Below are 57,671 nucleotides of genomic sequence, written 5' to 3' on the forward strand. Positions count from 1 at the left end.
AACGACAAGGCCGGTTCGCCGCAGAATCTGCTCCGTTGGGCGTCGACACGCACCGTCAAGGAAACCTTCGTTCCTCCCACCGATCATCGTTACCCCCACCAGGACGTCGATCCAGCCGAGAGCGAGAACCGTTGATGAGTGCCGTCTCGCTGAGCAACCCACTGCGCCCGGTGCTCCTCGCGGCGGCACGCTCGTCGCGACTGGAGAAGACAGTCTCCGGGATGACCTTGACCCGCAAGCTTGTAGACAGGTTCGTCGCCGGGGACGCGGAACCCGCAGCGATGTCAGCGGTGCGCAACATCCTCACCAGTGGCCGGTTCGTGACGGTCGACTACCTCGGCGAGGACACCACCGATCCGGCTCAGGCAACAGCTACCGTCGACGCCTATCTCTCCCTTCTCCGCTCGTACGCAACGCTTTCCGAGATTGCCGGGACGCAACACTCCCTGGAGGTTTCGCTCAAGCTCTCCGCGTTGGGGCAGTCACTTCCCGGTGACGGCGAGAAGATCGCCCTGGCGAACGCTCACCGAATCGTCACAGCGGCAGACGAAGTGGGCGCGTGGGTCACCGTCGATGCGGAGGATCACACCACCACCGACTCGACACTGTCCATCGTCGAAGAGTTGCGCCGCGACTTCCCGACGCTCGGCACGGTCCTGCAGGCGTATCTACACCGCACCGAGGCCGACTGCCGGCACTTCTCCGGATCAGGTTCACGAATTCGGCTGTGCAAGGGTGCATACAAGGAACCGGCCGTCGTCGCGTTCCAAAAGGCCGGCGAAGTCGACGCGTCGTACCTGCGTTGCCTGAAGGTCTTGATGGAAGGTGACGGGTACCCGATGGTCGCCTCCCACGATCCCACCATGATCGACGCCGCCCTCGAACTCGCCACACTGACCGAGCGGACAGCCGAGGATTTCGAGTTTCAGATGCTCTTCGGCATCCGCGACGGCGAACAGCGCAGATTGGTAGCCGAAGGCAATCACCTGCGGGTCTACGTTCCCTACGGCAGCCAGTGGTACGGCTACTTCATGCGTCGCCTGGCGGAAAGACCGGCCAACCTCATGTTCTTCATGCGCTCACTCGCTTCCAACAACTAGACACCGGAAACCGGTGGCAGCGGTGGCAACTCGAGGTTTTCGCGAAAGGTACCGCCGACGTAGTCGGATCCCACGATTCCGCGCTTGCGCAGCTCCGGCAGCAGCCCGTTCGTGACGAAATCGCGTGTACGCGGATCGGCAAGGTCACCGAGCGTGATGACGTCGAGTACGCCCGCGTCGTATCGTTCCTCGATCGCGTCCGCGAGCTGTTCCGGGGTGCCCGCCGCTGCCCAGTGGCCGGTGTCCTTGGACGCGATGATCAACTCACGCAGAGTCTTTCCTTGTGATGCGAGCTTGCCGAAGATCTCGACCCGGCCCCGTCGTCGATTCACCGACGACGGGTCCGGCAACAACGACTCCGGGATCGGCCGATCCAGCGGCAATTCCGAGAAATCCACGTCACCGCCGAACATGTCGGCAAGCCTGGTGCGTCCGGCGTCGAAGTCCGTCGATTCCTCGGCTTCTCTGACCAATCGTTCGACTTCGGCTTCGGTAGCGCCGTACGTTGCGTGGAACGAGCTGAAAATCAGTGGCAGTTCGTCCCCACGCCCCAACTCTGCCGCCCTGGCGCGGATCGTCTTCGTGTAGGTGACCGCGTCCTCGAAGGTTGCGAGAGAAGTGAATACGACCTCGGCGAAGCGAGCACCCAGTTCGATACCTCCGGCAGATTGGCCTGCCTGGAATTGGACCGGACGACGCTGCGGCAGGGATGGAATGTTCAACGGCCCCTGCACGGTGAAGTACTTGCCTCGGTGCTCGATGGGGACCACCCTCGACGGATCCAGCACCGCAGAGCCCTCTCCCCGGATCAAGGCGCCGGGCTTCCAGCTGTCGAAGAGCGCGTTGACCACCTCGAGCGATTCGGCCGCTCGAGCGTACCGCTCCTCCGGACTCGGCAGGTCCAGGTCGCTGTAGTTCTCTTCTCCGAGTGAGGAAGTGACGGCATTCCATGCGGCTCGACCATTGCTGACGTGGTCCAGGGTGCCGAACAACCGTGCCAGGTTGAATGGGTGATGAAACGTCGTCGTGACGGTGGCGATGAGCCCCACATGGGTGGTGACCGCACTCAGCGCGGCAAGGAAGATCAACGGCTCCTGCGCACCGATCGCGCCCTGCGCACCGAAACTCAGCAGGTCGGCGGCAAACAGTCCGTCGATCTTGTTCGCCTCGGCCGTCTTTGCGACGTCGATCGCGGACGCGACCGTCGAAGTCGTCGGATCGATCGCGGCGTCGTAGATACTCACCGCCCCGCTGACACCGGTCACCGTCTTGAGTGGACGCCTACGATCGGCCACCGACCATCCTCCTGGCTTCGCGAAATCTGTTCCGAATTCACAACGCTAGACCGATCCTGGCTCCCGACAAGGTATTCACTCAGCCTGGTTCTATCCCTCCGAACGCCGCTTGGTCACGCCCCGGATTTACGGGCACGATAGGCGGCGACGTGCGCCCTGTTCCCACAGTTCCCGGTGTCGCAGTATCGCTTCGAACGATTGCGCGACAAATCCACGAAGACCGCTTCGCAGTCCGGGGCCTCGCACCATCGCAACCTCGAGAATTCGTCGGTTCGGATCAGATCGAGCACACCCATCGCCGCTTCTGCGGCCATCCGGTCCACCAGTGGCGAATCGTCAGCGGTGACGTGCAGGTGCCAGCCGAGGTCGTCGTGCCTGGTGAGCCGCGGCCTCGCGCCCGATTCGAGTAGCAGTGTGTTCACCACCTCGACGGCGTCGTCCACTCCCGCGGCTTCCCAGAACTTTCGCAGTCGTGGACGCAGTGCACGAACCGCCGTCAATTCCTCCGGTGTGCCGTCCCGCCTGCCGGTCCAGCGATCCGCGTCGAGAAACCGTGTCAGCTCCTCTTGATCCGGAAGCAGTTCGGCCCCGCCGCGGGCCGTGTTGACCAACGACGCGGCGAAGACGAGCGCCGATTCCGTGTCACCAGCAAAATGCACTTTGACTCCTGAGCCGTATCAACCTAATGTCAGCATCGTAATCGCTTTTACTCCTGACGGGTGACGACGTGAACTCTCGCAACGGCTTGATCTTCGCTCTGCTGTCCGCGGCAACGTTCGGCGTATCGGGCCCGTTCGCGAAATCTCTCATCGAATCAGGGTGGTCCCCCGGCGGCGCAGTGTTCGCGCGCGTTGCCGGCGGCGCACTGGTGATGATGGTGATCGCCTTAGCCACCCAATGGCCTCGCCTACGACAGGTGAGCACCCACACGCGAACGGTACTGCTGTACGGGGTCTTCGCGATCTCGGGCGTTCAACTGTGCTTCTTCAATGCCGTGCAACATCTTTCGGTCGGCGTCGCATTGCTTCTCGAGTACCTTGCACCGATCATCGTCATCGGGTGGGTGTGGATGACCAAGGGCGCGCGTCCGAGCGTGCAGACGCTTCTCGGTGCGGCGGTGGCCTTGATCGGCGCCGCCGTGGTGATCGACGTCTTCGGATCGGCAGAGATCAGTGCCGTCGGAGTCGCCTGGGGACTGGCCGCCGCGGCATGCCTTGCAGTCTATTTCGTCATTTCCGAACGTGCGGACGGTGATCTCCATCCTGTTGTGCTCGCGGCATCGGGGCTCACGGTCAGTGCAGTGGTCATCGGCGCGCTCGGACTCGTAGGCGTCCTCCCCCTCCATTTCTCGGCCTCGAACGCCGTCGTGGCAGACCATTCGGTGAACGTGTGGCTGCCGGTGGTGGTCCTGGTCCTGGTCAGCACTGTCATTGCCTATCTCACCGGCATCGCCGCGATCACGCTGCTGGGGCCGACAATCGGGTCTCTGGTAGCGCTGACCGAAGTGCTGTGCGCGGTCGTCGCCGCGTGGATCCTGGTCGGGGAATCCGTCACCGCACTCCAAGCTGTAGGTGGCGCAGCAATCATCGCGGGGTTGGTCCTCGCGCGCCTCGGCCAGGTTGCACCGAAACAGATACCGGCCGACCCGATGACAAATGTCATGGCAGAAGAATGACGGACGGACGAGGGATCACGACCTCGAAGCGAGCAGATTCTATGTATGACCTCAACACAGGCACGGCATTCACCACAGGCACTGCACACACTCACTGAAGGATCGGCACACGACGCCGTCCGGTTGACCGGACTTCGCAAGAGTTTCGGAACCGTCGACGCCGTCAAAGGTATCGACCTGAGCATCCGCCCCGGCGAGATCGTCGCGTTCCTCGGCCCGAACGGCGCAGGCAAGACGACAACCATCGACATGATCCTCGGCCTGTCCCGGCCGACGTCAGGCGAGGTGAGCGTCTTCGGAATGTCACCTCGATCGGCGATTGCCCGCGGACTCGTCTCGGCAGTCATGCAGACCGGCGGACTACTGAAAGAGCTGACGGTGGCCGAGACTGTGCAGCTGACCGCCAGCCTGTACTCCCAATCCCGTCCGGTCGACGAAGTGCTGGGGAGAGCCGGAATCCTCGACATCTCCGATCGCCTGGTCAGCAAATGCTCAGGCGGACAACAACAGCGGTTGCGATTTGCGATGGCGTTGCTGTCGAACCCGCAATTGCTCATTCTCGACGAGCCCACCACCGGTATGGACGTCGAAGGGCGTCGGGACTTTTGGTCCGCCATCCGCGCCGACGCAGATCACGGTCGCACTGTGCTTTTTGCGACGCACTACCTCGAAGAGGCCGATGTCTACGCCGACCGCATCATCCTGGTCAGGCAAGGCACCGTGGTCGCAGACGGGACCACCGCCGAGGTCAAGGCGATGGCGTCCGGACGCACCCTGCGCGCGACTGTTCCAGGCATCACCGACGAACTCCTGCGAGCCATACCGAACTCCGACGCCGTCGAGGTGCGCGGTGAGTCGCTGCTCGTGCACTCGGGTGACACCGATGCCGTTGCACGGTTCCTGTTGACCAATACGCAGGCTCGCGATCTCGAAATCGTCTCGCGTGGCCTCGAAGACGCATTCATCGCACTCACGTCGAACAACTCCGAAGGACAGAAGTGATGACCACTGCAACCGAAGCGAACACCTACGGAGCCGAGCGAACCGTCGTACCTCTCGGCGGATTCAACACGACGCTACTGCGACTGGAATTTCGTCGCCTGACTCGCAACCGGCGCACGATGATCTTCACGCTCGTCATGCCGGTTGTCTTCTTCCTCGTCTTCGGTCTCGGTCAAGGCGACGACGACCACGGGATCGGGCACGGCAATGTCGCCGCGTACATCATGATCAGCATGGCCCTGTACGGCGCGATGCTGGCCACCACCAGCGGCGGCGCGATGGTCTCGATCGAACGAGCGTCCGGGTGGAGCCGACAACTTCGGCTGACTCCCCTGACCCCGGTCGCCTACATCGCCGTCAAACTGATCATGGCGATGCTGCTCGGTCTCGTCTCGATTCTCGTGGTCTACGTCGTCGGCGCGTTCACCTCAGCGCAGATGGACGGATCACTCTGGTTCACAACGGCATTGATCGCCTGGCTGGGATCGTCGATCTTCGCGGCCTTCGGCCTGTTCATGGGGTACCTACTCCCCAGTGAGAACGTCATGCAGTTGCTCGGACCGGGACTGGCTCTGCTCGCATTCGGCGGCGGACTCTTCGTACCACTCACCGACGGTTCCCTATGGGCGACCATCGCACAGTTCACCCCGATGTTCGGCATCAACGCCCTCGCCCACGCACCGTTGACGGGCAATAGCATTCACTGGACCTGGATCGTCAATATCCTGGTGTGGTTCGCCATCTTCGCCGGCGGAGCGATCTGGCGGTTCCAACGAGATACGGAGCGTGTGTAGTTGTCGCAAACGACTGACCGAGAAGATTCCGTCGCGCTCCCGCAGCGGAATCGTTTCGGCGTTCTCTTCGCGGCGGTCTGGATGGTATTTCTCGGCGGGCCGCTGATCGAGGGATGGAATCTGCGCGACGAACTGCGCGGCTGGACAGGGATTCTCGCGACGGTCGCCTTCAGTGCGCTCTATCTCTACACGTTCGCCACAACGCAGCAGCGGCGTCGAATGACAATGACTCGGCCGACGATTCGCGAAGCTGCACTGGCTCTGTCCGCCTTGACCGCGTTGGCCGCCGTGATGATCGTGAGCGTCGGGCCGACAGGTTTGGCAGCAGCACCGTACCTCGCGGTGACAGCGGTGACACTGTTGCCGACCGTCGCCGGCGGCATTCTCGCCTTGGTGTTCGCGGCCTCCGTGGAGATAGTCAGCCTCTCGTCCGGATGGGGGAACTACTCCGGACTCTCACTCGGAGTCTGCGCGGCCGCGTTCGCGACCTGGGGAATCATGTCCCTGATCAGCCGCAACTTCGCCATACTCCATGAACGCGAAGAGCAGGAGCAGCGGGCAATCATGGAGGAGCGAACGAGGATGGCGCGCGATCTGCACGACATCCTCGGGCACTCGCTGACCGTCATCACGATCAAAGCCGAACTGGCCAATCGCCTACTCGATGTCGATATCGAACGTGCGCGCAACGAACTCGACGACCTCGAAAGACTTTCTCGTGACGCGTTGGCAGACGTGCGCTCGGCCGTCGAAGGATTTCGTGGGATTTCGCTACCCGTCGAGATAGCCCGAGCGCGAGAGGCTTTGCGTGCGGCAGGTATCGAAGACGACGTGCCGAGCAGCACCGACATGGTTCCCACGCGTCTTCGGGAACTCTTTGCATGGACGATCCGTGAGGGCGTCACCAACGTCGTTCGACACAGCGGTGCGACCCACTGCCGGATCACGGTCGACGAGAATAGTGCGTCGGTCGTCGACGACGGACGAGGGGCCGAGTCGACGTCTTCCGGAAACGGTCTGATCGGATTGCGCGAGCGCGCCGGAGCGTCGGGCGCACGAGTGATCATCACTCATCCCCAGCCGCAGGGGTTTGCACTTCAGGTAGTCGAACAGGAGACAGAGTGAACAGCCAGGGCGATCGAGCAACCATACGGCTGCTCTTGGCGGACGATCAGGCGCTCGTGCGAGGAGCTTTGGCCGCGCTGCTCGATCTGGAATCCGACCTGTCCGTGGTGGCCGAGGTCGGTCGCGGCGACGAGGTGGTGTCCGCCGTTCTCGAACACCGCCCGGACGTCGCGCTTCTGGACGTCGAGATGCCCGGCATGGACGGAATCGCCGCGACGGCGGCCCTTCGCGAGGCAGCGCCCGACACCCGGGTTCTGATCGTCACCACGTTCGGCCGTCCCGGATTTCTTCGTAAAGCCCTGCACGCCGGGGCCGGCGGGTTCGTCGTCAAGGACACCCCCGCCAGGCAGCTTGCCGACGCGGTCAGGCGTGTCCACGCCGGACTGCGCGTCGTCGATCCTACCCTTGCGGCCGACAGCCTCGTCAGCGGCGAGTCGCCCCTGACGGAGCGTGAGACCCAAGTACTGCGCGCCGCTCACGACGGCGCACCCGTGGCAGCCATCGCAGGGGCGCTCTTCCTGTCTGCCGGGACAGTTCGAAATCATCTGTCATCCGCGATGGGTAAGACGGGTGCGTCGACGCGCGCGGAAGCCGTCAGAATCGCCGAGTCGAACGGCTGGCTCTGATCCGCGCGTCTGGAATCGCCTTCCCCGGCAAATAGTTCGCCGTTCGATTCGTGATGGCGATTTGTCCAGATCACTCAAAGTAGGGACCTTCTACCCTAGGGATTTTCCCTGCAAACGACCGCTTCGCGAGAATCCGAAACAGCTAATCGTTCGATACCTGGCTATGATGCAGTTAATTGAACCGACGGAGCCTGTGCGTAGCGGGGGAAGGGACGTCTCATGTCGAACCAGTTCAACGATCGCTTGAACTCGCTGTTCGAGACTGCCGACTTTCACGTCACCAACGCGATGGTCGTTCGCGGCATGACCGAGTTCGGCTGCCGTATCTCCACGCCGTACCTGTCGCAACTGCGCACCGGCGTCCGAACCAATCCGTCACCCGAAGTGGTTGCCGCCCTCGCCCACTTCTTCAACGTCCATCCGGACTACTTCTACGCCCCGTCCGATCACACTCCGCCCGCGATCTCAGGTGGCGAGGCAGACCTCTCCCTCCTCGAACAGCTGCACAACGTGCGCCTGCGGAACCTCACCTCCCGTGTCGTCGACCTCTCACCGTCTTCACAGGATCTGCTTGTCGAAATGGCGGAGAATCTACGTTCCTCCGAAAATCTTCCGCGCGTACCACCGGACTCGAATTCCTACATGTCACGCGCATAGCGCCCTTCGCCGACTCTCCTTGACTGCTCAGGGAGGGTTGGCCTTATGCTGGTCGATGCAGCTGGTTCGCCCGGCACGGTCATGAGGAGCCCCGAAGACCGGTCCCGGCGTCGAAGCTCCGTCAGCGCAAGCTGTCGGGGCGAGAGGGAACCCGGTGAAAATCCGGGACTGTCCCGCAGCGGTAAGCAGGAACGACCGCCGTTCATGTGCACTGGGCATCCGCCTGGGAAGCGACGGCCAGTAGGTTCGATCCAACTCGATCGAGTGCCCGCGAGTCCGAAGACCTGCCGACTGTGTCGGGCACGCCGTGCCCGACGGTCCACCGCCTCGTGGAATGGGCGTGTAGATCTCCATCGGACCTCGTGTGCGGTGCGGGCAGTGCTGCCCGCTGAAACTCGGGGTCTCGTGAGGTGTACCCGTCTGCCGGCAGTGGCCATCAATGCATTGGCAATCTGGAGAAACTCCGTGACAACAACATTCACTTCGACCGTGCTGGGCTCACCGCGCATCGGTCCTCATCGAGAACTCAAGCGGGCAACCGAAAGCTACTGGGCAGGGCGCATCGACGCCGACGCCCTGCAGGCTGTCGCCCGTGACCTCCGTCGGCAGGGCTTGGCCGACCTCCGTGACCTGGGCCTCGACTCCGTCCCGGTCAATACCTTCTCCTTCTACGACCAGATGCTCGACACCGCAGTTCTTCTCGGCGCGCTGCCCGACCGCGTCGCGTCGGTCGCCGATCCGTTGGACCGCTACTTTGCTGCTGCCCGTGGGACGGACACCATCGCGCCGCTCGAAATGACGAAGTGGTTCGACACCAACTACCACTACCTGGTGCCGGAGATCTCGCCGTCCACCACGTTCGCACTCGACCCGTCCAAGGTCTTGTCCGAACTGGCAGAAGCACTTTCCGACGGCATTGCAGCCCGCCCGGTCGTCATCGGACCGGTCACCTTCCTGCTGCTCTCGAAGGCTGTCGGCACCGACGAGCCGCTGCTCTCGCGACTCGAAGAACTACTCCCCCTCTACGCGGATCTACTCGGTCAGCTCGCGAAGGCCGGTGCGAGCTGGGTTCAGCTCGACGAACCGGCCCTCGTGGGCGATCGCACCGACGAGGAAATCGAAGCGGCACGCGCTGCGTACGAACAGCTTTCAGCGCTGTCCGAGCGGCCGTCGATCCTGTTGGCGTCGTACTTCGGTTCGCTGCGTGAGGCGCTGCCCGCGCTTGCGTCCACCGGCGTCGAAGGATTTGCCGTCGACCTGGTGGCCGGTCAGGATTCGATCGGCTCCGTCCCCGAACTCGCCCGCAAACTGGTCGTCGCCGGTGTGGTCGACGGACGAAACATCTGGCGGTCGGATCTGGATTCGGCACTGAGCACGTTGGGTGCTCTGTTGGGCAGCGTGGATACTCTTGCCGTCTCCACATCGTGCTCCCTGCTGCATGTTCCGTACACTCTCGACGCAGAGGCCGATGTCGACAAGGCCCTGCGCTCGTGGCTCGCGTTCGGCACCGAGAAGGTCAAGGAAGTAATAACTCTCGCAACCGCTCTCACACAGGGCCGAGAGTCGGTGGAGGACGAGTTCGCTCTGGCACGAGCGGCCGCGTCGACCCGCAAGGACGATCGCAGACTCAATGATGCGAGTGTTCGGGGACGCCTGGCCGCCGTGCTGAACTCGGCGACCGGTCGCGCGCCCGCCGCCGAACGTCGCGCTGCCCAGGACGAACTGCTTTCTCTGCCGCCGCTGCCCACGACGACTATCGGTTCGTACCCGCAAACCTCGAAGATCCGCATCGCTCGCGCAGCACTGCGCAAGGGCGAGATCGACGAAGCCGAGTACGTCAACCGTATGCGCGCCGAAGTTGCCGAAGTTGTTGCGCTCCAGGAAAAGCTGGACCTGGACGTTCTTGTTCACGGTGAGCCGGAACGCAACGACATGGTCCAGTACTTCGCGGAGCAGTTGGACGGATTCTTCGCCACCGCCAACGGTTGGGTCCAGTCGTACGGCACCCGCTGCGTGCGTCCGCCGATTCTGTACGGCGACGTCTCCCGCCCGAAACAGATGACCGTCGACTGGATCACGTACGCGCAGTCCCTGACCGACAAGCCGGTCAAGGGCATGCTCACCGGACCCGTCACCATTCTGGCCTGGTCGTTCGTCCGCGACGACCAACCCCTCGCCGACTCGGCAAATCAAGTCGCACTGGCCATTCGAGACGAGACCGTCGACCTGCAGGCCGCCGGAATCGGAATCATCCAGGTTGACGAACCGGCTCTACGAGAACTACTCCCACTGCGTGCCGAGGATCAGCGCGCCTACCTGGACTGGTCGGTCGGCGCCTTCCGGTTGGCTACCTCGGGCGTCGCGGATTCCACCGCGATCCACACGCACCTGTGCTACTCCGAGTTCGGAGCGGTGATCGGCGCCATCGCCGGCCTCGACGCGGACGTCACGTCCATCGAGGCGGCGCGCTCACACATGGAGGTCCTCGACGATCTCAGTTCGGTCGGGTTCGACCTCGGCGTCGGCCCGGGTGTCTACGACATCCACTCGCCGCGGGTGCCGAGCGTCGACGAGATTGCCGAATCCCTGCGTGAGGCACTCAAAGCTGTTCCTGTCGAGCGGTTGTGGGTCAACCCGGACTGCGGTTTGAAGACCCGCGGTTCCGTCGAGGTCGAGGCGTCACTGCGTAACCTCGTCGAAGCCGCGAAGTTGGTACGAGCGGAGCTATAGGGGCAAAGCCCCTGTGCGCCTTTTTGGTAGTGGGCACTACCAAAAAGGCGCACGGGGTCAGCTCAACCACGTATTGCCGAAGAGCAGAATCCCGTCCGCACTCGGGGTCACTCCGTGCACGTTCTCGCGCCACGGAATGAAGACCTTGCCGGAGTTGACCACGGCCATCGGCGCCGTCTCGTTGACCACGGTCTGAATATCGTCGATGACGGCTCGCCGCTCATCCTCGCCCGACGCTGTTTGCAGCTTGCCGAGCAACTCGTCCATCCGAGCGTTCTTGTAACCGAGGATGTTCGACGGCGATTCGCTGAACAGGTTGCCGTACATACGCACGAACGGTGACTCTTCCAGCACGTTGAACGCGAAGTAGGACACGTCGTAGTCATGCTTTGCGTACAGCATGGAAATCAGATCGTTGATGCTGGTTGCGTAGGTGATGTCGACCGTGAAACCCACTGCCTGCAAGAGCGACTGAAACGTCAGTGCGCTGCGCTGCGTCGCCGGATCGTTCATCCCGACGTACGTCAGTTTTCCGTCGTAACCGTCCGCCTTCGCCTCGGCGAGATACTTCTTGGCCGCCTCGGGGTCGAAGCCGTTCCCGGCCACCGATCCGTGCCACTGCGACCACGACGCGAACATGTCGGTGCCGGGTTCGCCGAAGCCGCCCTGAACTCGCTCGTTGAACGTATTCGGGTCCACCGCAGCGACAATCGCCTTACGCACGCGCTCGTCCTTCGCTGCCCGATCGTCGCGCTGATTGATTGCCAGAACTCCGGCCATGCTGGCCGAGTACACAAATCCGGGATCACCGGCTTCGAAAGCCTCGTGAATGAAGTCGGGAGACTTCAGATAGGCAACCTGGATTCCGTCGGTGTGCAATCCTTCCAGTTTGCTCTTCTCGTTGACGATTGCGGGAAAGCGCAACTTCTCGAGGTACGGCGCCCCGTCCCAGTACGTCGGACGGGCAGCGAGCACCAATTCGTCCTGGGAGGCGAACTTCTCGACGGTGAACGGGCCTGCCCCGATCGGGGTGAACGTGCCGGTAGCCATCGACGAGGGCGCGACGATCATGCCGGGACCGGTGGTGAACGTGATCGGGAACTCGTCCCACGGCTGCGCCAATGCAAAGACGACCGTACTCGGATCCGGTGAATTCGTCTCGCGCACAGCGGTCTTCCATACCAGCGCGTGAGTTCCCTTCTTCTGCAGATAGTGATCGATGCTCCACAGGACTGCCGCACTGTCCATCGGAGTGCCGTCGCTGAAGGTGACGCCGTCGCGCAATTTCAGTGTCCACACCGTGTTGTCGCCGTTGGCCGACAAGGACTGCGCCAAGTGGGGGACGTATTCGCCCGCCGCCGTATCGAAGCGCATGAGAAGGTCGTAGATGGCTGCCATTTCGCTACCACCGGTAGCGCCGCCGTCCTGACGGTCAGCCGGATCGAGACTGCTGATCCCGTTGTAGGTGGCAAACGACACGGTGCCACCCGATCGCGGCTCTCCCCCGTTGTTCTGGTCACCGACAACTCCGACCGTCACGTCCGATGCATCCGTGGTCGTACCTTGGCTGCTACCGGCGCACCCCGTCACCACCAGCGTCGCCGACGCCAGGACAACCATCCAGATTCGAGCGCGGACTCGGTACGAGCGCTTCATTGCGACTCACTTTCACAGTTCACGGATACGTCGATCCCTGGATCGGACACCCGACATATTTGTAAGTGAATTCTAGGTAAGGTCTCGTCCTGCGTCGTCGTTTTCACGAAGCCGAAGCGATAATTCGCGTTCATGACAGCAGAAACAAGAACTGAATTCTAGGTTGCAACCGTTCAGCGAATTACCAGTCCGATGACGTCTTCGACGTTCCGCTGGGCCTCTGCGAATCCGATCCGGCCACTGGTCCACAGCGCAAGGGCCGTCAACATCGTGCCGCCTATTGCCACGGCCGCAACCCTCGCCGTCTCGGCCGGGACGCCGTCCATCAACTCGAACAGCATTCTCCGATGTGCCGCTGCGCGCAGATCCAACGACTCGATCACGAACTGATCCGAGGACGAATGGAGTTCGATCTCCAACCGAGCGAAGTAGGGCCTACGCTCGAATGCCTTCATCTCGCGGCGATGAAGTGCCAGAACCCGCTCGTACGCGTTGTTCTCGCCACCGTCTGCCCGCAACTTCTCAGGACGACGGACCGATTCGAGACCGCTCCACGCCGTCATCGCCGCAGCCAGAAGTTGCTGTTTGGTCGGAAAGTAGCGATACAGCGTTCCGAGTGCGACGCCTGAACGCTCCGAGACGTCTTTCATCTGGATTCGATCCGACGGCATCTCGGCCAGCATCTCGACCACCGCCGTGGTCAGTCGTCCTCTCCGCTCGAGTTGCCCCACCGACATGAGGTCGACGTCCAAGGGAAACTCGTCGCTGCGCGCAGTCACGCGCGTCACGATAGTTCAGAATCCTGACCGCAGTGCCGGGTTGCGAAGTTTCATCGTAACCCCGATATCTAATACACGGATTAATCAACTGCAGATCGCGCTAGGGTTAGTCCATGACTGACCGGACAACCGATGACCAGCCAACCGTCGGCGTGCTGAACTTCTGGTCGTTCATCGAACTGGCCAACAAGCGACTGGCCACCGAACACGGCTTTCGCGACCAGCTGGCCACCGAGGTACTACTGACACTCAATCGGGCTTCCAACGTGGTCACCTACGATCTCGAGTCGTCGATCCACCGCCCTCGCGGCTGGTCATGGTCCTCCTTCAGGCTGTTGTTCGTCACCTGGCTGGCCGGTCCGATCGAGCCGAAGGCTGCCGCCGAGCTCACCGGCATGAGTAGGGCAGCGGTCTCCAATCTGTCCAAGTCGCTGCTGGCAGACGGATTGATCGATCGTCGGCCCACCGAGAACGACGGCCGTTCCGTCCAGCTGTACCTGACCGACAAGGGCCGAGAAGCCATGGTCGAAGCCTTTCGCGAGCAGAACGAACGCGAACACGCCTGGGTAAGCGTCCTGAGCGAGGCCGAACAACGAATTCTTGTCATGCTCCTGGACAAACTGATCACCAACCGCAGCCAGTTCGACGTACGCGGACGTAACTGACATAGACCCGAACCCCTTGGAGGGTTGCGCTCATCACATCATTTTAGTTAATGTGTTTACTATCTGGTGGAGGTGAGCCAGGCAGAACAGCACAGAAGGAGCCCCGTCATGGCGTTCTATCGACAACTCGGCAACATCCCACCGAAGCGTCACACCCAACACCGTGACGAGTCCGGCAACCTCTACTACGAAGAGCTGATGGGAGAGGAAGGTTTCTCCTCGGATTCTTCGTTGCTGTACCACCGCGAGATCCCGTCGGCCATCGTCGACGCAACGGTCTGGGAACTGCGCGATCAGAGCACAACCCCCAACCATCCCCTCAAACCGCGCCATCTGAAACTCCACACGCTGTTTCCCGAAAGCACCTGGAACGAGACCGACGTGGTAACCGGCCGTCGTCTCATCCTCGGAAATGCCGACGTGCGATTGTCCTACGTCGTTGCGGCAGCGCCATCTCCCCTGTATCGCAACGCAATCGGCGACGAGATGGTCTACATCGAATCTGGCGAGGCGACCGTCGAGACCGTCTTCGGTGCACTCGAGGCCAGTGAAGGTGACTACGTCCTGATCCCGATGTCCACAACGCATCGATGGATCCCCAAGGGTGACAAGCCACTTCGTGCCTACGCCATCGAGGCGAACAGTCACATCGTCCCGCCCAAGCGCTATCTTTCCCGCTTCGGCCAGCTGCTCGAGAACGCACCGTTCTGTGAACGAGACCTGCACGGACCGATCGCGCCCATGATCGCCGAAGGAACCGACGTCGAGGTACTGGTCAAGCACCGAACGTCGGCGGGCATCGTCGGCACCCGAATGGTTTATCCCACGCACCCTTTCGATGTCGTCGGCTGGGACGGCTGCCTGTACCCGTACACCTTCAACATCTCCGACTACGAGCCGATCACGGGCCGTGTTCACCAACCGCCGCCGGCCCACCAGGCGTTCGAGGGAAACAACTTCGTGATCTGCAACTTCGTTCCGCGCAAGGTCGACTACCACCCCCTGTCGATCCCGGTGCCGTACTACCACTCGAACGTCGACTCGGACGAGATCATGTTCTACTGCGGCGGTGACTACGAGGCGCGCAAGGGTTCCGGCATCGGTCAGGGTTCGATATCGATTCATCCCGGCGGCCACGCCCACGGACCACAACCCGGCGCCTACGAGCGGAGCATCGGCGCCGAGTTCTTCGACGAGCTCGCCGTGATGGTCGATACGTTCCGGCCCCTCGAATTGGGTGAGGGAGCCCTTGCCTGCGAGGACGAAGCGTACGCCTGGAGTTGGGCAGGGCGGGGGCCTCGGCAATGACGATCATCTCCCCACTCCTGCGCGGCCTGTGCGACGACGCAGCACTTTTCCCACCCGGCAATGCTCCTCTCGCCGAAGCAATTCCGGCCCACGCCGCCTACCTGCAGGCGGATTACGACGCACTGGTCGGGCCTTTCGTTTTTCCCGCACCGCGACTGGGCGAACTGGCTGCGTACGTTTCAGCGGACAGCCCGGTGACGCTGAGCCTGACCGTGCCGGCCGGCCCATCCGATACGGCGGCCGCACTCTCGAACGCGCTCGCCATCCCTGGTGTTCACGTCGCCGCCGTCGAGGTGGGAATTCCAGACGGGTTGGACGCCGATGCGGCCTTCGAGGAAATCGCTCGTGTCCATGCCGCTCATCCCGACGTCGACATTTTTGTCGAGGTGCCTCGAGGTGATCGGCGCGCGGGCTATCTGGCAGCTCTCGAAACTGCCGGGCATTCCGCAAAGTTTCGCACCGGCGGGATTGTCGCCGAGGCGTACCCGAACGAGGAAGAGCTCGCCGATGCGGTGATATCCGTTGTCCGAGCCAATATCCCGTTCAAGGCGACTGCGGGACTGCACCACGGCGTGCGCAACACCGATCCGGAAACAGGCTTCGAGCAACACGGCTTCCTCAACATCATGGTGGCCGTCGACGCGGCGAGGCGGGGCGCCGATCGTTCGGAAATTGTTGCTGCACTGTCTCAGCGCGATGGAAAATCGATCGCGCAAGCCCTGGCCGACCTCACCGAGGACGAGGCCGGCGAGGTGCGTCGCCGATTCCTCTCGTTCGGTACCTGCAGCATCTCGGACCCTCTGACCGAGCTGGAAGGCCTCGGGTTGATCGTCCGCTCCGACAAAACCGAAGGAACTCTCGTATGACTGTCACGACCATCGACATTCCCGCCGACTCACTGTTCGGTCTCGACAATCTGCCGTACGGGGTCTTCTCCCCCGCGGGAGGGTTACCGCGTGTCGGTGTGCGCGTCGCCGAATCGGTGGTCGATCTCGCAGCGACACTGGGTGATTCCGTCTTCTCCGAACCGACTTTGAACGCGTTCATGGCTCAGGGACGAGATCAGTGGGTATCGGTGCGAAACCGGATCACGGAGCTCGTGACTAGCGAAATAGACTCGAATGCAGTGTTTTCCGTTGATTCGGTGACAATGCATTTGCCGATCGCAGTGGCCGATTACGTCGACTTCTACGCCTCGGAGAATCACGCAACCAACCTCGGGCGGTTGTTCCGCCCGGACGCAGCCCCCTTGATGCCGAACTGGAAGCATCTTCCCGTCGGATACCACGGGCGCTCGAGCACCGTCGTCGTCTCCGGCACCGACATCGTTCGTCCCTGCGGACAGCGGAAGGCACCCGATCAGGAAAGCCCGGACTTCGGACCGTCCCGGCGCCTCGACATCGAAGCCGAGATGGGATTCATCGTCGGAACTCCCTCGAAGATGGGCGATTCCATCACCCCGGACGAATTTGCCGAGCACGTCTTCGGCGCCGTCGTCGTGAACGACTGGTCTGCCCGAGACATCCAGGCGTGGGAGTACGTGCCCCTCGGTCCGAACCTGGGGAAGAGTTTCGCGACCTCCATCTCACCGTGGGTCGTTCCCTTGCTCGCTCTCGAAGCAGCCCGAATCGACACTCCGGTGCAGGATCCCGAACCGCTTTCCTATCTGCGTGGTGAAGAGAAGTGGGGGCTGGACATCGAGCTGGCCGTCGAATGGAACGGTCACGTCGTCTCCCGGCCGCCCTACGCCCAGATGTACTGGTCGCCTGCGCAGATGCTCGCGCACACCACCATCAACGGCGCAGCAGCGAGCACCGGCGATCTCTTCGCGTCCGGAACCATTTCCGGACCGGACAAAGATCAGCGCGGCGCCTTCATCGAGTTGACGTGGGGCGGCAAGGAACCCGTAGCTGTGGGCTCCGAGACCCGTACCTTTCTCGAAGACGGCGACACCATCGCCATCTCAGCCACCGCTCCCGGCGTCGGCGGATCACGAATCGGCTTCGGGGATGTTCACGCTCGGATCCTGCCTGCAACGCAAACCGAAAGATAGTGATTGACAACTGTTTGATTCACGCTGATCTGATGTCCGGAATTCCTTGCCTCACGATTCTCCGAAGATAAGCTGGACTAACCATCCAGAGCGATCGAGAGTCCTGGCTCCGTGACGTCGCAGCAACCCCCTCTGCTGAGGTGCGGGTGCTTTCTGCCAGGTCCGATGGAGGACTCGTGCCAGGCGATCGACCCCGTACCTCAGTGGGGACAGCAGCTGTCATCGTGATCGTGGGTGGTGGACCCCGCGGAACCGGCGTACTCGAGCGGATCCTCGCTCACGAATCGGTGAACGCCGATCCCACACCGATCGACATTCACGTTGTCGACCCGTATCCGGCAGGCGCCGGCCGTATTTGGCGAGGCAGCCAGGCGCCGCTTCTGTGGATGAATTCGACAACCGCGGACGTCACGATGTTCACCGACGAGACCACCGCCGTGATCGGCCCGGTGCTGCCGGGTCCGACCCTCGCGGAATGGGTCGCCGAGCGCTCGGCTGAGCTTGCCGAATTCCCAGAAATCGCAGCAGAAGTTCCGACGCTCACCCCGTCGTCGTTTGCATCGAGGTCACTGCAGAGCCGATACCTGAACTGGGTGTTCGAGACTGCAGTCGACTCCGCGCCAGCGCACGTCGACGTTCGAGTTCATCGACGATCCGTGGTCGACATCGTGAACGTCGGCGAGACACAGACAGTTCATCTGGACGACGGAGCTGTCATCGACGCGACGACCGTCCTTCTCGCACAAGGGCACCCCGATGCGTTGCCTGCCCCACGCGAAACCGCGCTGACCAGCTTCGCGTCCGATCACGGGTTGACGTATGTGGGTCCGGGCTACACTGCCGATCTCGACGCCGATGTCATTCCCGAAGGCGAACCGGTTCTGATCGCCGGACTCGGGCTGGCTTTCATCGACTGGATGGTTCTCCTCGCCGAGAGCCGTGGCGGCATCTTCGAACGCGGTGAAGACGACGTCCTCACTTACGCTCCCTCGGGTCGGGAACCCCTGTTGTATGCCGGATCTCGTCGCGGAGTGCCGTATCATTCCAAGATTTCGTACTCGATCGCTGACGCGCGGCCACCGCTACCGCGGTTCTTCACCGCTGATCTCGTTCCCGGCGACGGACCGTTGGATTTCCGAAACGACATCTGGCCCTTGGCGTCGAAAGAACTGGCAGGCGCCCACTATTACGAGCTGTTCGCATCTCACCCGGATCGGACAGTGGGCACCTGGGAGGAGTTCGACGCCGAATTCGCCTCGCTGGCTTGGGGATCGCCTCGATTGCAGGAACTGGTCGAGAACGCAGTCCCGAAGCCGGAAGACCGTATCGATCTCGAGCGGCTGAACCGCCCACTCGGCGGTGAGCGCTACGACGGGCTTGCCGAGGTCCAATCCCGGATCACCGAATACATCTCGGCGGATGTCGCGCGGAGGTCGGACCCGTATTTCAGCGCCGACGCGGCTGTCTTCTCAGCGCTGCTGTCGACGTACATGACCGTCGGAGAATTGTTGCGGCGCGGCAGAATCCCGGCCGAATCCGTCGCCAAGGACGTCGAGGGTTGGCTTCATTCGTTCTTCAGCTTCATCGCCAGTGGTCCGCCGCCCGAGCGTTTGGAACAGTTGATCGCCCTCAACGAGGCGGGCATCGTCCAATTCCTCGGGCCGGATTCAGCGTTCTCCACCGAGATCGACCCGGCAACGGGGGCTGGGATCTTTGTCGCTCGCAGTGCGTCGCACACCGACATCGTGGCCGCGAACACCCTCGTCGAAGCACGCTTGCCGGTTGCGTCCATCAGCGCGAGCGGTGACTCGCTCCTGCGGACGCTTCACGGTCGGGGTGAGGCAGTCGAACTTCGTGCGACCGTGGACAGTTCGGCGAAGCTCGCCGTCGACGGTACTTCACGAATTCTCGACCAGAACAACACAGCTCATCCTCGCCGCTTCGCGGCCGGGCCGTGGGTTGCAGGCCACAACTGGTCGGCGGCTTTCCCTCGTCCCCGTACCAATGCGGGGTTTTTCCGGCACAACGACGCCCTGGCGGCGGAGATTTTGGGCGCTACGCGCGTGTGAGCGGTTAGGGAGTCCTGGGACTCCCTAACCGCTCACAGGGGGCTGTGCCCCTAGCTGAACACCAACTCACCCTCGTCAACCGCGACGGTGATACTGCCGCCCTCTTCGAGGAGATCGTCGAGCAGCATGTCGGCGATCTTGTCGTCGACCACACGCTGAATCGAACGACGCAACGGGCGAGCCCCGAACTCGGGCTGATGCCCGTGCTCGGCGATCCAGTCCACCGCGTCGGCAGTGAACTCGATCTCGATGCCCTTGGACTGCAGCCGCTTCCGGCTGTCGTCGAGCAGCAGATCAGTAATCCGGTGCAGTTGCTCGGTGTCGAGCTTGCGGAAGATCACGATCTCGTCGATACGGTTGAGGAACTCCGGCCGCATCGATTCGCGCAACCTGGCCATCACGCGGTCGCGCAGTGGCTTCTCCGCCGACTCTGCATCACCCGTGGTGAAGCCGAGTCCACCGGACTTGCTCGAGATGATGTCCGAGCCGAGATTGCTGGTCATGATCACGACGGTGTTCTTGAAGTCCACCGTCCGACCCTGACCGTCGGTCAGACGCCCGTCGTCGAGCACCTGGAGCAAGGTGTTGAACACGTCCGGGTGTGCCTTTTCGATCTCGTCGAGCAGGATCACCGAGTACGGGTTACGACGCACCTGTTCCGTGAGCTGTCCGGCCTCGCCGTAGCCGACGTATCCGGGAGGAGCACCGACCAATCGGCTGACCGTGTGCCTCTCACCGAACTCACTCATGTCGAAGCGCAGCATCTTGTTCTCATCTCCGAAGAGTGTGGCAGCCAGAGCTTTTGCGAGCTCCGTCTTGCCGACGCCAGTGGGTCCGAGGAACAGGAAGCTACCGACGGGACGATCCGGATCGCTCATACCGGTACGGCTACGACGCACGGCACGCGCGATTGCGCGAACGGCGTCATCTTGCCCGATGACACGACCGTGCAGTTCCTCTTCCAGACGGCGCAGGCGATCTTTCTCTGCCTGAGTCATCTGGCTTGCCGGAATACCCGTTGCGCGAGCGACAACTTCGGCGATTTGTTCAGCGGTCACGTCCGGCGTTTCCTCGGAAGGAACCGAGGATCCTGCCTTCTCGAGACGCTTTGCGACGCCGTTGATCTCGTCACGCAGGGTCGACGCCTTCTCGTACAACTCGTCGGCGACGGCTTTTTCCTTGTCGCTCTCGAGCTGCTCGAGACGCTGCTGCAGCGCAGCGGTGTCTACCGTGGCCGTCTTCAAGCGAAGCCTGGCGCCGGCCTGGTCGATCAGGTCGATTGCCTTGTCCGGCAAGAACCTGTCGCCGATGTAACGTGCCGACAGCTCCACCGCAGCGGTGATCGCCTCGTCGGTGTAGTGCACCTTGTGGTGATCCTCGTACCGACTGCGCAGTCCGCTCAAGATCGCGATTGCGTCCTCGATCGACGGCTCTCCGACCTGTACGGGCTGGAAGCGCCGCTCGAGCGCGGGATCCTTCTCGATGTTCTTGCGGTATTCGTCGAGCGTGGTGGCGCCGACGATGTGCAGTTCACCGCGAGCGAGCTTGGGCTTGAGGATGTTTCCGGCGTCCATCGCACCGTCTGCGCCGCCTCCGGCACCGGCGATGGTGTGCATCTCGTCGATGAAGACGATCAGCTCGTCCTTGTGTGCGGTGATCTCGTCGATCACCTTGGTCAGCCGTTCCTCGAAGTCACCGCGGTAACGGGTACCCGAGACCATGCTCGAGAGTTCGAGCTGGACGATCTTCTTGCCCACCAACGATTCCGGGACATCCCCGTCGACGATGCGCTGGGCGAGACCTTCGACGATGGCAGTCTTGCCGACGCCGGCCTCACCCACCAGGACCGGGTTGTTCTTGGTGCGGCGGGAGAGGATCTCGATGGTCTGTTCGATCTCGTCGGCGCGGCCGATCACCGGATCGACGCCGCCGTTGCGGGCGCGATCGGTGAGATCGATGCCGTACTTGTCGAGCGTCGGTGTGGTGGACTCGTCTTCGACTGGACCGGCTGCGGGATTCTGAACCGCTGCCTGCAGCTTCTCCGGCGTGATGCCGGCCGAAGCGAGCAGACGACCCGGAACATGATCGGGGTCACCGGCCAGGGCGATGAAGAGATGTTCGGGGTCGATGTACGTCGATCCCAGGGCTCGGGCCAGTTGATGAGCCTCGAGTAGAGCGGTTTTCACGGCACTGCTGAGCGCAGGAGCAGAGTAGCCCCCCTGCTCACGGCCTTGTGGCAGCCGCAGGTCGACGGCGTCGACCACGGATTTCGGGTCGGCTCCGGCGCGCTGCATGAGCGTGCGGACCGGATCCTGCTCCGCCATGACGCGGAGAACGTGCAGTGCATCGAGATCCGAATCACCGCGAGCAGCCGCTACACGTGCAGCGTCAGCCATGAGTTGCTGGGTGGCCCTGCTCATGAGCCGGGAAATATCGATGCGACCGGGACCCTCGGGCCCGAAGAATGCTGGCATTCCGAAGCCTCCTTGCAGAAAGTTGAGCGTTACTGACTCAATTAACGTGCATGGGGCTCGATCAATTCCCGCCGCCTCAGATTTGTTTCAACACCATCCAGTCGCCGATCGTTCTCAACTACCGAAAGATCCGGTAGACCGACCGACCGGGTACGCCTCGACGCGCATGATCACCGATCCCGCGCAGGGACCACTCTTGATGTCGGTACGCCACGAACCTTTCAGACTGCCATCGGGCTGAGGCGTGTAATACGCCTCGGAGTGCGCCGGTGCCCACACCTTGGGCACGCCCTCCCCCTGGTAGCAATCCCACTCCCAGTCATAGGGGTGCACCCAACTGGTTCCGTCCCAGGTGTATCGAGCAGGCTGCGGCAACGTCGGATTGGCGGGAGCCGGACCGCCGACCACTGTGGCGATACAGACTCCGCTCGAGCAATCCGTCTCGAACGTGTATGTATCGGAGAAATCCGGCTCCCACTGGCTGGCGGCCAGACTTGTGCCCGTCTTGGTCGCGGCGAAGCGCTCGAGCGAGTAATCACCGGACCAATTCGCATCCGCCGCCCCCGCGGGCATCGCCCCTACGACAAACCAACCAGCAACCAGCGCAACCACCAACAATGACTTCCGCATGCGTGAAGTGAATCACAAGCCATGTCCGAATTGTCGGATACTGACCACAAGAACACCGACGACGATCAGCACCAGCGAAACCAACGGCAATGCTCCCGCACCCCTGTCCGCCAAGATCAGCCCGCCTACGACGCCGCCCGCTGCGATCGCCGAATTGAAGATCGTCACGAAAACCGATTGCGCAGTGTCCACAGCGTCGCCCGTCGTATCCGCGAGCGCCGCCTGAAGGAGAGTGGGAGCGCCTCCAAATGCCACGCCCCACGCCGCAACGCTGAGTGCGATCACAGCGAAGCTGTCACCGCCGACGCCCAACGCCGTCAAAGCTGCGGCAAAGACCACCAAGCTCAGCACGGTGAGACTTCGAAGGGCCCGATCGACGAACACCCCGACCACACCGATGCCCACGAAGGCGAAAAGTCCGAACACGAACAAGACGATTCCCAACCGATCGCCGAAACCGATGCGATCCAGAAACGCCGCCAGATACGTGTACACGATGTTGTGCGCGAGGATCCACAAGAACGCGACAAACAGAATCGGTCGTACGCCAGGCAGGACCAAGACTTTCCACACCGGCAGCTGCCGATCCGCTTGTTGCCCGGGAAAGTCCGGCATCACCGTGAGTATCCACGCGACCAGAAGTAGCGCAGTAACCGACATCACGGCGAAGACGACGCGCCAATCGGCCAGGGTCCCGAGCCACGCCCCCATCGGAACGCCGATTGCCAACGCGATCGGCTGTCCGACGGAGGCAACCGCAACGGCCCGCCCCTGCAGGTGAGGGGGCGACATCCTGCGTGCGTACCCGGCAAGCAACCCCCACACCACACCTGCCGCCATACCTGCCAGAAACCGAACACCCAAGGTGAGAACAAGATTCGACGAAAGCGCTGTCACCAGATTGAAGACACCGAACCCCAGAATCGCCGACACAAGGACAGCACGCCGTCGCAATCCTCGGGTCAATGCGATCAGTGGTACCGCCCCGACGACGGAACCCAATGCGTATGCGGTGACCAATTGCCCTGCGCCGGAGACCGATACGGACAACCCTGACCGGATCTGCACCAGTAGTCCGGCCGGCATGGTTTCGGTTGTGATCGCTATGAAGCCTGCCATTGCGAGTGCCGACAACCCGGCCAGCGGTAGTGTCCGGACGGAATCGGTCTCCGCCAGTGCCGAAGTCGCCGTCCCGTCCGAGTTCGAGCTCACCTCGTCGGTGTTTCGGGACTGCCTTCACCCGACTGGCCGGAACGGACCAGTTCTGCAATAGACGCCCAGTCCATCTCGCCCTGACCGTTCGCCAGAGCCTGAGCGAGCACGCCTCGAAGTACGCCACCGAACGGCAAATCCAGATCGACGCTGTCGGCGGCGTCGAGCGCAAGCCTCAAATCCTTGAGGCCCAGAGCTGTGGTGAATCCTGCAGGCTCGTACTGACGCGTCGCGACGAGGTTTCCGTAGCTGGAGTAGACCGGCCCCGGGAAGATCGTCGAGGTCAGCAGTTCTACGAGTTGGCTTCCGTCCACACCTGACCTCTCCCCCAATGTGATTGCCTCGCCCAAGGATTGAATCGCGGCGAGGATGAGGTAATTGCCGATGATCTTGACGATGTTGGCCTGCTCCGGACGCTCACCTTGTGGCCACGTGCGAGCACCGATGACGTCGAGGAAGGGTTGCACTCGCTCGAGGAGGGAACTGTCGCCGGCGGCGATGATGTTCAACTGGCCAGCCTGAGCAACAGAAACGCGTCCGAACACCGGCGCCGCGATGTACCCGATGCCGTACTCGGCGTGCAGTGCGGCGGCGCGCTTGGCAAGGTCGACGCTGACGGTGGCCATGTTGACGTGCACGGTTCCACTCGGAACGGATGCGAGGACGGCGGGATCCAGAATGGCCGAAGACACGGCCGAATCATCTGCCAACATCGACAGCACAACACCGGACTGGAATGCCTCGGCAACGGTTTTCGCGCCGATCGCCCCTTCCTCGACCAGTTCGGCTACCGCTTCAGGGCTGCGATTCCACACCGTCACGTCGAAGCCTGCGCCCAGTAGATTTCGAGCGATGGGACGGCCCATCGCGCCCAAGCCGACCACGGAAACAGAAGTCATGGATTTCCCTCTCGAAAGTGCTGAACCATCTAAGACGGTTCAAGACTCTCACACGGGTACAGTTGCTGTCGAACCGGTTGAGATGGTTCGCCACGAAGGAGGACGAAAGTGAACGAAGCAGGAGCTGATCAATCCGCTCGGGACGTGTTTCGACTCGACAACGACACGCTCGCATTCCGCTTCACCGCCACCCTCACCAATCGGAACGGCTCGAGGTTCGAACGACTCACGAGCCCGCAGCGACTCGAATTATGGTTACGCGCCAACGATCTGATGGACGCCCCCGCAACCGCGACAGAAGACGACCTCCGCGGCGCGCAGGATTTACGTGAGGCCATTCATCGCATCGGAACCGCCGTGTGCGAGAACCGCCGTGCCTCACGCACCGATGTCGGGATCGTCAACACCGCATCCGAGCTCGGTGATGCCCACCTCGTCCTCGAGAGTGGCCGGGCCCTCTGGAAATCAGCCGGAGACAATCCGATCCGCGACGCTTTGTCGATAGTGGCTGCCGACGCGATCGCGGTGCTCGGTGGAGCCGACCGGGACCGCGTCAAAGCCTGCCAGGGCGACGGGTGCACCGGCCTCTACGTCGACACCAGTCGCGGCAACAACCGACGCTGGTGCTCGATGAACATCTGCGGAAACAAAGCCAAGAAATCCGCGATGACCGCTCGCACCGACTAGCTCATCTCACCTTCACCGCGACTTCATTTCGCCGCCACTCGGTTCCACAGCTTCTCGATCGGCGTCGACAGCAGGAGAAGAAACAGCGGGAAGTACGACGTCACCGGAACGAGCACACTGACGAGCAGCGCCACCACCATGATCAGGAAAGTGACGATTTCAGCGGTGAAATGCGGCTTCGCATTCTCTTCACTCAACGACGGGTTGCGAACCAGACCCCACGCGACCACCGCCAGGCACGCAGCACTGGCTGCCATTGTCCCGATGTAGAGAGCCCTGGTTCCGAGATCCTGCGACGGCGCCGCAACGAGCGCTGTCGGGAAGGGCAGGAACACGATGGTCATCACCCACAACCCCAGTCCGCGAACGACCACCTTGTCCGCGTCGACCACAAAACGAAGCAGCCGATGCTGCGACCACCAGAGCCGGAAGATCACCAGAAAGCTCAGGGCGAACGAGTAGAACTGCGCAGCGTGATCGCGCAGGAGTTCCGACGTGGTGCCGTGGTGGTCACTGGTGAGTTCGACCAGCGGCAGTACGAGCAGCGTGATCGCAATGGCGACAATCGCGTCGATGAAAGTGACGTAGCGCTCGAAGTAGCGGGTGCGTTCCGCAATCTCAGCCATTGCGGAAGCATAAGCCTCACAACAGGAAACAGACCGGCGACGCCACTTTACGGAAGCACGTATCCGGAAACATACAATTAACGAATCAAATTCGTTAGATCTCTTGACCGTGGCGGAGCCCATCCCCATACTTAACGAATCACATTCATTAAGTGACTCGCATCACGCCACCAGGGGTCGGTTCAGCCACCCCCTTCAGGACATGGGGTTGCCCTAGTGCCGATCAACGCTTCGACGAATACGCAGTCCGACCGGGTTCCACTCACCGCCAACCGCGGTATTGCCGTCTTCAGTATCGGCGTCATGGGGTTCATCACCGCGAACCTCATCCCCCTGATGATCGTGGCAATGGTCGAGGACCTCGGTGTCACCGAATCCGCTGCCGGTGCCGTTCTGACCGCATCGCTGCTGGTCTGCGCCGTCACCTGCCTCGCCACCACCCGAACCGCCTCGGGCCGGCATCGCCATCTCCTCGGCCGCGTCAGCCTGATCGCGATGGCAGCCGCATTCGGCGTTGCGGCCATCGCACCGTCCACGACAATCGCATGCGCCGCGATCATCGTCGGCGGTATCGGCGCTGGTGGATCCGCATCCGTTGGCGGAGCGGCACTGGCCGCGCTCACGAACCCGGACCGGGCGTCAAGCATCAGCGGCCTCGTGAACCGTGTCGTCGTCACAGCCGTCCTCGCTCTCATACCCATCCTCGGCACACACATGACCAACGCATTCGGCATCGTCGCAGTCCTGGCACTGGCTACCGCAGCAACGGTCACCTGGTTGCCGTCGTCCCCGGTGAAAGAGTCGCCGGAGATGGCGAAGTCCGCCAATACGACCACAGCTCTCCCCGCCGGGGTCAGCGCGAAACGTCTCACTTTTGCCGGAACCGCATTTCTCGCGATGCTTGCAGTCTGGGCGATCAGCGAGGACTCGTTGTGGGCAGTACTCGGCATCATGGGTTCCGAGCACGCCGGGCTCTCGGATCAACAAATGAGTCTCGCACTGAGCGCATCAACGGCGGGTGGTGTGCTCGCGGCTGTTACCTTGACCGCGTTGGGTTCTCGGGTCAGTCGGACAGTATCGATCTCCGTGCTACTGATACTCGGGGCAATTCTGAAGCTGTCTGCCGGCCTCACCACCGATCCCACGATCTACCTGGTAGTGGTCATCGCTTGGAACACGATCTACGCGGCCACGTTCATCGTCCTGGTTGCCATCTCGGCCGCGCTCGACGCGGCCGGCCGATGGTCGGCGCCACTACTGGGCACCTACCTCATCGGCTCCGCGTTCGCGCCGCTGTTCGGAACTTCGGTGACGGCCGGCCTCGGGTATCCGACCTTCGGAGTCATCATCTCGGGGATCAGCTTCGTTCTACTGGTCCCGTTCGCCTTGGTTTCCCGACTCTCTGCACATACCGAAGGTGCGTATCGTCACCACAGCGCCGCCATCACTACTACCGTCATCGCGTAAGGATCACGTAGAAGTCATGAATGACAGCATCACTCACTACCGCAACGGAAAGATCTTCACGGCTGCCGACGACGGATGGGCCGAGTCCATAGTCGTCGAGGACCACAAGCTCAGATTCGTGGGCGAAACCGTCTATGCCGATATCCTGGCACCCGACGCCGAGGTGATCGATCTCCAAGGCGCCGTCGTGCTACCCGGTTTCGTCGACGCACATACACATTTGGTCATGATGGGATTCGCGCTGCAGAAGTTGGATCTGCGTGATGCCACCGATCTCGCCGACATTCAGTCCAGCATCAAGCAATTCGCGGAATCGAACCCGGATGCACCACGTCTGCTGGGTCGCAGTTGGTTGTTCTCCGCGCTGGATGGAGGGCACCCGACGCGAGAGATGATCGACGCCGTCGTGCCCGATCGCCCGGTGTACCTCGACGCCAACGACGTACATTCGGTCTGGGTGAACACTGCAGCACTGCGAGAACTCGGCATCGACGCGGACACTCCCGATCCGATCGGCGGTCGTATCGGCCGGGATCCGGACACCGGAGAAGCCACCGGAATGCTGTACGAGACCGCCATGATGCTCTACGTCTGGCCGAAACTGGCGGAGCTCGCATCCGACGAAGACCGGGACGCCGCCCTCGCTCTCGCCTTCCGCCACTATCTCGAGGACGGCGTGACCGGTGCGGTCGACATGGCACTCGGCGCGGACGAATTAGCCTCGCTGGAAAGAGCATTGGACGCAGGAGACGGAACACTGCCGCTGCGTGTCGCGGCTCACTGGCTGATGACCCGCGAGGACAACGAGGCCGACAACGTCGGACAAGTTCACGACGTGATCGAACTCCACGAGCGCGTCCAAGGTCCGTGGCTCCGTATCGCCGGAATCAAGATCATCATCGACGGTGTGATCGACAGCTGCACTGCCGCAATGAAAGAGCCGTACTCGGACGGCACCAACGCCGAGCCCATCTGGGATCTCGAGTCCTTGATACCCGTCGTGACAGCCGCTGACGCCGCAGGCCTGCAGATCGCGATGCACGCGATCGGCGACGAGGCGTCGGAGATCGGATTGACGGCACTCGAGTACGCGATCGCCGCCAACGGAGACATTCCCCGCAGGCACCGAATGGAACACTTGGAGTCCATCACCCGGGACAACGTCGAAAGGCTTGCCCGCCTGGGAATCATCGCCTCGATGCAACCGGTTCACGCTGACCCTGCAATCCAGGAGAACTGGCAGGCGATGCTCGGCGACTACCGGGTCAATCGCGCGTACCCCTGGCCCGAATTCACCGAGGCCGGAGCGGTTCTGGCGTTGGGTTCGGACGCTCCGACCGCTCCCCACCCGCCGCTGCCGAACATGTTCATCGCCACCACCCGTCGATCCGCAATCGATCCGTCACTGGCACCCAACCTGCCGAAGTACGCACTCCCCCTCGCGGACGCGCTGGCTCACGCAACTCGCGACGCTGCCTACTCGTGCCGGTGGGAAGATGTGACCGGCCAGCTGGTTCGGGGTAAAGCAGCCGATTTTGTCGTACTGAAACAAGATCCGTTCACCGAAGGGGTCGATTCTCTCCTGACCACAGAGATTGCGATGACCGTCGTTGCTGGATCCGTGCGATACGACGCGGCCGGGGCCAAGAGCACCGAAGCACGGAACGCCGAGTCCGATAGCTGATCGTTACCGGTTGTTCGATAACGCACGCATGCGGCCCGGCGACAGAACGAAGGAGGGACTTGAACACGTGAACCCATACACTCTGGAGGACGCATGCGCAGGAAAGCTCCGATTTCGGCCGCCGTCGCAGCCGCTGCACTGGTGACGGCCACTGCCCTGACGGTCGCCGGTTGTGGGTCGACCGAAGGAACACCTGAAGCGGCGGCGAGTTCCACGGCAGCCAGTTCAACGGCGTCGGCGACATCGACGGCAAACGAAACCGAGACGACGGTAGCGAGCTCTCCCCCGCCACAATCGAACACCCGCACAAATGCATCCACGACGGCGACTACGACAGCAATCCCCGCTTCGGGTCCCTGTCTCGACGTCGGCTCCTCGCTCGTCACCGACGCCATCGGCACGCTGGGCACCGACATCAACGGGGGCAATTGGATACCGAGATCCGCGAGCGAAGAACAGATCGGGAATTGTCCTGACCTGCTCTGGGTTTCGGTGGACGGCGACGGCGTCGGCGATGCGACTTACCAGTCACACGTCCTGTTCTTCCACGACGGAACATACCTGGGCACGGCTACCAGTGAGCCGTACTCGTACACACACGTCATCGACAGCAACAAGGATTCGGTATCCGTCCAATACCGTTGGCTGCTGGACGACGATGCATTCTGCTGTCCCCAAGGCGGACCGAACATAGTGAACTTCACGTGGAACGGCAGCGCCGTGGTTGCCGACGGCCAGTTCCCGCCCTCCTGAACCTGCCTGGGTCCGAGAAGGCCCTGAATGCAACTGTGCCCCAGCGACGACGGTCGCTGGGGCACAGTCTTGTTCGATCTACTCGCCGGCGCTCCTACTCACCGACACCGAGTTCGCGCAGGCGAGTCTTGTACAGCTCGATGTTGCCGAGCTTGATGTCTTCGTAACCGCGAACCACGTCCGGCAGTGCCGCGATCTCGACGGCGCGATCGTATCCGTCGGTTGCGAGCGTACGAGAGAGGTCAGCGATCATGGCCTCGTACTCGGCGAGCAGTTCACGCTCGACCTTGCGGACGTGCATGTAGCCGAAGGGGTCGAGCTTGGTACCGCGAAGCTTCTTACCCTTGGCCAGAACCTTCAGTGCAACATGCGACTTGGGTCCGAGACCGATCTTCTTCTTGCGGCCCATCACTCGAAGGATCGGCGGGTGGAGCTTGTAGGTCAGGTTCTCCCCGGCCGGCACCTGAGACTTGACGTCCTCGATGAATGCGGGGTCGACCAGCATACGAGCAACTTCGTACTCGTCCTTGTACGCGGTGAACTTGAAGAGGCCGCGGGCAACAGCCTCGCTGAAATCGGTCCGCTCGGTTGCGGCACGTTCGGCGGTCCAGACTGCCTGAACCTGATCGATGTAGCGCTGGGCGATCTTGACGGACTGGAACTCGATGAGCTGCGCCGCACGCAGTTCCACCAGTCGCAGGGTTTCACCGGTGAAGGTGGTTCCGGCGAACATGTGAGCCGGTGCGACAACGGGTTCGCGGACGGACTTGGCCGGCGTGGTGACGGCCGAGAACGCTGCGGTGTCGGCAATTGCTGCACGACCCCAACGGAATGCCGCGATGTTCGCGTCCACGGCAACGCCGTTGATGCCGATCGCTTCTTCGATGGCCTCGGCCGGCAGACGAAGTCCGCCGCTCTGGTAGGCCGCACCGATCAGCAGGAAGTTGGCTGCTGCGGTGTTACCGAACAACTCCTGCGCCGCGGCGAGTGCGTCGAACGAACGCAGGGTGCGCGACACCTTGTCGAGACGGGCGAGGAGTGACGTCTCCTCGGGGTAGCGAACAGCCTTGTCGTAGACCATGTCTCCGGTCGGCGTCTGCGACGTCGAGGCGATGGAGACCGTCTTCTCGGCGTTGCCGTAGTCGAGGTTCTTGTTGTCCGTCGCGGTCAGCAGGTCGAAGGCGACGATGCAATCCGCACTGCCCGGAGTGAGGCGGTTGGACGGCTCGAGCGCGCTGGAGCTGAAACGCAGGTGCGAGACAACCGGTCCGGCCTTCTGGCTCAGTCCGATCTGGTCAAGGCTCTCCACCTCGAGGCCGGCGCGCAGTGCAGCCGTTGCGAGCACCTGGTTGACGGTCACGATGCCGGTGCCGCCGATGCCCGCGAGGAAAACGTTCTGCGTGCTGGTGAGCGGTCCGAAATCGGGGTCTGCGACGACGGGCGGGACGGGACGTGCGGCCTTGGGAGCCTTCTTGCCCGGTACCAATTCGACGGTCACGAACGACGGGCAATCGCCGTCCATGCAGGTGTAATCGGTGTTGCAGGACGTCTGGTCGATCTTCGTCTTGCGGCCGTACTCGGTGTCCACGGGCTGGACCGAGAGGCAGTTCGACTTCACACCGCAGTCACCGCAGCCTTCGCACACTGCCTCGTTGATGACGACCCGAGTGTTGCGAGTGGGCAGCGTGCCACGCTTGCGCTGGCGACGAGCGTCGGCCGCACAGTGCTGGTCGTAGATCAACACTGTGACGCCCTTGATCTCGCGAAGCTCCTTCTGGGCCTCGTCGAGGCGATCGCGGTGCCAGAGCTTGGTGCCCTTGGCCAGAGCGCGCTTGTTGTGACGCGAAGGCTCGTCGGCGCAGATGATGATCTGCTTGACGCCCTCGGTGGTCAGCTTGTGGCTGAGCTGAGCAACGGAGAGGGCACCTTCCGCGTCCTGTGCACCGGTCATCGCTACCACTTCGTTGTAGAGCAACTTGTAGGTGATGTTCACGCCTGCGGCGATGCATGCCTGGACAGCCAACTGACCGGAGTGGAAGAAGGTGCCGTCGCCGATGTTCTGGAACAGGTGAGGCACGTCGGTGAACGGTGCCTGCCCGATCCACTGGCTGCCCTCGCCGCCCATCTGCGTCAGGCCGGTGACAGCGCTGTCCTCACGGCCGGACATGGTGACGAGTGTGTGGCAACCGATTCCGCCGCCGCCGATGGAACCCTCGGGGATAGCGGTGGAACGGTTGTGGGGGCACCCGCTGCAGAAGTACGCGGTTCGCTTGGCGGAGAGCACGTTCAGCGACAGCGGGGCCGGGAGGGTGCGCTTGAGTTCGACGTGCGGCTTCAGTACGCGGCGCAACGGGGCGAGCAGCCGGCCTGCGGTCAGTTCACCACTGGCAGGCATGAGCAGACGGCCCTGGCCGTCACGCTTGCCGATGATGCGAGGGGCATCGTCGGTGCCGTACAGGACTTCCCGGATCTGAGCTTCGATGAACGCGGTCTTGTCCTCGACCACGACGATCTGCTCGAGGCCTTCGGCGAACTCCTTGATCTTCTCGCCCACGACGGGGTAGCACATTCCGATGCGAAGGAGACGGATCCCGGCGCGGTGCAGTGCGGCATCATCGACGCCGAGGTCTGCCAAAGCTTGACGGACGGAGTCGAAAGTTGTACCGGTGGCGGCGATACCGATCTTCGCACCGGAGGGGTTGACCTCGATCACATCGAGGTTGTTGGCAGTTCCGTACGCGTGCACAAGATCCCATCGCGGGCCGTACAGATCGGCCTCGGCGATGACACTGTCCGGCGGCGCGGCCATCTGACGCTGCTTGTAGACGAAGGGCTTGCCCTCGAACTGCACTTCCGGAACCACGATGTCGAAGTCCGCGATGCTGCCGTCGATCGTCCAGGCACCGTCTGCGACGTCGGCGACGATCTTCAGCGCTACGACGCAACCGGAGACACGCGAGAGAGCAACGGCGTGCATACCCATCGTGATGATCTCTTCGGCATTGCGTGGGAAGAGAACCGGCACGCCCATCGCGGCAAGCGAGCGCTCGCTGACGGCCGGAACCGTGGAGGACTTCGACGCGGGGTCGTCGCCCACCAGGAGGACGACGCCGCCCTTGGGGTTCACGCCGTACATGTTGGCGTGGCGAATGGTGTCGGTAGCGCGGTCGACGCCGGGGCCCTTGCCGTACCAGACGCCGGTCACGCCGTCGTGGGTCGCGGTTCCGGCAGGGAGATCCGTCTGGCTTCCCCATACCGCCGTGGCGGCGAGCTCCTCGTTGAAGCCAGGGATGAAGGTGATGTCGTGCTCGGCGAGAACCTTGGGCATGCCGTGAAGCATCTTGTCGACGCCACCGAGGGGGCTGCCCTGGTAACCGGAGACGAAGGTGGCAATACGCTTACCTGCCCGAATGTCGCGAACGTGCTGCTCGACGAAGCCGCGTGCAATTGCCTGAACACCGGTCAGCAACACCGGTCCCGATCCCGACCGGTACCGATCATCGAGGTCATAGGGCTTGGCCTGGGCTACGCCCGACACCAGTTCAGTCATCGTGGACCACCGTTCCGTCTGCAGTGCATTTCAACTACCGTGCATTTTCAACAACCGCGTAACTCGATCTGTTCAGATGATCGTGGTCGAGGTATGTGAAAGCGTCAACAGAGGCTTGTTCAACTATTCAAATTGACAATTTGTGAGCCAAATCACGTGACCTAGGTCATCGAATCAATCAGTTGGAGACCCGTTCGTGGCGATACGGCGAAACGGACATAAAACGTTCCCGACAATGCACACCGAGAACTTTCTTGACATTGACGCAACGTCAACTTGCATGCTGAATGAGCACAACCGATCCGAGAGTAGGAACTCCACGTGAGCGAATGGTCCATCCAAGAACTCGCCAAATCCGCAGGTACCACCAGCAGAACGCTGCGTCACTACGGCGATTTGGGACTCCTGGAACCGAGTCGCATCGGCGCCAACGGCTACCGCTTCTACGACGAAGACGCCCTGGTGCGACTGCAACGCATCCTTCTACTTCGGGAACTCGGACTCGGATTGCCGGCCATCGCCGAAGTCCTCACCGGCGAACGCGATACGGCCGCCGCACTGCGTACGCACCTCGAACTCCTCGAGCAAGAGCGCACGCGGATCTCGAGACAGATCGAATCGGTCAACAGGACCTTGAACAAGACGAAGAATGGTGAATCACTCATGCCGGAAGATGTTTTCGACGGGTTCGACCACACCCGATACAAGGACGAGGTCATCGAGCGCTGGGGCAAGGACGCCTACACCAGCGGCGACAACTGGCGGCGGTCGATGTCGGAGCAGGACCGTAAAGCTCATCTGCAAGCTCAAGCCGACATCGCAGCGGCATTCGGAAAAGCACTGACAGCGGGGCTGTCCGCGGAAAGCGACGACGTCCAGACGATTACCCGAAGACAGTTCGAGTGGATAAAGATCGGTTGGCAGGGAAGGACTCCCAGCGCCGACGCCTTCACCGGACTCGGCCAGATGTACGTCGACGATCCCCGCTTCACTGCAAACTACGACAAGTACGGAGAAGGCACCGCTTCGCTGGTCCGTGACGCGATGAAGGTCTACGCCGAGCGCAATCTGCACTGACGCCGATCAGTCCTGCCCACTGCCGAGGAGGTTGTGTCGGTGCGCTGCCGCGACAGCCTCTTCCCGGGAATGCGCACCGAGTTTGCGATACAAGGCTCGGAGGTGACTCTTCAGCGTGTTGTTGGATACGAACAACCGCCGCGCGATCTCACCGATCGGAATGCCGAGACCCAGTTCCACGAGAACGTCCATCTCCCGTTTCGTCAATTGGACCCGAACGATGGCCGCCGGATATATCTGCGCCGCTTCGGATTCGAGAAAGGTCGCGACGGCACTGCTCGAGCCCTCGGCCCGATCTTCGAGTTGCCTGATCAGATCACGCGGTATCGTCGCCAGGGCCGACAGGACACCGGAGGTTTCGAGCAGTCCGCGAGCTTCCTCCCATGTACTCGCGGCAGCGGGGATCCTGCCCAGTTCACACAGAGCAGCGCATTCGATCAGCAGAGATTCGAGCCGAAACCTCGTGAGATACTGCCCGCTCCAGTCGATTTCGCGGCACAATTCCAATGCCTGGGACGGCGACCCGGTCAGGAGATGCGTCCGCGCCACGGAGACCGTGACAACTGCAAACGTATGTGGCGCAGCGACTGATTCTTCCAGCGCCTTGGTACCCTCCCCGGACGCCAACAGAAGATCGATACGTGCCGCGGTGAGAAGCGCGTCACCGAGCGATCGTTCACACGGATTCACGTGCCCGTGCGTTGCCACTGCGCGCTGGAGGGAAATCAGCCCCGAGAACGGGTCCGATTGCAGCAGTGCAAATCTGGTGTAAGTGTAGGCCGCGAACGCCCACAGGTCGCCCGGCGGTGTGACCTCGGCGAGTGCGTCCATCGCGGCAGCTCCGGCGTGCAGGTCCACGCTGTCGCACGCCACCAGTGCCCGCGCGATCGCTCCCCCCATGTGCGAGGGCGGTCCCAACCATCCCGAAACGTCCGGGTGTGTGCTTTCCAGGTGCAGCCAGTCCGTCGCGTGCGCGACGTCCCCGATCAGCGCGGAGTTGAGCGCGGCATTGCCTGCGGCGTGACGCAGGACGAACTCCGGACCATGTTGCACCGCACCTTGATAGGCGAGTCGCAATTCCACCGCGGCATCACCGAGGTCACCGGTCAATTGATGCGAGACCCCCCAGATCAGCCGCAGGGCGGGCAGTTGAGACCCCAACGCGCCCAACGACTCGTCGCCGAGGCCGTACACGACGTGCGCCAATTTGCGCGTGATCTCGGTAGAGCGTTGGTACTTACCGGATGTTCTCAGCACCACCGATTGGACAGTTCCGACGTTCAACAAGCTGTGCGCATGCGGACTACCACCTATCGCACGCAATTCCGCCGGTTCCGTCGGTAATGAATCGCCGTTGATCAACTGCGGCCGCAGACGTGATTCGAGCAGGTCACGACCCACCAGAATCGAAGGGTTCGAACTGAGTACGTCACCGGGTATGGATTGCAACGCAGTCCGGACCAATCCGGTGTGATCGACCAGAAGATCAGCCCAGTGGCGCTCGAGTATGTCGAGCACCCTGGTCCACTTGCGTCCGTCCAAGGCGTAGTGAACGGCACCGGCTATATCCGAAGTCCCGAGAGCGTGATCGACGAGAACCTGGAAGGGATCTTCGAATCCATCCCCTTGTTCGGCCCGTATCTGTATGAATGCCAGTCGAACTGACGGCGCGAAGTACCAGGACGGTTCTCCCTCGAAACCATTCCGGAAGATCAGACCGAAAGACTCGAGCAAGTCCAGTTTGCCCTCCACGTCAAGATCGTCGGACAAGACACGAGCGATCTCTGGTGTCACCGTGCGGGCAGCGGCGATCGTAGTCGCGAAGTCGAACAACTCGAGCGACTTGCCCGACCGAGGAGCGGTCCGACTGACGTACGCGTGGATCGCCTGGTCCACTCGCTGCTGAACGCGTTCGCGTCCACGGCTCGGTTCACTCAGCCCCGCAACCGCACTCAGAGCAACCTTCATCAGCACGGGAACGCCGGCAACGCGTTCACAGATCGAATGGACGATGCCCGAGGGAAGGTGGATCCCTGCCTCCGCGAACAGAACGGTGGACTCGTCGAGTGTGTATCTGAGGTCGTTCGCGCACAGGTACTCGTCCACGCGGACGTCTTCGAGCAAGTCCGTCGCAGACCGATCCTGCAGCGTGACGACTACTTTCAATCCGGGAAGCCGCACGATCAGATCCACGATTCGGCGTCCCACCTCGTCACCCTCAACCAGGTCGATGCGGTTGAACACCAACACGAATGGTGCGGGCGACGAGTCGAGGAGTGATTCGATCGCGCCCACTGGATCCTCGCGCATTCGTGGCGGGGCCTCGAGTGATTCCAGCGAATCCTGAATTACTGCGAGCGCGGTGTTCCAGTACTCGAGGGGGGTCATCCGATGCGATGGCGCCGGCACCCAGACAACCGGTCTGCTCGGCACCTGCCCGAGAGTCGTGAGCCACAACGCGGCGAGTTCCGTCTTGCCGAACCCAAGCGGCGAATCGATGACAGTCAATCCCGCCGAGCGTTCCATCAATCCGAGGAGGCGGGGACGAATCGCCGTGGCTCCACGCCCGGCAAGCCGCCTTTGCAGCGTGCCCCTTCCTCGAGGATTTCGCTTTGCTCGAGATAGCTGCGATCGATTCGAAGTGGACCTCATGATGGCCGACGAACGAGCAGTCGATCCCCGCCGAACTCGAGATTTCTTTCGAGCATCGAACTCCCAACCTGTCCACCCATAACGAACAACATAGACAGCTTCGCCGCGACACGCGAGCACTGGCCGTCTCACAAATACGCCCGATTTGTCTCATGATGTGGGCTCGGTCACTATTGACGTCTATTTGCGGGAGAGTGACTGCGACCTGCGGGATCTGACATATCATGCCCGCGTGTCGATGAATTCCGCCCGCATCCGCGTGTCGACCCGATCGGTCGATCCTGCGGACGCCGACGACTTCTGGCGCAGTGTCACACGTCCGTTCTTCGTCACCGACCGAATTGACCCTGACACATCTCTCGAAGGCTCGATCACAGCGCTTTCCATCGGAACCTCGTTGATCGGTCAAACTACCTTCAACACACAGAAGTACACCCGAAACAATCGGCTGATCGCCGAGAGCGGACTCGACGATGAATACATGGTCCAGGTCGTCCTCGACGGGCAGTTGAGCGGCAACGCCGACGGAGTCGATTTCGTCGCACGTCCAGGCGATGTCACATTCTTCGACCTCGGGCGTACCTGGACCGCCGACGCGGAGGCGGAATCGACAGGGCGCACCATCACGCTCCTCGCACCGCGTTCCCTCGTCGAGGCCGAGTCGAAGGGTCGTTCTCTACACGGGACGGTACTGCGCGGAGTTCCTGCCGTCGTGCTCGCTCAGTGCATGCAATCGGTCGTACTCGCGCTACCGCATCTCGATCCCGATGCTGCGGCCGGCTACGAGGACGTCGTCGCTTCCCTCCTTCGTGTCAGCTTGGGTATCGCCGAACCTGATCTGTCGCCGCGGCCCGATCACTCTCTCCGCGATCGTGCGTACGCCTACATCGCCGAGCATCTCTCGGAGACCTGGCTCGGCCCGACGAGCATGTGCGCAGCATTGTCCGTCTCCCGGGCACAGCTCTATCGCGCATTCGCATCCGACGGCGGAATAGCTCTTGTCATTCGGCGGAAGCGTCTCGAACTCGTCTACCGCGAATTGACCAGAACCGAGATGCCGAACGAAACGATCGAAGCGTTGGCCCTGCGATGCGGCTTCACCTCGAAATCCCAGTTGGCGCGAGCGTTCAAGGACTTCTACGGGATGACCCCGAGCCAAGCCCGAACCGACGGCAGACGCACGATCGGGGACCCGTCGATCGCACGCCTGCACCGCCGACTCGAGTTCTTCAGCCCCTGAATCCGAGATACTCCACAGCCTCGCGAGCGTGCCTGTGTTCTAGTTGATCCATGAGCTGGGTCGACAAGGAACTGAGTCTGGCTGCGCTCACAGGTGCGGTCACAGGTGTCGCCGTGATGATCCCGATAGTCGGAGATGGAGCCTGGTCCTGGATAGGACTGTTCATGTCGGCTGTCGTCGCTACTGGTGACCCGGTGCGAGATGCCGCAGGGTTCCCGATGTCCTTGATCGTACTGGCGGTCATCGCCGCAGTTACGTACGTGTTCTCCTACCTGCTCGCCCCCGCCCGGGCCTCCGAAACCCCGTAAGAACCTCTGCTTCATCACGATTCGTCCTCCGAACCGCGGTGGAGATCAATAATTCCATGACAGGCAGCGAGCTCAGATCACTTCAGCTGGAAATGAACCGGAGAACAAACTGCTCGATGCCTTCCGATATGACCTTGGTCAGCGCGGTGAAGTCGTTCGACCAGCGTTGAATATCCAAGCTGCTCATCACTTTCCTCCGTTCTTCGTCCCGCTGCCCGTGACTGCACAACGTATGCGGGACGTTGGGGCGCACTGGAACTATCTGCGAGAACGCGGTTTCCGTTACCAATTGACCGGTCGAACAGCACAGCTTTTCGCTACCGCATCAGACGGTCACTTCTTCGACCGGTTTCTCCTCGTGGCTCGCCGCGCCGAAGACGGCCACGGCGACGGCGCCCGCGATTGCCCCGACGAAGCCGACCACGGCAAGCCATTCCAGGCCCGGTCTCGACGCGTCGCCGAGCACCACGACGCCGACGATTCCCGGAACCACCGTCTCGCCGACAACCAGAGCCGCTGTCGCTCCGTTGACGGATCCCAGTTGCAGCGCCACCGTATGCAGATAGAAGCCGCCCAGGCCCGAGACGAGGATCGCCCAGCCTGCCGGATCGCGGAGCATGGTGCCGATTTCGAACGGATCGATTCCGTAGACCACGCGTACGGCAATGGCCAGACAGCCGAACAGCACACCCGAGATCAACCCGGCGACAACTGCTGCGCGTGAGCCCAACCATCGGATCAAACCGATGCCGATCAGCAAGATCAACGCCGAGCCCACGAGGACACCCCAATGGACGACGTCGTTGGAACTCCCACCGCCCGCGTGACCTGACGACAATCCGAGCAGCAGGAGCGATCCGATCACCGCAGCGATCGCGAACCAGTCGCGACGATGCAGCTGGATGCCGAGGACCACGGTCCCCAGCACTGCCGTGATGACGAGATTGGCACTGACCACTGTCTGCGACAAGAACAGTGGAATGAGCCGCGCGGAGATGGCACTTCCGGCGAATCCGACCGCATCGAGCACGGTGCCCAGGATGAACGACGCCGTCAGCGCGGCCGCGAACGTCGAACGCAAGGTCGGGCCACCCGACGCCGTCACGTGTCCGGCCTCGCCACGCTGCTCGGCGGCAGCTGCCGACTTGCGCGCGCCGTAGGCTTGCAGCACGGATGCAACGCCGTACCCGACGCATGCCACGATCGCGGCAATCAGTCCGATCAGCATCGAAATTCCACACGAAGTTCCTGGGCAATGGTCATGGAGATAGACCCTGCCTTATTTCCCCAGGCCTGACATCACCCTCAGGTATTCGAACAAGTGCTACCCGAGAAGTACACCGACCGCCCCTGACCGGTACCTGGGGACACCCCGACCCCTAGTGGAATTGCTTGAGAGCCCTGATCTTGTTCATGACGTCGAGCGCCGCCACCTTGTACGCCTCGGACAGTGTCGGATAGTTGAAGACGGCGTCGACAAGGTATTCGACGGTCCCGCCGCACCCCATCACCGCTTGGCCGATATGCACGAGATCCGTTGCACCCGAGCCGAAGATATGAACACCGAGCAGTTTCAGGTCATCCGTCGACACCAGGATCTTGAGCATCCCGTAGGTGTCGCCTGCGATCTGCCCGCGTGCGAGTTCGCGGTATCGGGAAACCCCGACCTCGTACGGCACCGATTCCTTGGTCAAATCGACCTCGGTGGCGCCCACGTACGACACCTCGGGAATCGAGTAGATGCCGATCGGCTGCAGATCCATCGGCTTCGCGCCTGGTTCGTCGAAGGCATGATAGGCCGCGAGTCGACCTTGATCCATCGACGTCGCCGCCAACGCCGGGAATCCGATGACGTCACCGACGGCGTAGATGTGTTCGACCTTGGTGCGGAAATTGTCGTCGACGTAGATACGGCCACGTTCGTCGGCTTCGAGCCCGGCGTTCTCCAGCGCGAGTGGCGCCGTGAGGCCTTGCCGTCCAGCCGAGTACATCACGGTCTCGGCTGGAATCTGCTTGCCGCTGCGCAGCGTCGTAAGCGTTCCGTTCGCTCCGACGTCGACGGCCGTCACTTCTTCACCGAATCGGAAAGTGACCGCCAGATCGCGTAGATGGAATCGAAGCGATTCGATGACCTCGGGGTCGCAGAAGTCCAGCATCGACGTCCTCTTCTCGACGACGGTGACCTTGGTGCCGAGTGCCGCGAACATCGATGCGTACTCGATACCGATCACTCCCGCGCCCACGACGACCATGGTGGTCGGGATGGAGGTCAGATCGAGGATCCCGTCGGAGTCGAGCACCCGGTGACTGTCGAAGGACACCCCCGCCGGGCGAGCAGGCAACGTTCCGGTCGCGATCACGACGAACTTCGCCGTGATCGTCATCTTGTCTCCGCGCGAGGCGTCCTCGACGAGGATGGTGTGCTCGTCGACGAACGAGCCGACCCCTACCAACAATTCGACGCGGTTGCGCAGGAGCTGAGATCGAACGACTTCGATTTCTTTGGTGATGACATGCTGGGTTCGCGCCAGCAGGTCGGCCGGAGTGATGTTCTCCTTGACGCGGTAACTCGCGCCGTACAGTTCGCGTTGGTTCATCCCGGTGAGGTAGAGAACCGCCTCACGCAACGTCTTCGACGGAATGGTGCCGGTGTTGACGCACACTCCCCCGAGCATGTTGCCTTTCTCGACCATCGCTACCCGTTTACCCAGCTTGGCCGCCGCGATGGCAGCCTTCTGCCCACCCGGGCCGGAGCCGATCACAACCAGGTCGTATTCCATCGGATCAGTCATCGCTTAGAAATACCGTCTGCATACGACCGGCAGATGCCGAGCATGTCAATACTCGGTGAACAATCCGCGCGCCGAAACGACACGACGGCAGTACACGAACCCTGTTGCAATTAAAAGAGATACAGCCGAATTAATACGAAACTTGCTACACATAAACATATTCCGACGTTCGCATGCGCACATGCTTCGTCGCCGACGGAATTCACAACGGTCTGTTGAAATTTGTTTCACCACAGAGTGATTGATCGATCAACTGACAGGTGACCAGGGCCGTAAACCGGATGTCCAGTATTCGAATTGTCCGAAATAACGAGCGGAATGTTCCTCGTCACATCCCGCACCGAAGCAGTTGCGCGGAGCCTCGGGCCGCGTTCTACTTGCCTTGACTAATCATCTGTCACTCTCGGTTACAAACATCCGCCCCGTTCACGATCCCCACCTTTCGCCATCTCGAGAGATCAGGTTTCCCAATGGAATTCACGGAACTTGCCGACTATCCCCTACCTCCAGGGACCGTCACCGAGTGGACTCCCGCCGCGGTGAATCCGCCCGAGCTGTGGCCTGTCGACCAGCGTCCCGCCAGCTACATACACGAGGCACACTTGAAACATGCCCAGCAGGCGAAACGGCAGGTGCACCATCAGACCGACGTGTGCACTCCGTCGTGGCTGGGTACCTCGTTTCGCATCCACGACCGACTCGACCGAAGGATCTGGGCGGCCGCTCTCGATCACTGGATCGATCGCCACGAAGTGCTCCGAACACACGTCGCCGTGGAGGGCGAAACGATAGTCCGACGCACCGCGGCGTCTGGAGACGTCCGGATTCTGGGCACCGAGGTCGGACACCTTGCGTCCTCGATGTCTGTCTTCACGCATCTGCAGCAACTGCTCGACCGATCGACCGATCCACTTGTCTGGCCTGCGTATCAGTTCGCGACGATCGAAGGCCCCAACCACTTCACCGTGGTTTTTGCCGCTGATCATGCTCTGCTGGACGGATATTCGGTGGCGTTGACCGCGCACGAACTGCAGACGATCTACCGATCGTTGAGCGAGGGAAGCCCTCCCTCGCCGCCGGAGACCGGAAGCTACATCGACTTCGGCACCAAGGAACGAGATCTCGTGGGACACGCGGACCGCTCTCACCCGGCAGTGCAGACGTGGCGCGAGTTCTACGCGCAGGGCGAGGCTCCGTACTTTCCAGCGCTACCCGAACCGGTCACCGGACGCCGAGTCCCTCAGCAGAGCCTGTCTGCCTGGCTTCTGAGCGCCCGGGGAGCCGAACGCCTGGCAGAAGCGAGCAAGCGCAGCAACCAAGGATTCCTGGCCGCGATACTCGCGTGCGCGGCCAAGGTGACCGGCGATCTCACCGGTGCAGACGAATTCCGCGTCGTCGTGCCGCAACACACCCGTTCGGAGCTTCGATGGGCCGCGTCGCTGGGATGGTTCATCGGTGTTGTGCCGGTGAGGATTCCGATTGCCCCCGCCGCAACCGTGAGCGATCTGGCCAAGGTTGCCGGCACGGAGATACGGCGCGTCCGCCCCGCCGCGGCACTGCCGTATTCGAAAGTGTGCGAGCTGATCGACTCCCCGCAGCACCTGCCGTTCGTGCTCTCGTACATGGACGTTCGTCACGTTCCTGGTGCCGAGCAATGGACGAGCTGGCAGACCAGGGGCCTTCGTAGTCGAGATCATTCGGGAACCGACGTCTACATCTGGCTCACGCGGACTCCCGAAGGGCTGAATCTGGCCATACGCCACCCGGGCAACGCGCGCACGAGCCGCCACATCCATCAGTTCGCGGGACTCCTACGCCGCGAAATGGAGGACTTTGCCTTCTCGACCGACACTTTCGCACCTCCGACCAACACCGCCGTACCGATCAATACCGCTGTACCGATCGAGGAGAACTCTCATGGAAATGACACCCATCGATCTCTGGGCACCGAAAGCCGGGACGCTCACCGAGTTCAGGCCTACTGAACAATCCCTGGCGGCGGCATCCGGGGCACCGCGGAGCGACCAACCGCTCTCGTTCCTACAGGAAGGACACATTCGTACCGCCGATCACAAGCGCGCACAAGGCGTCGACTGGTCACCGTGGATCGGATTCACGTTCACTCTGCCCGGTGATCTCGATCGGGAGGCACTGCGTCGGGCGGTCCAGGCGTTTGTCCTGCGGCACAACACACTGCACAGTTGGTTCGAGGTGAGATCATCCGAAGATCCCGACGGTAGCGGGGTCATCGACCGTCACGTGGTGGATGCGTCGACGATCGAACTCACGCCGCACAGCGTCGGTTCTGTGAACACGACAGATGCGGTTCGCGAGCATGTGAGCCGAAGTTTCGCCGGCGATACCAGCCCATTGCAATGGCCCTCGTTCATCAGTGGCGTCGTCGAGCACGGCGCCGGCTTCACCGTCTACTACGGCGTCGATCACTCGCACACCGACGGCCTGTCGTTGATGCTGGGCGTCGAAGAACTTCGTGCGCTGTACATCGCCGAAAGCGCCGGCATCGACGCTCAACTTCCCTCTCCCGGCAGCTACGTGGAGTACAGCGGCGAGGAACGGACATCTGCGGGCAACCTCGACCTGACCGCAGCGCCTGTGCAGCAGTGGATTTCGATTCTCGCCGCCAACGCCGGCCAACTCCCGACGTTCCCCCTCGACCTCGGTGTCGCGAGCGGCGAACAGACCCGGTCGACCCGCACACACATCGACGTTCTCGACAGCGACGAGTCAGCCGCGTTCGCAGCGCTGTGCAAGTCCAATGGCGTCGGCTTCTCCACGGGGATCTTCGCAGCCCTCGCCCTCACCGAGATCGAAGTTGCGGATCGAGCGAACTACTTCGCGCTCAACGCAGTCGGCACTCGCTCCGATCCGAGATACCTCTATTCCCAAGGCTGGTTCATCAATCTCGTCCCGGTCTCGTTCACGCTGAGCGGTGTCACGAACTTTACCGATGCACTCCCCCTTGCCCACGCTGCTCGCGCTGCGGTGAAGGGACTCGCGGACGTGTCCATTCACTCGGTGATCGCCCAGGTGTCGAAGTTGACCGGATCCGACATCGGTGGAACCTCGGTCCCGCCGATGGTGTCGTACATCGACATGCGCCTGATTCCAGGTGCCGAGCACCATGACGAACTCGAGGCGCGGGCACTGGGTGGGCCAGGAACGACGGGTGATCTGTCGATGTGGATCAACCGGAAGGAAGACCGTACGTACGTGATGGTCAGTTTTCCGGACACCGAGCAGGCGCACACATCGGTGAATCGGTACCTACGACACCTTCGCAACGTCCTGAGAACGGTCGCTGATACCGGCGACTACCGTGTCGTGCGTCAGGCGGATGCACGTCAGGAAGTGGAGACCGCCTGATGCACATCACGTTTCTCGACAGGTTCGAGGCACGGCCGGGCCGCATTCTGCAGTGGACGCCGAGCGAAATCTCCACCGGAACGACGTATCCGGTTCCCCCGACCTCCAATCAGCAGCTGCATCTTGCCGGCAGCCGCGGCGATACGACTTGGCTCGCTGCCACTTTCGACGTTCCCGGCCCCATCGACACGGACGCACTCAAGGCCAGCTTCGAGGAATGGACGTCCCGTCACGACGCCCTGTCGTGCTCGTTCTCCCAGGCCGAAGAATCGGGTGAATCCTCGGCACTGTTCGTCGACGTCGCCGACGTCGGCGATCTGCGCCTGCGTGAGGAAACAGTGGCTGACGCGCGAACACCGGAGCAGGTGCGAGAACTCTTGGGCGAGCGCTTGGATCGATGGTGCAATCCTTTCGCGTTTCCCGCGTACTTTCTCGGTGCCATCACCCGCGAGGACCAGTCGACAGTGGTCTGCGGGTTCGACCATGCCATCTGCGACGGCTGGTCCATGAGCATCGCAATTACCGAGATCAGCACTCTGTATCGCGAATACACGCGAGCGGACCGTGATCCGATCGCGTCTGATCTCCTTCCGGAGCCCGGGAGTTTCCTCAACTACTGCTTCCGGGAATCGGCAACCGCGGATCCAGAGCCCGGCGACCACCGGATTGCGGGTTGGCGGTCCTTCCTCCGAGCATGCGGGGGTGACACTCCCCATTTTCCCGTAGATCTGGGACTGCCCGCCGGGGCGATGTCGCCCCAGGGCACAGACACCCGAATGCTCCTCGACGCCGACGAAGCAGAGTTGTTCGACCAGAACTGCGCCGATCATCGACACTCGTCGTTCGGTGCAATTCTTGCGTCGATCGGTTTGGCCACAACACAATTGACCGGCAAGAGGGACACGCACCTACTGTTCCCTGTTCACACGCGTCGGGAACCGCGACACAACCACACCTTCGGATGGCTGGTAGCCAATGCGCCCATCACCGTGACGAGCATGGACAATCTTCACAGCACTGCCCGGGCAGTCAATCTCGCTTTCCACGAGTCACTTTCACTGTCGTCCGTGTCGTCGAGGCAGGTTTTGCGGAGCTTGGGGCCCGAGGTTTCGCCCACTCGCAGAGACATCTTCTCGGTGTCCTACGCCGACTACCGAACCATGCCCGGTGGATCTCGCCCCCGTAAATCAAAGTCCAGCGAATCACAGCCTGCGCCGATCAATCCGCAGCAACTCAGTCGCGTCTCGAACGCCGACGACGTTCAGTTCTGGTTCTCACGAACTCACGACGGATTGGCAGTGCGGACCAGGTTTCCTGCGCCCGCTGCCCGGACAGTGCACACCTTCCTCTCGCATGTCTCCGAGATCCTGTCGACGCCGTAGACGAACGGCCGCCTATCCGTAGATCTATTTGACACTTCTTTGTTGTGCACAACTTAACTGTGCGCTACAGTTGTTCTCGTGACCAACCCACTCGCCCTCGAACGCCAGGTCTGCTTCGCCCTCTATTCGGCGTCGCGGGCCACGACGGCCGCGTACCGGGCGATGCTCGACGACCTGGGAATCACGTATCCCCAGTACCTCGTCTTGTTGACACTCTGGGAACGAGACGGCCGCGGGGTGCGTGAGATCTGTGAGGCACTCGATCTCGATACCGGAACTCTCTCGCCGCTGCTCAAGAGGCTCGAGGGTCTGGGATTCATCGAGCGCCGACGCCTCACCACCGACGAGCGTCGCGTCGAGATTCACCTGACCGAGGCGGGTTCCACCCTGCGCAGCAAGGCCGAGGACATCCCAGCCAAACTCGCAGGTGCCACTGGTCTGAGCACCGACGAACTCACCGAACTTCGAGACGTTCTCACTCGTCTCGGCGAGTCGCTCCAAGCATCCAATGCCCACTCCGACGGAAAGAAGTAGTCATGAACATCGTCTACACCGCAGAAGCACTTGCCACCGGCGAAGGCCGCAACGGTCACGCTCGCACCTCGGACGGACGCCTCGATCTCGGCCTCGCCATTCCCAAGGAAATGGGTGGCAGCGGCGAAGGCACCAACCCCGAGCAGCTCTTTGCCGCCGGATACGCAGCATGCTTCCACTCCGCTCTGCAGATGGTCGCCCGTGCCGAGAAGGCCAACGTGGCTGATTCCGCAGTCGGCGCGCGGGTCGGCATCGGCCCCAACGGTGCAGGAGGCTTCGGACTCGCTGTGACGCTGGAGGTTTCACTCCCCCATCTACCCCATGATCAGGCCGTCGAGCTGACGGAGAAGGCACACCAGGTGTGCCCGTACTCCAATGCAACTCGCGGCAACATCGAGGTCACCCTCGAAGTAAGTAAGGACGACGAATGAGCACTACCACTGTCAGCCGGGAAATCCGTCTCGCTTCACGCCCGAACGGTTGGCCCACGTCGGAGAACTTCGCCACCGCCGAAGTAGAACTCCCCGAACTCGAAGACGGCCAGATCCTGGTCCGCAACATCGCCATCTCCGTCGACCCGTACATGCGCGGCCGAATGAACGACGTGAAGTCCTACCTTCCGCCGTTCCAGGTCGGTGCGCCGCTCGACGGTGGTGCCGTCGGCGAGGTCGTCGAATCCAAGTCGGCTGATCGCGCCGTGGGCGACGTTGTCGTCCACGGCCTCGGATGGCGTGAATACGCCATCCTCGACGGATCCGCAGTGACTCCGGCCGACACGTCCATCGCGCCGGCGACGGCCTACCTGGGTGCCCTTGGCATGACTGGCCTCACCGCGTATGCCGGCCTCACCGCGGTTGCGGAGTTCAAGGAAGGCGATACCGTATTCGTCTCCGGCGCAGCAGGTGCCGTCGGATCGCTCGTCGGTCAGATCGCCAAGTTGCTCGGAGCGAAGCGAGTAATCGGTAGCGCCGGTTCACCGGCGAAGGTTGCCCGACTTCTCGAACTCGGATTCGATGCGGCATTCGACTATCACGACGGCCCGATCACCGAACTACTCGCCGCTGCCGCCCCTGACGGCATCGACGTGTACTTCGACAACGTCGGTGGCGAGCATCTCGAAGCCGCCATCGATGCCATGAACCAGGGTGGCCGGATTGCCCTGTGCGGAGCCATCGCTCAGTACAACACCACCGAGAAGCCCACAGCTCCCCACAACCTGGCACTGGTGATCGGCAAGCAGCTCACACTGCGCGGATTCCTCGTGGGCGGCTACCGTCACCTCGGTGGCGAGTTCCGCACCCACATGGCAGGGTGGCTCGCCGACAACAAGATTCAGTGGGACGAGACCATCGTCGAAGGCCTGGAGAATGCACCGCAAGCGTTCATCGACCTGATGCGCGGCGCGAACACCGGCAAGATGGTTGTCACGCTGTAACCCGAACAACATCTTGCTCGAACGGATATGAAAGTGGCCGCGAACTTCTCGAAGTTCGCGGCCACCTTCATATCTGAATCAAATCCCGAACGAGACTCCGGTCAACGTCTCCGACAGTGTCCACAAACCCGAGGCTGTCTTCGTATCGTGTGACTTCTTGTTCGACCCCACGACCTTCGGATACCCTCGCTGCTCGAACGGACCGTCCGGTCCGATGTAACTGCCGCCGAAGGCATCCGGCGCGGTTGCCGCCCACAGTTCGGGAAGGGCGCCCATCTCCGCGGACTGCGCGAAGATCGAATTGCCGATTCCCATCAGCTTGTCCTGGATCGACTCGGTGTGCCCCTGCAGGTTCGTCGACGCGTATCCCGGATGCGAAGCGAGCGCTTTGAGCGAAGATCTCGACGCCGCGAACCTGCGTTGAAGTTCGTACGTGAACAACAGATTGGCAAGCTTGGACTGCCCGTAGGCCAACCATCGGTTGTACTTCCGACGCTCGAAATTGAGATCGTCCAGATCGACAGTTCCGAGCTGATGCAGGGCACTGGACATCGTCACGACACGATCGGTGAGCTTGTCCTTCAGCAATCCGGTCAATGCGAAGTGTCCGAGATGGTTTGTGCCGATCTGCATTTCGAATCCGTCGACCGTCCGGCGGAACGGAACCGCCATCACGCCGGCGTTGTTCACCAGGACGTCGACCTTCTCCGTTGCGTCGGCGAAGGCTCGTACCGACGACAGATCCGAGAGGTCCAATTTGCGGACAACCGCGTTGGGCCCGATCTCGGCGGCTACGGCGTCGGCCTTCGTGGTGTCACGACAGGCGAGGACGACGTCGGCCCCGGCTTTGCCCAGCGCTCGTGCGACTACCTCACCCAGTCCGCTGTTCGCCCCCGTGACGACAAATGTGCGGCCGGTCTGATCGACTACGTCTTCTGCGGTCCATTTGGTCATGCTTTCCAGCGTACGTGCCTTACTCGCCGGTAGGGAGGGGTCGCTTTCCGTCATCGCCTGCGCTTGGCGCGGATGGGCTTGGCGCCCGGCAGCGGCGGTGCAGCCACTCTGGGCGACGGGGGCGCGGTCATTCCGGGAGTCGGCGACGATTCGGCTTCCTTCTGCTCCGCAGCGATGCGTCCGTACACAAAATGCTGTTGTCCCAGCGTCCAGCAGTTGTTACTCACGAAATACAGCAGGATCGCCACAGGCGCGAACGCACCGAAAGCGATCACCCCCACCGGAAACACCCACAATGCGAGCTTGTTCATGATCGCTGTTTGAGGGTTGACGGTTCCGGTGTCCACTTGGCGCGCGATGGATGCCCGCGATGTGAAATGTGTAGCGACGGCGGCAAATATCATCAGCGGTACAGCTACCAGAATGATGGAGATACGGCTGACGTCGCCGAATGCTTCCAGTTGTGCTGCCGGGCTCGAAATCATGGCGGACAACGGTGCGCCGAACAGTTTGGCGTCGAGAAAAGACTGCACATCCGAGGCACTGAAGAAGTAGTTGGCCGTGTTCGCGTTGTCCGCCACCGACATCGGTTCGGTCGGGCTCAGAAACGGGACGTGCGATGCCGCTCCGGTCCGATTGAACGATCGCAGGACGTGATAGAGACCAATGAACACCGGTGCCTGAACCAGCATCGGCAGACAGCCGAGCAACGGACTGTAATTATGTTCTTTCTGCAGCTTGGCCATCTCTACAGTGAGTTTCTGCCGGTCACCCGAATACTTCTTCTGCAACGCCTTGATCTGAGGTTGCAGCTTCTGCATCACCAGTTGAGTGCGGACCTGCTTGACGAAGGGTTTGAACAGCAGGGCTTTGAGCGTGAAGACGAGAAATACGACCGACAACGCCCACACGACGCCGTTGTCGGGTGATCCGGAGACCAGTGAGAAGACCTTGTGCCAGAACCAGAGGATTCCGGACACGGGGTAGTAGACAAAATCGAGCATGACGAATGAACCTCACCGAGAGGCACGCTCAGAGAGATGAGAGCGCGGGAATGGTTGTGGACGCAAGACGTCTGACCGACCTACGACGAGTTCACACCCGCCGACTGCCGATCTACAGACCGATTCCCGGAGCTCGAGGTTGCGGACGACCGGGCGCGTCCGGGCTGCTCTGCCTGCGGAAAGCACCACGCAGGCAGCGTTCGTCATCAGACGGGCTAGTGGCCGAAACCGCGCATAGTTGCAGAAGTTCGTACTTCGAGGAAGTTGCGAGCGCAGCGACCACGAAGACGGCAATCGCAGTTCCCAGCACCGCGGCGCTACCCGAGGAACCAAGCGGAGGCACTGCGAGAAGAGCGATGAACGGCAGCAGAAGCAGCAACAGTGACCGTGTCACCGTTCCTGTGCTCCGCTGTTGCATGACTGCGAGAGTACAGAACGTCTGCCGAATCCAGCCAGACGCTTGCCTCACATACTTGTTCGCGCAGCCATTTGTGCGCAGGATCGTGGTCCATCCGACCGTGCCACTGTTGAGCGTTCGGCGCTCCCGCTGCGAATGGCCTGACCGGAGCCGGGGTGAGGCCGGCCGCCGTGCCCTCCTTGATTCGGATCACGAAAGTCCGTCGAAGTTCTCGCGATCGATCAACAGGCCTTGCACCCACAATGCCGCTCGAAACAGGTATGCACCCCGTCCAACTGACCGATGCGAACACGTCGAGGCGCAACCAGGCTGAGTGTCGCAAGCCGAAGCCCGATCACACCCAGCTGGACACCTGCTTCGGGACGCATCGACGCAAAGGCAACACGAGAAATGTCGCACCACCGATTCACCGACCCCCGCACGAGGAAGCATGCACTCGGAAGAGCGCTTGTCGTCGGCGTTCTTTCCCTGACAACCCTTGCCGTGAGTATCGACACCGCGAACGCTCAGGCCCCCGTGCTTCGGGACTGGAACATCGCCGCAGTTTCCGTCGACACGAATCCGGCGAAGGTGTCAGCTTTCGCTTCCTCGGATACAGGCCGCGTATTGGCAGCCGCAGAGTCCAAGATCGGCGCTCCGTACGTCTGGGGCGCGACCGGGCCGGACTCGTTCGACTGCTCCGGTCTCGTTCAATGGGCCTATGCACAAGCGGGCGTTTCGATTCCGCGAACCAGCTACGACCAGGCGGTTGGCGGCACTCCAGTTTCCCGGGACGATCTACAGCCGGGTGACGTGGTCCTGTACTACGGCGGGGAGCATGTGGGGATCTACGCCGGAGGCGGTGAGGTCGTTCACGCCCCGACGCCCGGGGAGTCGGTCGAACGCGCACCCGTGGACTCGATGCCGTACTACCTCGCCCGACGTTACTGACATGAATCCCGCAAGCTCGATGAAACAGCGTGTATCGCGGCGATATTCGAATCGCTCGTCGCGAGCCGAACGATTGACACTCCCCCATTGCGCGGAATGTGATGTCATCCTCTCGCCCGCGAGCGCGGTCTGCGCCAGGTGTCGTGGGGCGCGGTTGGACGTGACGCGGTGTTGCGGAGACGGCACTGTCGTGTCCTGGCGAACGGTTCACGGCGACCCCTCGACCGTTCTCGCCATCGTGGAATTGGACGAGGGGCCCTGGCTGTACACTTTCCTCACCGAATCCCCTCGCGCGGATGCGCCTGGACCGCTTCGAGTGTTCTTTCAGGGGCGTGAAGAAGGTAAGCGCTACCCGGTGTTCTGCTTGTGCGGCGACGACCGTGGTGAACTGCTATCGGACGTCAACTCCGGCCTGCTGAACCATTGACCTCACGCGAGTCACGCTCCTGCGCGGTCGAGACGTACCACGCAGCGATCTGCGCTCTGGAACTGAATCCCAGTTTTGTCAGTACGTGTTCCACGTGTCCCTGAGCGGTGCGCAGCGAGATTACCAAGTGCTCCGCAATCGCGCGATTGGTCAACCCTTGGGCAACCAGTTCCGCAACTTGCTGCTCACGCGGGGTGAGGTGAGGCCCTTCAGCCGACGACGCAGTCGTGACACTGGAGCGCTTGTCGAGCGCATATGCGACAGCTTCACCTTCGGACATCGCAAACCCGCTGCGAAACGACTTGTCGAAAGCATCGTCACCCATGGCTTTGCGAGCAGTCTCTGCAGCAGTGTCGTGATGAGCTGACAAACCCGGCAGGCCCGCCAGCCGCCCCCCGACCTTCTGCCAATACATGGCTGCCGCGCCGAGCAGAACCGCTGCATGCTTCCAATCACGTTGCGCTGCAGCAATCCACGCCAACGGCTCGATACACCACGCCGAGTTCATCGGGGCATCGAGAATTCTCAGACTTCGAGTCAAATAGTCACTTGCGGCATCCAATTCACCTCGGAGCCAGCTCACGAGCCCGAGAGTTCCCAGCGCAAATGCCTGGAACATCATCTCGTCGGCGGGCACGGTGATCGCGAGAATCTCTTCGTTGCACTCCACAGAGCGATCAAGAGCGCCGGACAGGAAGTACGCGACTCCCAAGGTGTCCAGGCCGATCACAACATGCAGCAGATTCTTGTCGAGTCGAAACAGCGTCAACGCGGATTCCAGCTTGGCTGTAGCGGTATCGAAGTTACCTCTGAAGGTATCGACGTATCCGTCTCCCCACGTCGCCAAGCCGCGCGAGCGCACATCCGCCAAGTCGTTTGCCAGGCGCCAACTCTCGTCGACCAACTCTTCTGCCCGTTCGAGTTCCCCCTGCATCGCGTGATTCACGGCGTCGATGGCCAAGACATCCACTCGGAACGGATCCAGCTCTCGATCCTCTGCATTCAAGGCTCGATCCGTCCAGTAACGCGCCTGCACAAGTAATCCACCTGCAAGCCAGAATCTGTACAACGCACCGACCATTCGCGTTGCAGATCGCGCCTCTCCGGCAGTGGAAATCGAGTACTCCAACGCATCGTTGACGTTGCGCTGTTCACGACCGAGCCTTGCGATCCAGGCAGCTTGCCGGCCACTGATCCACTCGGCTTCCGCATGAACGACCAGTGCCTCGAACCAATCACGATGGCTTCGACGCAGAGCGGAATACTCACCGGCGGACTCCAACTTTTCATGTCCGTACTCCCGGAGTAGGTCGAGGAGGTGGTACCGAACATCCCCGTCGGTTTCCTCACGAATCAGGATGGACTTCTCGACCAACGCGGTGACGAGATCGAGCACTTCGGTCGAATTCATGTCCTGCCCACACACGCCCTCAGCGGCGTCGAGGTCGAACCCACCCGAGAACACCGACAACCTCCCCCACAACTGCTGTTCGGTTGGCGAGCAGAGGTCGTAACTCCAATCGATCGACAATCGCAGCGTCTGTTGACGACTCGGAACGTCGCGTCCACCCGTTGTAAGAAGTCGGTATCGATCCGAGAGCCTGTTCATGATCTGCTCAGCAGACATACCACGCAGGCGAGCTGCCGCCAGTTCGATCGGAAGTGGGAGTCCATCCAAGTCATGACAGATATGCGCAACGGCGCGCTTGTTCTCCTCGGTGAGGGTGAAACCAGGTACGACGGAAGCCGCACGCTCGGTGAACAACGACACCGATTCGTACTGGGCAATTCCCTCGAATTCGGGCGGCTGTTGCTGCGGTGTGGTGAGTGAGGGAACGCGCATCGTCACCTCACCGCCCAGGCCCAGCGATTCGCGGCTCGTCGCCAGGATCTTGACGCCGGCACATCGCCGTAGGATCGCGCCTACGAACACAGCGACGGCATCGACCAGATGTTCACAGTTGTCGAGCACCAACAGCAGACTCCGATCGGCGCAGTAGTCGATCAATGCCTGCAGCGGGTCCGCCGACGAGACCGACCGGACACCAAGGGTCACGGCGACATGATCTTCGAGGAGATCCGAATCTGTCTGCTCCCCCAGTTCCACCAACCAGGCACCGTCTCGAAACACCCGTTGCAACGCGCCCGCCAGTCGGATCGCGAGCCGTGTCTTGCCCACGCCACCGATCCCGGTGAGTGTCAACAAACGGGACGTCTCGAACAATCTCCTGGCGTCGGCCAACTCACGCCGACGACCGACGAAACTCGTCAGCTCCAAGGGCAGGTTGCCGACAACTCGCTGGTCGGCTTCTGAGCGCACAGCGGATGCCATCGACCGACTCGCTTTCTGCCATACCACTACACAACAACGCTACCCCCACGATCGGCCTCCCGAGCAGCACTCACGCGAGCATGTGATCGGAGCCCACTTGTTCTCCCCCGAGTGCGAGATGCACGACGGCCACACCGGCGTCACGCAGACGAAACAACGTATTCCTACTCTGGCAGACAGACGAAGGGAGACCGACATGCCGCCGCGCCGTAGATCGGTACTGCTGACGCAACTGGTAATCGATGCTCCCGGAAGTCCACAACAAACGATCCTCGACGAACTGCGGCGAGTGATTCTGTCGGGTTCGGCGCCTCCGGGTACCCCGATTCCTCTCGGCGACGTGGCTGATGTGTTCGGGGTCAGTCGAATACCTGTGCGGGAATCACTGAAAACACTGGTCGGAGAGTCCTTGGTCGACCATCGACATCAATTCGGCTACACCGTTGCTCAGCTGACGCCGGCAGAACTGCGAGAGATGTACATCGTCCGCGAAACTCTCGAATCAGCTGCATTGGCCGTCGCCGTCGAGCAGGCAACCGAAGAGGATCACGAACACGCCGTCGAGGTGAACTCCCGTTTGGAGATCGCATTGCGCTACGACGACTCTCAGTCCTATCACTGCGAGAGCCGAAACTTTCATCTCGCACTGACCCGACCGTCTCAGATGCTTCGACTTCTGCACATGTTCGAAGCTGCCTGGAACATCACCGAACCAGTACAGCCGATGGTCCATGTTGCCGGCGTCGATCGCCGGGTTCTGCACTCCGATCACACCGCGATGCTGGACGCATTCCTGCGTCGGGACGCATCCGCACTTCTGAGCGCTTCCGAAATCCATCATCGCCGACTCGATACCGTGATCGCGACTCTACCGACAGACACCGGTCTATTGGCCGAAAAAGATATACCGATCACGCAATAGTCGTGCAACACAGCATCGATACCTTTCTCTCAACACAGTTTTCATCACTGACGCTGAGAGCTCGTGGCACCGTCCGCTGATTTCCTGCACTGATGCACAGGAGCTGTCATGACCGACATTCTTCCGTCCCGAACGACCACTACCCCCACTCCGCCAAAGGAAACCGGATCGGGTGACCTTGTCGAAGCCGCGGGTCACCCTGTCGGAAGCGGCCTGATCAAGCCGGGCTACGACCCTCGTTTGACCAACGAGGACTTGGCGCCGCTTCGCAAGCAGACCTGGTCGTCGTACAACATCTTCGCCTTCTGGATGTCCGACGTACACAGCGTCGGCGGATATGTCACTGCCGGTAGTCTTTTCGCACTGGGATTGGCCAGCTGGCAAGTACTCGTCGCCCTGCTGGTCGGTATCACGATCGTCTACTTCTTCTGCAATCTCGTCGCCAAGCCCAGCCAAGTTACCGGCGTGCCGTATCCGGTGATCTGCCGCAGCGTGTTCGGCGTCCTCGGCGCGAACATCCCGGCAATCATTCGTGGCCTGATTGCCGTGGCTTGGTATGGAATTCAAACCTTCCTCGCTTCAGCAGCCCTCGATGTCGTACTGATCAAACTCTTTCCGTCACTCGCGCCCTATGCCGTCGTCGAAGACTACGGGTTCGCCGGACTCTCCGCACTGGGCTGGGGAAGTTTCATGCTCCTGTGGGTACTTCAGGCCTGTGTCTTCTGGCGAGGCATGGAATCGATCCGCCGCTTCATCGACTTCTGCGGGCCGGCTGTGTATGTCGTGATGTTCATGCTGTGCGGCTACCTGATCTACAAGGCAGGCTGGAGCGCCATCGATCTCACGCTCGGCGACGTCAAGTACTCGGGTTTCGACGCCGTGCCGGTCATGCTCGGTGCGATCGCTCTGGTTGTCTCGTACTTCTCCGGACCGATGCTCAACTTCGGCGACTTCTCCCGCTACGGAAAGTCGTTCGCTGCCGTCAAGAAGGGCAACTTCCTCGGTTTGCCGTTGAACTTCCTCGTATTCTCGGTGTTGGTCGTCGTCACTGCATCGTTGACGCTGCCGGTGTACGGCGAACTGATCACCGATCCCGTTGCGACCGTTGCACGAATCGACAGCACCTTCGCCATCGTTCTCGGCGCACTCACCTTCACCATCGCCACGATCGGCATCAACATCGTGGCCAACTTCATTTCCCCGGCCTTCGACTTCTCCAACGTGAGTCCGCAGAAGATCAGCTGGCGCGCCGGCGGAATGATCGCAGCGATCGGCTCGATCCTCATCACGCCGTGGAACTTGTACAACAATCCGGACGTCATTCACTACACACTCGAAACCCTCGGAGCCTTCATCGGTCCGCTGTTCGGAATTCTGATTGCCGACTACTACCTCGTGCGCAAGCAGAAGGTCATCGTCGACGAACTGTTCAGCATGTCGCCGACCGGAACCTACTGGTACAGCAAGGGATACAACCCTGCTGCAGTGATCGCCACCGTGGTGGGAGCCGTCGTCGCGATGGTCCCGGTCCTGGGCAAGGACCTCACCGGGATGTACACCGCAGCGCAGTACAGCTGGTTCATCGGTTGTGGGCTCGGATTCACCGTCTATTACCTACTCGCCGCGCGCTCTTCCTCAGCTGTCCGGAATGCTTCCTCTCCCGACACTGTGACGGTCGACTGATCGTCATGAGAATCAAGGTGATCAACCCCAACACCACGTGGGCGATGACCGCCAAGATCGAGGAATGTGCCCGGACCGTCGCAGGCTCGGGCACATTCGTCGAGGCTGTCAGCCCTGCCATGGGTCCCGCGTCGATCGAAAGCCACTACGACGAAGCTCTCAGCGTCCCCGGAATCCTGACCGAGATCGCCGCCGGAGAAAAGAACGAAGTCGACGGCTACGTCATCGCTTGCTTCGGTGACCCAGGTCTTGATGCAGCCCGAGAGTTGGCCAAGGGCCCCGTCGTAGCTGTTGCCGAAGCGGCAATGAACTACGCAAGTTTCCTGGGTCGCGGATTCAGCATCGTGACCACTCTCGGTCGAACCCGCGGCCGCGCAGCCGATCTGGTGGACCGGTACGGCATGCAGGCTCGGTGCCGGGGTATCCACTCCTGCGAGATTCCGGTTCTGGAACTCGATCGTGATCCCGACGCGCGAAAGGTGATCTTGGAAGCCTGTTTCGACGCATTGGAGCAAGACGACTCGGACGTCCTCGTGCTGGGTTGCGCCGGCATGGCGGACCTGTGCCAGGACTTGTCCGACGAACTGGGTGTCCCGGTAGTCGACGGCGTTGCCGCTGGGGTCACGGTGGTTCAGTCGTTGGTCACCCTCGGGCTGTCGACCAGTTCGCGCGGCGAGTTCG

The 57,671-nt window shown here is 61.8% G+C and carries 49 protein-coding genes and 1 riboswitch (2 of these 50 only partly in view); of the genes, 32 read left to right on the plus strand and 17 right to left on the minus strand.

What is annotated here, in order from left to right; genetic code table 11:
* Window positions 1-135, plus strand: partial view of an L-glutamate gamma-semialdehyde dehydrogenase gene (gene pruA, locus RHP72_RS22810; RefSeq protein ID WP_030535314.1) — the 3' end only. It extends 1,527 nt beyond the left edge of the window; the window shows 135 of its 1,662 coding nt (coding positions 1,528-1,662); the start codon falls outside the window, past its left edge; it ends in the stop codon at window positions 133-135.
* On the plus strand, window positions 135-1,100 hold the full coding sequence (locus RHP72_RS22815; protein ID WP_063315881.1) for a proline dehydrogenase family protein: 966 nt from the start codon (window positions 135-137) through the stop codon (window positions 1,098-1,100). Before pruA ends, RHP72_RS22815 begins: the two co-directional genes overlap by 1 nt.
* Here RHP72_RS22815 and RHP72_RS22820 read toward each other — a convergent pair.
* Together RHP72_RS22820 and RHP72_RS22825 are read right to left on the minus strand one after the other, a co-directional pair.
* Window positions 1,097-2,395, minus strand: a complete 1,299-nt coding sequence (locus tag RHP72_RS22820; RefSeq protein ID WP_058226146.1) for an NtaA/DmoA family FMN-dependent monooxygenase — start codon at window positions 2,393-2,395, stop codon at window positions 1,097-1,099. The two genes, RHP72_RS22815 and RHP72_RS22820, sit on opposite strands and share 4 nt — an antisense overlap.
* Before the next feature lie 113 nt (window positions 2,396-2,508).
* On the minus strand, window positions 2,509-3,054 hold the full coding sequence (locus RHP72_RS22825) for a CGNR zinc finger domain-containing protein (RefSeq protein WP_003939872.1): 546 nt from the start codon (window positions 3,052-3,054) through the stop codon (window positions 2,509-2,511).
* A 68-nt stretch (window positions 3,055-3,122) separates the two neighbouring features.
* On the opposite strand from RHP72_RS22825, the gene RHP72_RS22830 reads away from it, so the two are divergent.
* The 7 genes from RHP72_RS22830 (at window position 3,123) to metE (ending at window position 11,004) form a co-directional block, all read left to right on the plus strand.
* Window positions 3,123-4,070, plus strand: coding sequence for an EamA family transporter (locus RHP72_RS22830; RefSeq protein WP_311093833.1), 948 nt, complete (start codon window positions 3,123-3,125; stop codon window positions 4,068-4,070).
* Window positions 4,071-4,115: 45 nt separating this feature from the next.
* Window positions 4,116-5,072, plus strand: coding sequence for an ABC transporter ATP-binding protein (locus RHP72_RS22835; protein ID WP_003940598.1), 957 nt, complete (start codon window positions 4,116-4,118; stop codon window positions 5,070-5,072).
* Window positions 5,072-5,866, plus strand: coding sequence for an ABC transporter permease (locus RHP72_RS22840; protein ID WP_311093834.1), 795 nt, complete (start codon window positions 5,072-5,074; stop codon window positions 5,864-5,866). Before RHP72_RS22835 ends, RHP72_RS22840 begins: the two co-directional genes overlap by 1 nt.
* Window positions 5,867-6,991 (plus strand): histidine kinase, encoded by a 1,125-nt coding sequence (locus RHP72_RS22845; protein ID WP_311093835.1) that lies wholly within the window; start codon window positions 5,867-5,869, stop codon window positions 6,989-6,991.
* Window positions 6,988-7,617, plus strand: a complete 630-nt coding sequence (locus RHP72_RS22850; RefSeq protein ID WP_003940330.1) for a response regulator transcription factor — start codon at window positions 6,988-6,990, stop codon at window positions 7,615-7,617. Before RHP72_RS22845 ends, RHP72_RS22850 begins: the two co-directional genes overlap by 4 nt.
* Before the next feature lie 219 nt (window positions 7,618-7,836).
* Window positions 7,837-8,274 (plus strand): helix-turn-helix domain-containing protein, encoded by a 438-nt coding sequence (locus RHP72_RS22855; RefSeq protein WP_030535308.1) that lies wholly within the window; start codon window positions 7,837-7,839, stop codon window positions 8,272-8,274.
* A gap of 105 nt (window positions 8,275-8,379) precedes the next feature.
* A riboswitch (cobalamin riboswitch) is annotated at window positions 8,380-8,581 on the plus strand.
* Between the two features lie 158 nt (window positions 8,582-8,739).
* On the plus strand, window positions 8,740-11,004 hold the full coding sequence (metE, locus tag RHP72_RS22860) for a 5-methyltetrahydropteroyltriglutamate--homocysteine S-methyltransferase (RefSeq protein ID WP_311093836.1): 2,265 nt from the start codon (window positions 8,740-8,742) through the stop codon (window positions 11,002-11,004).
* 57 nt (window positions 11,005-11,061) lie between these two features.
* Here metE and RHP72_RS22865 read toward each other — a convergent pair whose 3' ends face one another.
* Window positions 11,062-12,660: an ABC transporter substrate-binding protein gene (locus tag RHP72_RS22865; protein ID WP_311093838.1), complete on the minus strand. Its 1,599-nt coding sequence runs from the start codon at window positions 12,658-12,660 to the stop codon at window positions 11,062-11,064.
* Window positions 12,661-12,833: 173 nt separating this feature from the next.
* Window positions 12,834-13,448 carry a TetR/AcrR family transcriptional regulator gene (locus tag RHP72_RS22870; RefSeq protein ID WP_003939912.1) on the minus strand — a complete coding sequence of 205 codons (615 nt, stop codon included), beginning with the start codon at window positions 13,446-13,448 and terminating at the stop codon, window positions 12,834-12,836.
* Window positions 13,449-13,552: 104 nt separating this feature from the next.
* Between RHP72_RS22870 and RHP72_RS22875 the strand changes: the two genes are divergently transcribed.
* The 5 genes from RHP72_RS22875 to RHP72_RS22895 all read left to right on the plus strand — a co-directional run bounded on the left by RHP72_RS22875 (window position 13,553) and on the right by RHP72_RS22895 (window position 19,534).
* Window positions 13,553-14,104: a MarR family winged helix-turn-helix transcriptional regulator gene (locus RHP72_RS22875; RefSeq protein ID WP_003939926.1), complete on the plus strand. Its 552-nt coding sequence runs from the start codon at window positions 13,553-13,555 to the stop codon at window positions 14,102-14,104.
* 108 nt (window positions 14,105-14,212) lie between these two features.
* A complete protein-coding gene (locus RHP72_RS22880; protein ID WP_030535304.1) occupies window positions 14,213-15,412 on the plus strand; it encodes a homogentisate 1,2-dioxygenase in 1,200 nt (399 codons plus the stop codon).
* A complete protein-coding gene (locus RHP72_RS22885; protein ID WP_063315876.1) occupies window positions 15,409-16,278 on the plus strand; it encodes a hypothetical protein in 870 nt (289 codons plus the stop codon). Before RHP72_RS22880 ends, RHP72_RS22885 begins: the two co-directional genes overlap by 4 nt.
* Entirely contained in the window at window positions 16,275-17,465 is a 1,191-nt protein-coding gene (gene fahA, locus RHP72_RS22890) for a fumarylacetoacetase (RefSeq protein ID WP_063315875.1), read from the plus strand. The genes RHP72_RS22885 and fahA overlap by 4 nt, the downstream gene beginning before the upstream one ends.
* Before the next feature lie 176 nt (window positions 17,466-17,641).
* Window positions 17,642-19,534, plus strand: a complete 1,893-nt coding sequence (locus RHP72_RS22895; protein ID WP_311093839.1) for an FAD/NAD(P)-binding protein — start codon at window positions 17,642-17,644, stop codon at window positions 19,532-19,534.
* A gap of 50 nt (window positions 19,535-19,584) precedes the next feature.
* Here RHP72_RS22895 and RHP72_RS22900 read toward each other — a convergent pair whose 3' ends face one another.
* The 4 genes from RHP72_RS22900 to RHP72_RS22915 all read right to left on the minus strand — a co-directional run bounded on the left by RHP72_RS22900 (window position 19,585) and on the right by RHP72_RS22915 (window position 24,749).
* On the minus strand, window positions 19,585-22,008 hold the full coding sequence (locus tag RHP72_RS22900; protein ID WP_058037788.1) for an ATP-dependent Clp protease ATP-binding subunit: 2,424 nt from the start codon (window positions 22,006-22,008) through the stop codon (window positions 19,585-19,587).
* A 114-nt stretch (window positions 22,009-22,122) separates the two neighbouring features.
* Window positions 22,123-22,638, minus strand: a complete 516-nt coding sequence (locus RHP72_RS22905; protein WP_311093840.1) for a hypothetical protein — start codon at window positions 22,636-22,638, stop codon at window positions 22,123-22,125.
* Between the two features lie 12 nt (window positions 22,639-22,650).
* Window positions 22,651-23,850 carry an MFS transporter gene (locus tag RHP72_RS22910; protein WP_311093841.1) on the minus strand — a complete coding sequence of 400 codons (1,200 nt, stop codon included), beginning with the start codon at window positions 23,848-23,850 and terminating at the stop codon, window positions 22,651-22,653.
* A complete protein-coding gene (locus RHP72_RS22915) occupies window positions 23,847-24,749 on the minus strand; it encodes an NAD(P)-dependent oxidoreductase (protein ID WP_003939725.1) in 903 nt (300 codons plus the stop codon). Before RHP72_RS22915 ends, RHP72_RS22910 begins: the two co-directional genes overlap by 4 nt.
* Window positions 24,750-24,857: 108 nt before the next feature.
* Between RHP72_RS22915 and RHP72_RS22920 the strand changes: the two genes are divergently transcribed.
* A complete protein-coding gene (locus tag RHP72_RS22920) occupies window positions 24,858-25,436 on the plus strand; it encodes a CGNR zinc finger domain-containing protein (protein ID WP_311093842.1) in 579 nt (192 codons plus the stop codon).
* 23 nt (window positions 25,437-25,459) lie between these two features.
* On the opposite strand, the gene RHP72_RS22925 is transcribed toward RHP72_RS22920, so the two are convergent.
* Complete coding sequence (locus RHP72_RS22925; RefSeq protein WP_311093843.1) at window positions 25,460-26,062, minus strand: TMEM175 family protein; 603 nt, start codon at window positions 26,060-26,062, stop codon at window positions 25,460-25,462.
* Window positions 26,063-26,278: 216 nt separating this feature from the next.
* On the opposite strand from RHP72_RS22925, the gene RHP72_RS22930 reads away from it, so the two are divergent.
* The 3 genes from RHP72_RS22930 to RHP72_RS22940 all read left to right on the plus strand — a co-directional run bounded on the left by RHP72_RS22930 (window position 26,279) and on the right by RHP72_RS22940 (window position 29,966).
* Window positions 26,279-27,529 (plus strand): MFS transporter, encoded by a 1,251-nt coding sequence (locus RHP72_RS22930; protein ID WP_311093844.1) that lies wholly within the window; start codon window positions 26,279-26,281, stop codon window positions 27,527-27,529.
* A gap of 16 nt (window positions 27,530-27,545) precedes the next feature.
* Complete coding sequence (locus RHP72_RS22935; protein ID WP_162113757.1) at window positions 27,546-29,213, plus strand: amidohydrolase; 1,668 nt, start codon at window positions 27,546-27,548, stop codon at window positions 29,211-29,213.
* A 93-nt stretch (window positions 29,214-29,306) separates the two neighbouring features.
* Complete coding sequence (locus RHP72_RS22940; RefSeq protein ID WP_003940243.1) at window positions 29,307-29,966, plus strand: LppP/LprE family lipoprotein; 660 nt, start codon at window positions 29,307-29,309, stop codon at window positions 29,964-29,966.
* A gap of 94 nt (window positions 29,967-30,060) precedes the next feature.
* On the opposite strand, the gene RHP72_RS22945 is transcribed toward RHP72_RS22940, so the two are convergent.
* The gene (locus RHP72_RS22945; RefSeq protein ID WP_042921773.1) at window positions 30,061-33,516 is read right to left on the minus strand and encodes an indolepyruvate ferredoxin oxidoreductase family protein; all 3,456 of its coding nucleotides are present in this window, start codon (window positions 33,514-33,516) and stop codon (window positions 30,061-30,063) included.
* A 321-nt stretch (window positions 33,517-33,837) separates the two neighbouring features.
* Here RHP72_RS22945 and RHP72_RS22950 point away from each other — a divergent pair, with 321 nt between their 5' ends.
* Complete coding sequence (locus RHP72_RS22950) at window positions 33,838-34,593, plus strand: MerR family transcriptional regulator (RefSeq protein WP_311093846.1); 756 nt, start codon at window positions 33,838-33,840, stop codon at window positions 34,591-34,593.
* Between the two features lie 6 nt (window positions 34,594-34,599).
* On the opposite strand, the gene RHP72_RS22955 is transcribed toward RHP72_RS22950, so the two are convergent.
* A complete protein-coding gene (locus RHP72_RS22955) occupies window positions 34,600-37,119 on the minus strand; it encodes a LuxR C-terminal-related transcriptional regulator (protein ID WP_311093847.1) in 2,520 nt (839 codons plus the stop codon).
* Window positions 37,120-37,483: 364 nt separating this feature from the next.
* Here RHP72_RS22955 and RHP72_RS22960 point away from each other — a divergent pair, with 364 nt between their 5' ends.
* Together RHP72_RS22960 and RHP72_RS22965 are read left to right on the plus strand one after the other, a co-directional pair.
* A complete protein-coding gene (locus tag RHP72_RS22960) occupies window positions 37,484-38,485 on the plus strand; it encodes an AraC family transcriptional regulator (protein ID WP_311094892.1) in 1,002 nt (333 codons plus the stop codon).
* 50 nt (window positions 38,486-38,535) lie between these two features.
* Window positions 38,536-38,793: a hypothetical protein gene (locus RHP72_RS22965; RefSeq protein ID WP_311093848.1), complete on the plus strand. Its 258-nt coding sequence runs from the start codon at window positions 38,536-38,538 to the stop codon at window positions 38,791-38,793.
* A 325-nt stretch (window positions 38,794-39,118) separates the two neighbouring features.
* Here the strand turns inward: RHP72_RS22965 and RHP72_RS22970 are convergent, their stop codons facing one another.
* The gene (locus tag RHP72_RS22970) at window positions 39,119-40,021 is read right to left on the minus strand and encodes a hypothetical protein (protein ID WP_003940348.1); all 903 of its coding nucleotides are present in this window, start codon (window positions 40,019-40,021) and stop codon (window positions 39,119-39,121) included.
* Between the two features lie 151 nt (window positions 40,022-40,172).
* Window positions 40,173-41,585, minus strand: coding sequence for a Si-specific NAD(P)(+) transhydrogenase (gene sthA / locus RHP72_RS22975; protein WP_277377516.1), 1,413 nt, complete (start codon window positions 41,583-41,585; stop codon window positions 40,173-40,175).
* 470 nt (window positions 41,586-42,055) lie between these two features.
* Here sthA and RHP72_RS22980 point away from each other — a divergent pair, with 470 nt between their 5' ends.
* The 6 genes from RHP72_RS22980 (at window position 42,056) to RHP72_RS23005 (ending at window position 48,320) form a co-directional block, all read left to right on the plus strand.
* A complete protein-coding gene (locus tag RHP72_RS22980) occupies window positions 42,056-43,570 on the plus strand; it encodes a condensation domain-containing protein (protein ID WP_081558339.1) in 1,515 nt (504 codons plus the stop codon).
* The gene (locus RHP72_RS22985; protein ID WP_311093850.1) at window positions 43,503-44,969 is read left to right on the plus strand and encodes a condensation domain-containing protein; all 1,467 of its coding nucleotides are present in this window, start codon (window positions 43,503-43,505) and stop codon (window positions 44,967-44,969) included. Before RHP72_RS22980 ends, RHP72_RS22985 begins: the two co-directional genes overlap by 68 nt.
* On the plus strand, window positions 44,969-46,351 hold the full coding sequence (locus RHP72_RS22990; protein ID WP_003940563.1) for a condensation domain-containing protein: 1,383 nt from the start codon (window positions 44,969-44,971) through the stop codon (window positions 46,349-46,351). The genes RHP72_RS22985 and RHP72_RS22990 overlap by 1 nt, the downstream gene beginning before the upstream one ends.
* A gap of 78 nt (window positions 46,352-46,429) precedes the next feature.
* Window positions 46,430-46,885, plus strand: coding sequence for a MarR family transcriptional regulator (locus RHP72_RS22995; protein ID WP_311093851.1), 456 nt, complete (start codon window positions 46,430-46,432; stop codon window positions 46,883-46,885).
* 2 nt (window positions 46,886-46,887) lie between these two features.
* Window positions 46,888-47,316 (plus strand): organic hydroperoxide resistance protein, encoded by a 429-nt coding sequence (locus RHP72_RS23000; RefSeq protein WP_003939720.1) that lies wholly within the window; start codon window positions 46,888-46,890, stop codon window positions 47,314-47,316.
* Window positions 47,313-48,320, plus strand: coding sequence for an NADP-dependent oxidoreductase (locus RHP72_RS23005; RefSeq protein ID WP_019745038.1), 1,008 nt, complete (start codon window positions 47,313-47,315; stop codon window positions 48,318-48,320). Before RHP72_RS23000 ends, RHP72_RS23005 begins: the two co-directional genes overlap by 4 nt.
* Before the next feature lie 78 nt (window positions 48,321-48,398).
* Here the strand turns inward: RHP72_RS23005 and RHP72_RS23010 are convergent, their stop codons facing one another.
* From RHP72_RS23010 to RHP72_RS23020, 3 genes are all read right to left on the minus strand, one after another.
* Window positions 48,399-49,274, minus strand: a complete 876-nt coding sequence (locus tag RHP72_RS23010; protein WP_311093853.1) for an oxidoreductase — start codon at window positions 49,272-49,274, stop codon at window positions 48,399-48,401.
* 50 nt (window positions 49,275-49,324) lie between these two features.
* On the minus strand, window positions 49,325-50,278 hold the full coding sequence (yidC, locus tag RHP72_RS23015; protein ID WP_003939695.1) for a membrane protein insertase YidC: 954 nt from the start codon (window positions 50,276-50,278) through the stop codon (window positions 49,325-49,327).
* Between the two features lie 112 nt (window positions 50,279-50,390).
* Window positions 50,391-50,696, minus strand: a complete 306-nt coding sequence (locus RHP72_RS23020; RefSeq protein WP_311093855.1) for a DUF6412 domain-containing protein — start codon at window positions 50,694-50,696, stop codon at window positions 50,391-50,393.
* A 282-nt stretch (window positions 50,697-50,978) separates the two neighbouring features.
* Here RHP72_RS23020 and RHP72_RS23025 point away from each other — a divergent pair, with 282 nt between their 5' ends.
* Both RHP72_RS23025 and RHP72_RS23030 read left to right on the plus strand, forming a co-directional pair.
* Window positions 50,979-51,626 (plus strand): C40 family peptidase, encoded by a 648-nt coding sequence (locus RHP72_RS23025; RefSeq protein ID WP_311093857.1) that lies wholly within the window; start codon window positions 50,979-50,981, stop codon window positions 51,624-51,626.
* A 190-nt stretch (window positions 51,627-51,816) separates the two neighbouring features.
* Window positions 51,817-52,053, plus strand: coding sequence for a hypothetical protein (locus RHP72_RS23030; RefSeq protein WP_054780999.1), 237 nt, complete (start codon window positions 51,817-51,819; stop codon window positions 52,051-52,053).
* On the opposite strand, the gene RHP72_RS23035 is transcribed toward RHP72_RS23030, so the two are convergent.
* Window positions 52,028-54,385, minus strand: coding sequence for a LuxR C-terminal-related transcriptional regulator (locus RHP72_RS23035; RefSeq protein ID WP_058226164.1), 2,358 nt, complete (start codon window positions 54,383-54,385; stop codon window positions 52,028-52,030). The two genes, RHP72_RS23030 and RHP72_RS23035, sit on opposite strands and share 26 nt — an antisense overlap.
* A gap of 196 nt (window positions 54,386-54,581) precedes the next feature.
* Between RHP72_RS23035 and RHP72_RS23040 the strand changes: the two genes are divergently transcribed.
* The 3 genes from RHP72_RS23040 to RHP72_RS23050 all read left to right on the plus strand — a co-directional run.
* Window positions 54,582-55,307 (plus strand): GntR family transcriptional regulator, encoded by a 726-nt coding sequence (locus RHP72_RS23040; protein WP_042451513.1) that lies wholly within the window; start codon window positions 54,582-54,584, stop codon window positions 55,305-55,307.
* A 108-nt stretch (window positions 55,308-55,415) separates the two neighbouring features.
* Window positions 55,416-56,990: an NCS1 family nucleobase:cation symporter-1 gene (locus tag RHP72_RS23045; RefSeq protein ID WP_058226165.1), complete on the plus strand. Its 1,575-nt coding sequence runs from the start codon at window positions 55,416-55,418 to the stop codon at window positions 56,988-56,990.
* Window positions 56,991-56,995: 5 nt separating this feature from the next.
* Window positions 56,996-57,671, plus strand: the 5' portion of a protein-coding gene (locus tag RHP72_RS23050; protein WP_064687637.1) for an aspartate/glutamate racemase family protein. 53 nt of this gene lie beyond the right edge of the window; 676 of the gene's 729 nt are visible here — the first part of the coding sequence; its start codon is at window positions 56,996-56,998; the stop codon falls past the right edge of the window.

The sequence above is a fragment of the Rhodococcus sp. SG20037 genome (genome assembly GCF_031763325.1).
Classification (GTDB): Bacteria; Actinomycetota; Actinomycetes; order Mycobacteriales; family Mycobacteriaceae; genus Rhodococcus_F; species Rhodococcus_F qingshengii.

Excerpts from the sequence above, each read along its gene's own strand:
- RHP72_RS23020 (WP_311093855.1), bottom strand. The coding sequence starts at position 50,696 with ATGCAACAGCGGAGCACAGGAACGGTGACACGGTCACTGTTGCTGCTT.
- RHP72_RS22865 (WP_311093838.1), bottom strand. The coding sequence starts at position 12,660 with ATGAAGCGCTCGTACCGAGTCCGCGCTCGAATCTGGATGGTTGTCCTG.
- RHP72_RS22935 (WP_162113757.1), top strand. The coding sequence starts at position 27,546 with ATGAATGACAGCATCACTCACTACCGCAACGGAAAGATCTTCACGGCT.
- RHP72_RS23025 (WP_311093857.1), top strand. The coding sequence starts at position 50,979 with ATGCGAACACGTCGAGGCGCAACCAGGCTGAGTGTCGCAAGCCGAAGC.
- RHP72_RS22885 (WP_063315876.1), top strand. The coding sequence starts at position 15,409 with ATGACGATCATCTCCCCACTCCTGCGCGGCCTGTGCGACGACGCAGCA.
- RHP72_RS22875 (WP_003939926.1), top strand. The coding sequence starts at position 13,553 with ATGACTGACCGGACAACCGATGACCAGCCAACCGTCGGCGTGCTGAAC.
- RHP72_RS22835 (WP_003940598.1), top strand. The coding sequence starts at position 4,116 with ATGACCTCAACACAGGCACGGCATTCACCACAGGCACTGCACACACTC.
- RHP72_RS22985 (WP_311093850.1), top strand. The coding sequence starts at position 43,503 with ATGGAAATGACACCCATCGATCTCTGGGCACCGAAAGCCGGGACGCTC.
- RHP72_RS22915 (WP_003939725.1), bottom strand. The coding sequence starts at position 24,749 with ATGACTTCTGTTTCCGTGGTCGGCTTGGGCGCGATGGGCCGTCCCATC.
- RHP72_RS22955 (WP_311093847.1), bottom strand. The coding sequence starts at position 37,119 with ATGGAACGCTCGGCGGGATTGACTGTCATCGATTCGCCGCTTGGGTTC.
- RHP72_RS23040 (WP_042451513.1), top strand. The coding sequence starts at position 54,582 with ATGCCGCCGCGCCGTAGATCGGTACTGCTGACGCAACTGGTAATCGAT.
- RHP72_RS22840 (WP_311093834.1), top strand. The coding sequence starts at position 5,072 with ATGACCACTGCAACCGAAGCGAACACCTACGGAGCCGAGCGAACCGTC.
- RHP72_RS22945 (WP_042921773.1), bottom strand. The coding sequence starts at position 33,516 with ATGACTGAACTGGTGTCGGGCGTAGCCCAGGCCAAGCCCTATGACCTC.
- RHP72_RS22965 (WP_311093848.1), top strand. The coding sequence starts at position 38,536 with ATGAGCTGGGTCGACAAGGAACTGAGTCTGGCTGCGCTCACAGGTGCG.
- RHP72_RS22900 (WP_058037788.1), bottom strand. The coding sequence starts at position 22,008 with ATGCCAGCATTCTTCGGGCCCGAGGGTCCCGGTCGCATCGATATTTCC.
- RHP72_RS22980 (WP_081558339.1), top strand. The coding sequence starts at position 42,056 with ATGGAATTCACGGAACTTGCCGACTATCCCCTACCTCCAGGGACCGTC.
- yidC (WP_003939695.1), bottom strand. The coding sequence starts at position 50,278 with ATGCTCGATTTTGTCTACTACCCCGTGTCCGGAATCCTCTGGTTCTGG.
- RHP72_RS23005 (WP_019745038.1), top strand. The coding sequence starts at position 47,313 with ATGAGCACTACCACTGTCAGCCGGGAAATCCGTCTCGCTTCACGCCCG.
- sthA (WP_277377516.1), bottom strand. The coding sequence starts at position 41,585 with ATGACTGATCCGATGGAATACGACCTGGTTGTGATCGGCTCCGGCCCG.
- RHP72_RS22990 (WP_003940563.1), top strand. The coding sequence starts at position 44,969 with ATGCACATCACGTTTCTCGACAGGTTCGAGGCACGGCCGGGCCGCATT.
- RHP72_RS22880 (WP_030535304.1), top strand. The coding sequence starts at position 14,213 with ATGGCGTTCTATCGACAACTCGGCAACATCCCACCGAAGCGTCACACC.
- RHP72_RS23045 (WP_058226165.1), top strand. The coding sequence starts at position 55,416 with ATGACCGACATTCTTCCGTCCCGAACGACCACTACCCCCACTCCGCCA.
- RHP72_RS22905 (WP_311093840.1), bottom strand. The coding sequence starts at position 22,638 with ATGCGGAAGTCATTGTTGGTGGTTGCGCTGGTTGCTGGTTGGTTTGTC.
- RHP72_RS23010 (WP_311093853.1), bottom strand. The coding sequence starts at position 49,274 with ATGACCAAATGGACCGCAGAAGACGTAGTCGATCAGACCGGCCGCACA.
- RHP72_RS22815 (WP_063315881.1), top strand. The coding sequence starts at position 135 with ATGAGTGCCGTCTCGCTGAGCAACCCACTGCGCCCGGTGCTCCTCGCG.
- RHP72_RS22970 (WP_003940348.1), bottom strand. The coding sequence starts at position 40,021 with ATGCTGATCGGACTGATTGCCGCGATCGTGGCATGCGTCGGGTACGGC.
- RHP72_RS22960 (WP_311094892.1), top strand. The coding sequence starts at position 37,484 with ATGAATTCCGCCCGCATCCGCGTGTCGACCCGATCGGTCGATCCTGCG.
- fahA (WP_063315875.1), top strand. The coding sequence starts at position 16,275 with ATGACTGTCACGACCATCGACATTCCCGCCGACTCACTGTTCGGTCTC.
- RHP72_RS23000 (WP_003939720.1), top strand. The coding sequence starts at position 46,888 with ATGAACATCGTCTACACCGCAGAAGCACTTGCCACCGGCGAAGGCCGC.
- RHP72_RS22925 (WP_311093843.1), bottom strand. The coding sequence starts at position 26,062 with ATGGCTGAGATTGCGGAACGCACCCGCTACTTCGAGCGCTACGTCACT.
- RHP72_RS23035 (WP_058226164.1), bottom strand. The coding sequence starts at position 54,385 with ATGGCATCCGCTGTGCGCTCAGAAGCCGACCAGCGAGTTGTCGGCAAC.
- RHP72_RS22855 (WP_030535308.1), top strand. The coding sequence starts at position 7,837 with ATGTCGAACCAGTTCAACGATCGCTTGAACTCGCTGTTCGAGACTGCC.
- RHP72_RS22940 (WP_003940243.1), top strand. The coding sequence starts at position 29,307 with ATGCGCAGGAAAGCTCCGATTTCGGCCGCCGTCGCAGCCGCTGCACTG.